Origin of the sequence: Kangiella sp. (genome assembly GCF_014762745.1) — a bacterium.
Lineage (GTDB): Bacteria > Pseudomonadota > Gammaproteobacteria > Enterobacterales > Kangiellaceae > Kangiella.
Window position 1 is genome coordinate 1 of sequence record NZ_JABURJ010000120.1, and the last position, 48,500, is coordinate 48,500.

The following is a 48,500-nucleotide window of genomic DNA, read 5'->3' on the forward strand; positions in this document are numbered from 1 at the left end:
GAAGCCCTGAATTATAGCGTCTATGGCTTAGATATCTAGGATTTGTTGAACTTTCCTGCCGCTTTTGTGCTAACAAATCCTAGGCATGAGAGGTTATTTTGCCGGTTTGGCGATATAGACGAATGAGGGCGGAATATTGAGTGCAGTCCATTTAGATTTGGTTTCGGGGAAATACTCTCTGATCAGCTTTCGATCCTTGGGCAGATACTGATATTGCACGAATAGGCCATTCGGTGACAGAACCTGATGGATCTGTTGTAAAAGGTCGCGCTTCATTTTTTCATCGAACAGAGCAATTGGCAGACAGGAAAGCACAAAATCGACACTGTCTGCGGCAAAATCATTAGTTAGCTCAAGCGCGGAATGATTGTTGATGCTAAAGCCAGGATGTTGAATCCCCTGCAGTAGAGGCAGTAGTTGGTCTGATAGCTCATAGGCTGTCAATTGAGCATCAGGAGCCATTGTTGCCAGCAAGTGGCGAGTAATCACGCCATCGCCAGCGCCCAATTCAATCAAGGTCTTGGCAGAAGGGGAGATGTTTTTAGCAATTTTCTTAGCCAGAAAGCGAGAGCTCGGAGCAATGCTTCCTGTACTTTTTAAATTTTTCAGGGCGTATCGGGTAAACCCATTCATACAATAGTTCTCGCCTAAGCTATTAAAATTATTATTAATTTTATTAAAAGATAAAAAATTAATGCTTTTTATGTTGCAATGGATAACCGTGTCCACGGTAAAACTTGTAGCGCTCTCGGGCACTTTCTTTGTGTTCTTCCTGATTAGGCACTATCTCATAGCACTTGAGAAAATAACTGAAAAAAGGTTGCACGTCACGCGAAAGATTGATCAGACAGTCGTGTTGTTCTTCAGGCGGCTGGTTAAAACCAATTTGCACGGGAGGGGCTTTTGCCGGCCCTTCGCCAACCAGATTGTGAGGTATAAATTCGTTTAAGTCTAAAGCCCATAGATACTCATCGACCGCATGGGCCTGTGCCTGATCGTGTGCGTGGATATAGACTTTGCGGCCTTGTTTGTAGAGGCTTTTAACACATTGACCAACCAGGCGAAGATAAGCCTCTTCGCCTGGTTGGCTTTCCAGAATATGGAACTCGACCTGCGTCATAGTTACTTGATTCGGTTAAGAACAATTTGTGATAGTAAAGGTACGGGTCGGCCGGTCGCGCCTTTTTTAGCGCCACTGTTCCAGGCTGTACCTGCGATATCAAGATGCGCCCAGCGATATTTCTTAGTAAATTTTGCCAGGAAACATGCCGCTGTAATTGAGCCCGCTGCGCGACCACCAAGGTTGGTAAAGTCTGCGACGTTGCTCTTGAGCTGCTGATGGTATTCTTCCCAGATTGGTAGGCGCCACACGCGGTCATTAGTAATTTCACTGGCTGACTCGATTTCATTAGCCAGACCATTGTGGTTGCTCATCATTCCGGAAGCTTCATGGCCCAATGCAATAATCACTGCACCCGTCAAGGTTGCGATATCAATGACGATGTCTGGATCGTAGCGCTCAATATAGGTCAGTGCATCACACAATACCAAGCGGCCTTCTGCATCAGTGTTTAAAATTTCGATTGTCTGGCCTGATAGAGATGTGACTACATCCCCTGGACGAGTTGCGCGCCCACTTGGCATGTTCTCAGCTGCTGCAACAACGCCTACCACATTGACCGGCAGGTTCATTTCCGCGATCGCCTGCATCACACCAAATACCGACGCTGCACCGCCCATATCAAACTTCATTTCATCCATGGATGCTGATGGCTTGATTGAAATGCCGCCGGTATCGAAAGTAATACCTTTACCAACAAATACCACTGGCTTTTCATCTTTGCCGCCAGCCATATACTCCATACAAATCAATTTACCAGGTTGGTCGGAACCCTGGGAAACTGAAACAAATGCACCAGCTCCCATGTCTGCCAGTTCAGACTCATCCAGAATGGTCGTCTTCATGGCATCGTAATGCTTGGCGAGCTCTTCGGCACGCTTAGCAAGATAGGTTGGGTTACAGATATTGCCAGGCAGGTTGGCCAGGTCTTTGGTTAATGACTGACCTTTGCTGATAGCCATGGCGTGTGAAATGGCTTTTTCACCTTCAGGCAGATCAGCGCGTGACTCGACGAATAATGTGATCTTGCGTAGCGGGCGTCGTGTTTCAGACTTTTTGCTTTTCAGCTCTTCAAACTGATAAAGACTATCGTTGGCAGCTTCAACCGCGAAGCGGACTTTCCAATATAAATCCTGACCTTTAACATTTAATAACGGTAGGCAACTGATAGCGTCAGTTGTCCCTGTTTCGTGAAGAAATTTGATGGTTTTGCTGGATAATTTTTTATATTGAGAGCCGTCAAACTCTCGCTCTTTACCACAGCCGACCAATAAAACGCGCTCACAACTGGTGTGCGGAACGTTATGCAATAAAAGTGTCTGGCCAAACTTGCCTTCCATGTCGCCGCGACGAACGATGGCGCTGATATAGCCATCGCTGATTTCGTCAATATGTTGCGCCTGAGCGGATAGTTTACGCGACTCAAATACGCCAACAATCAGACAGCCAGTTTTTTGTTTTTCGGGACTGCCACTTTTTACAAAGAGTTCCATAGATCACCTGCAAATCGTTGATTTTGGTTTATAATGCGCCATAGTTTAACCGATATGAGAATTAATACCAGCTTAGCGTTGTCTGCAAACTGGTATTAAAAAGCCAGTAAAACCAAGGATTTCCTTTGATTTTAAGTCGTTATCTAAATCGCGAAGTGTTAACCAGCACCACTGCTATTTTGGGTGTGCTGTTTGCCATTTTTATGAGCCAGCGCATCGTGAAATATCTGGCGCAGGCGGCAGCGGGTGATATTTCCGGTGCCATGGTCTGGCAGATGGTCGGTTTATATAGCCCCGTTCTGATTGGTTTCTTATTGCCTCTGGCTTTTTTCCTTGGTTGTTTACTGGCTTTCAGCCGTTTATATGTCGACAGTGAAATGGCCGTATTGCGCTCCGTCGGAGTTAGCGAGCAGTTCCTGATAAAAATGCTGATGCCTGCTGCATTGATTATTGCTGCAATTGGCGGAGCCGTAACCCTGTGGTTATCACCGCAGGCCAATGAGCTGACCTACCAAATACGTGATGAGCATGCCAGCAAGTTGGAACTTAGCATGTTGACGCCGGGTCACTTTCAGGTCTTTCAGGAGGGGCAGGGCGTGGTCTATGCCGATTCGTCAGAACGCCCCACTCAGTTGGGTAATTTCTTTCTGGCTGAAATGCCCACCGAAACCAATCCCAACACTCGAATCATTTCAGCACAAAGTGCCGAGCGTTTTTATGACGAGTCCATTGATAAGAATTTTTTGCAGCTTAATGATGGGCACGTTTATGAACTGGATGAAAACCAGCAAATCAGCAAAATAACGCGCTTTGAGAGCTATTTTGCTCGACTCGATGCTGAGCGTAGCATTGTCTCACGTCGCAAAATCAGCGCAACTGCCACATCTGAACTTTGGGATACCGCTGATGGTGCCAGTTGGGCTGAGCTTCATTGGCGACTGGCCGTTCCCATCTCAGTTCCACTATTTATGTTCCTCGCCATTCCGTTAAGTCGTGTGCGACCGCGCGAAGGAAAGTTTGCCAAGATGTTGCCGGCGCTAATGGTCTATATCGGTTATATCGTCTTGATTGTGGTTGTACGACGTGCGCTGGAAGATGAAAAGATTCCCGGTTGGCTGGGCTTTATCCCTATCTATCTGGTGATGTCATTATTGGCAGCGCGATTACTTTATCTGCACGGACGGGCCAATACGGTTAAAGCAAAGCAGCAAGCCGATAATGGGGGGGCCAGCTCGTGAATATATTGCGCTTCTATATTGGCAAAACGATTTTGGCGACATCGCTGATTACCTTATTGGCCCTGTCGGTCATTCGGGTTCTGTTTGCTCTGATTGACGAAAGTGGGGATTTTGGCAAGGGTAGCTATCAATTTGTTGATGGTCTGGCTTATTCATTATTGCTGGCACCGCAGTACATTTATGAATTTTTCCCGATGGCAATTCTGATCGGCTCAATTGCTGGACTGGGTTTGCTGGCTTCGCGCAGTGAGTTAACGGTTATGCGGGCTGCCGGCAAGACCACCATGCAGATTGTCGGTTCGGCACTCAGCTATGGTCTGATCCTGATCGCCTTTGCCATTTTTCTTGGTGAGTATGTATCACCGAAGACCACCCGTATGGCTGAAGATATTCGCAACCGTGCCATTCTCGGAGATCAGCTGGTTAAGGGGGAGCAGGGTGTCTGGGTTAAAGATGGCGGCAAGATGGTGCATGTGAAAGACGTGATTGGCAGTGACCGAATGGATGGTGTCTCGATTTATCAGTTCAATCAAAGCCAGACTTTGCAGTCGGTGATACATGCTTCAAGCGCTTTGTTGGATGATAATGTATGGCAGCTGAAAAATGGCTACAAAACTACTATCTTCGCCGATCATGTTGAGCGAGAGCGCTTTGATGCAATGGAGTGGCAAACCAATATTCAGATGGACAATTTAACGGTGCTCAGCGATGACCCTGAAACTCTGGATATTGTCAGCCTTTATAATTATCGGCAGTATCTAGCCAATAATGGGTTGGAAACTCAAACCTATGATCTGGCGTTCTGGCGCAAGCTTATTCAGCCAATCAGTACTGCCATCATGATTGTGTTGGCCGCTTCTTTTGTGTTCGGGCCAATGCGTAGCGTTTCCATGGGCGCCAGAGTTTTAGTGGGTGTTTTAACCGGCATGGCTTATTTCTTTGCTGTGAGAACCTTCGGCCCGGTCAGTCTGGTGTTCGGTATGCCAGCAATATTCGGAGCAATTTTACCGCCCGCCATTTTTGCCGCTGGTGCCTGGTATATGTTGCGACGGGCAGGTTGATGTGGCTTAAACCGAGCAGTTGCAGCTTCTTTTAATCGTCATCAGGCTAAGAATCGAGTAAAATACTCGCTTTGGCGCTGCCATATCAGGTTCGGTTGTATTGCACTTCAGACCCTATAACCGAGCTTATCATTATGCCTTCCTTACGTTTTCGCTACCAAACCATTGAGTTTGGTGATCGTGGTGAACTGGATATCCATCTGCGCACGCTGCGAGATAAACAACAATTTTCTGACCGCTATCAAGTCGCCGAAAAGCTCGGCATCAGTTCTGCCTCTTGGCCAATCTTTGGCGTGGTCTGGGACTCCAGTCGTGTATTAGCGGACCTCATGCATGACTTTGATATTCAGGGTAAGCGTATTCTAGAAGTGGGCTGCGGTATCGGGCTGGCTAGCCTGGTTCTCAATAAACGCCAGGCAGATATTACCGCCACCGACTATCACCCGGAAGTTGAAAATTTTCTGAATACCAATGCCTTATTAAACAACGATCAGGTTATCCCATTTGTTCGAACCGGCTGGGCTGATGACGACAGCGGAATAGGGCAGTTCGATCTGATAATCGGTAGTGATTTGTTGTATGAGGTGGAGCATGTTGAGCTTTTGTCAGACTTTATTGATCAACATGCCAAGCCGCAGTGTGAAGTCATCTTGATTGATCCGGGCCGCGGCCACCATGCGAAATTTAGTCGCAAAATGGTTGAGTTGGGCTATCAGCATACCCAGACCGCAGCCATTCCAAATGATGCAATGGCTAATAACTACAAAGGACAGGTGTTGCGTTACGAGCGTAGTTAGTCTTTTTGTTTGTCAGGAAGTGCGACAACGCGAGTGCCGCTGATTATGTCGTGCCAGCCCAGTTTTTTCGAGTTGAACAGGCTGAATAGCATGCCAATACCCAATACAGCGGTAATGTCTCGCAGCAAGGCCTGGCCAAAAGTGACTGGCTTGCCATCTTTTTGTACCAGCATCAATTTCCAGGAGCTCATGCCGACAGTCTGGCCGAAGCGGACGTGAGAGCCGACAAAGTAAAAGAGTATTAATAAAGCTGGAAGAACGGAGTAAATTTTGTAGAGGAGCGTGTCCTGCCCAGTATAGATATCATCAACGCCCAATAACCAGCGGATCAATGGAAAAGTGAAAAGCCCCCACAAAAACCAGATAGCGACACAGATCAAAGCATCATAAAGCCATGCTCCTAACTTTTTAGTTAATGGGGCGGGGGTGGTGACCAGTTGTTTAGAGGCAGTCTGTTCAGACATGGTTTTTCTGCGCAGCTTATAAAGTGGCGCTAGTTTAACAAAAGCCGCACTTCGACTCCATACGAAACATTCGGTAACAGCATCTGCTTTATCAAGCAGCTAAATCTTGCTATAAAAGGCTCACGAACATTTCTTTGGTGACAATAATGAAACTAGTCAAAGCGCTTTTTATTTCGAGCATAATTTCCAGCAGCCTGCTGGTTAGCAGCATCACTGCCAATGCAGGCGAAGATTATACCCAGTGGTTGCATGAATTTTTCGACAAGGTTGAAGAGTACAGTCTTAAGCAGAATCCTTTATGGGCTGCCAGTCGTGGCGATGAGTCGGCCAAAGGCAAACTGCGTGATGTCAGCCCCGAAGCTTATCAGGTACGCAAGCAGGAGTTGCAAGAGCTGCTGGATGAGTTGAGCAGTATTAAGCGGTCTGACCTTTCTGCCGAGGACCAAATCAGTTATGACATGATGAAGTCGCAGCTTGAACAACAGGTCGCGGAGATTGATTTTAAAACTTACCAGATGCCGCTTAATTCTGAGTGGGGCTTCCATGTGGAAGCAGCTGGTCTGGCGCAGCGAGTCAGTCTGCGAACCTATGAGGACTACGAAAACTACCTGGCTTTGTTGACGCAAATTCCTGGCTTCTTCCAGCAGAATATCAGTAACATGCAAGCAGGTCAGGCGCGAGGTTTTAGCGTACCGAAAGCTGTGCTGGAAGGTTATAGCGACGGCATCAAGGCCTACATTAAAGATAATGCCAGTGAAACTGCCTGGTTTGCTCCCTTCAATAATTTCCCGAAACACTTTACCGAAGAGCAGAAAAAAGAATTGGTGAAGCAGGCGACGACAGTAATCGGCCAGGTAGTGGTGCCAGAATATCAAAACTACCTGAAATTCTTTGAACAAGAATATTATCCAAATGCCAAGAAAACCATTGCCGCGTATGACTTTCCAGACGGCAAAGCTTACTACCAGAACCAGCTAAAGCTCTATACGACGCTTGATCTGACGCCAGATGAGATCCATCAAATTGGTTTGTCAGAGGTAAAGCGTATTCGTGCTGAAATGGAGCAGGTCATAAAAGACAGTGGTTTTGAAGGGACTTTTGCCGAGTTTCTAGACTTTTTGCGCACCGATCCGCAGTTCTACGCCAAAACCCCCGAAGAGCTGATTAAAGAAGCATCATATATTGCAAAGCGTATGGATCATAAGTTGCCGCAGTTCTTTGGTAAGTTGCCGCGCCAGCCTTATGGCGTTGTGCCTGTTCCAGAAGCTATTGCTCCGAAATACACAACCGGTCGCTACTCAGGAGCACCATTAGACAGCACCCGCGCAGGCGAATATTGGGTCAATACCTACGCCTTGGACAAGCGTCCTTTGTATAACCTTGAAGCGCTTACCTTGCACGAAGCCGTGCCTGGCCATCATCTTCAGACCGCTTTAGCCAAAGAATTGGAGCACTTGCCCAACTTCCGCCAGAACACCTATATTTCAGCCTTTGGCGAAGGCTGGGGCTTATACAGCGAAAAACTGGGCCTTGAAGCAGGTTTTTATCAAGACCCGTACAGTAACTTCGGACGCCTGACCTATGAAATGTGGCGTGCTATTCGCCTGGTTGTGGATACCGGCATGCATACCAAAGGCTGGACACGCGAACAGGCCATTAAAATGATGGAAGAAAATACCGCGCTCTCAACTCACAACGTACGTACCGAAATTGACCGCTATATCAGCTGGCCAGCGCAAGCCTTGTCTTATAAATTAGGCGAATTGAAAATCCTGGAGTTACGAGCCAAAGCAGAGAAAGAACTTGGCCCAGACTTTGATATCCGAAAATTCCACGATGCTGTGCTAGCAAATGGCTCAATTCCTCTAAGCGTACTCGAAACCCAAATCGAACAATTTATTGAGCAGGAAAAGCAACGACTGGCCGACAAAAGCCAGTCTTCATAAACCACTAAAAATGGCGCTGTAAGCTCTTGCAAAAGCAGGTTATTGGTTTATAATGCGCCTCACTTTTGAGGTCTTGTCTCAATAAAAAGTTTAAAGCCAGAGTGGTGAAATTGGTACGACGACCGATGGAGTCGGGAGTGCCCTCGGTGCACACGGGAGTAGCGCGAAGCGCTACAAAATGCTTTAGGTTAGCTCCTAAGCTACAATCAGGTTTAAAGCCAGAGTGGTGAAATTGGTATGACGACCGACGGAGTCGGGAGTGCCATCGGTGCACACGGGAGTAGCGCGAAGCGCTACAAAATGCTTTAGGTTAGCTCCTAAGCTACAATCAGGTTTAAAGCCAGAGTGGTGAAATTGGTAGACACACGGGATTCAAAATCCCGCGCCCTTAAAAGCGTGCCGGTTCGAGTCCGGCCTCTGGTACCACATCAAAGCCCTTGTTTTCGCAAGGGCTTTTTCTTTTCTGCAGCAATTTTCGCGCAAAATTCTCTAAAAGTAATACAACTGTATGCATTTGTATCCAATCTTCTGAGTTTGGTAAACCTGCTTGATGAATAAAGCTGGCTGGTTTTTAATAGATGGCTGTTTGTTTCGGTGGAATCCTAATGCGCTTATATCAATTGCTGGCTTGTGCTTTGTTGTCTATATCATTAGTTGGGTGTAAGGAACAATCCCAAGCAGAGAGTGACTCTGATTCACAATTTAATCCTCACAAAGGCCCTGTGCCGCCCATCTGTAGCGCACCGCCTCCTGTTAAAGATATCTGGGTACTTGAACCCATGCTTATTGAAAAGGGCTTGATCACCGAAGACATGGATAAAAAACAGCGAGAAGCTGTTATTAGAGAGTACATTAACAAGAAAAACTCAGTGTATGAGAACTGTTTAAAAGGAAAGTAATAATGAAACATACGACTATTTATAGTTTATTGGCTCTTGCGCTAACGACTCCTTTAGCCCAAGCAGCGGAGAAATCAATTACACCCAAAGACCCTGCTTTGGTTAATCAAGAAAGAATTTTGTACTGGCTTGAGAAGCGTGGCGAGATTAAGTCTGACTCCAGCGATATAGAAAAAGAACTAGCGGTTAAGCAGTATCTTGGTAACAGCTTGAATATACAGGCTAAAACACCAGCTTTGGTCTCTAGTAGCTTAAAGCAAAGACAGGCGTCCATACTCAAAGGGGTTGCCACTGAACAAAAAATTATTAACAACAAAACCGTTAAGGTGCTTGCTGTTCTAATTGATTTCCCAGATTTACCACATAATGACAATGGGTTGTCGTCAGGTGATACAGATATGTATTACAGTTCCTATCCAGCGTCGCATTATGATGGCTTAATGTTCTCGGAGACCGGTTTTACTGGTCCATCAGGCCAAACTCTTGAGTCTGGTTATAATTTTTACCAGGATGAGTCGGGCGGTACTTTCTTTTTTACCGGTAAATCTTATGGTTGGGTAACCGCTGATAATGATGCTGTTCATTATGGTGAAAATGACGTTGATACAGAAAATGATAAAAATGTTCCTGCATTAGTTAAAGAAGCAGTTACCAAAGCCGTTCAGGAATATGGCATCAATCTTGCCGAGTATGATGTAGAAGATCCTTATGACTTAGATAATGATGGGAATATTGAAGAAGCCGATGGGCTTATTGACCATGTCATGATTTATCACTCAAGCGTTGGTGAAGAAGCTGGTGGTGGTGTATTGGGTGATGATGCTATCTGGTCACATCGATTCTATGTAGATGGTCAGCAGGGTGGCTACACTATTCCTGGAACTAATAAAAAAGTATTTGGTTACACTATTCAACCAATTGATGCGGCGACAGGCGTTGTTGTCCATGAGTTTGGACATGATTTAGGTCTGCCAGACGAATATGATATTGAGGGGTCTGAGGTAGGCTCTCCAGTAGGTATCTGGTCGGTTATGGCCTCGGGAAGCTGGGTCGGCAGTCCAGCTGGTACAAAACCAACAGGATTTAGTCCTTACGCACGCTCCTTCCTGCAAAATACCTATGGTGGTGACTGGATCGACGAAACCGTGGTTGAGCTTTCTGATTTAGAGGATGCTTCACAAGACATAGCCTTGGTGGAAGCTTCTAATCACTCTGGTAACGCTAATCAAATTCGAGTAAATATTCCGGCACCACTGGAAGACTTTACTGCACCTTATACCGGTTCCTACCAGTATTATTCTGGTAAGGGAGATATGAAGTCCAATAGCATGAGTTTTGATGTTGAGCTACCTGCAACAGGTACGCTTGAGCTTAGCATGAAAGCCCACTGGGATATTGAGGTAGATTGGGACTACCTTGTGGTTAAAGCTAACGATACAGTGTTAGCGGGTAATCACACGAAAGCAACTAATTCTCAGCACCCAAGTGTGGCTAACTTTATTACCGGAAAATCCCTTGATATAACTGGTGCAGAAGGTTCCGAGGGCTGGGTTGACCTGACCTTTGATGTGACTTCCTTTGCAGGTCAGACTGTAACCTTCAGTTTCAATTATGAAACGGATCAAGCAGTTGGTGGTTATGGTTTTGTAGCTGATGATATCGTAGTCAAGCAATCTGGCACATCCGTTTATTTTGATGGGGCTGAGTCTGAAGGTACTGCTACTTTTGCTGGCTTCCACCGTGTAGCGAATCAGGCTCCAATGCTTCCACAGAATTATTGGATTCAACTGCGTAGTGCTAATGGGCGTGATGCAGGTTTGGCTAACACCTTTAATACCCCGGGTGTTCTAGTGTGGTTTGGTAATGAAAATTATAGTGATAACAAGGTTGGCGATACTGTAGAGGGGCATCCCGGCTATGGTTTTGTGGGTGTTGTTGATGCCGACCAAAATATTATTATGGATGGTTCAAGCATTGGTAGCACTTTGAGCCAGATTCGAGACGCGGCATTCGGACTATATAATCAAAAAAGCTCAAGTGGCGATACTAATTTAGCTCCAATTTCTGTGTTTGATGACTCCAATGACTATTCGTCACCTGAGCAACCAGCTTCGGGTCTTGTGCTACCTGAGCATGGTTTCAAAATGGAAGTGATTGAGCAGTCCACTAATTCAAGCACTGCAACTGTTAAGCTAAGTGCTGCACCTCTGGAGTTAACTGCGGGCTTTGATTTTCAGCGTAATTTCCGAGAAGTGACATTTTTTAATGACACTGCGGGTGGAACACCGGGTTATACCTACGAGTGGAACTTTGGTGACGGCTCGGAGGTATCTACAGAAGAATCGCCAGTGCATAGTTATGCAGCTAGCGGAAGTTATACGGTGACTCTAACGGTTACTGACCAAGATGGTACCGTAAGTGAGTTTCAACAGCAGGTAATCATTGGGGATGTATTGTCAGTTGATTTTAACTCATCAGTAAGTGGTTCATCTGTTGAGCTTAGTGCAGTCATTGACGGTGGTGTTGAGTCTTACAATGTAGAATGGGACTTTGGTGATGATAACCAGGATACTGGCACTAATGTTAGCCACTCATACGCTTTGACTGGTACTTACACTATTACTATGACTGTAACCAGTGGTGATAACCAGCAGGCTCAAGCAACAAGGGAAGTGAGCGTGGTTGCTCCATTGAATGTTAACTTTACATCTAGTCGCAATAATCTGACCGTTACATTCTCAAGTACTGCAACTGGTGGTGATGGAAGCTATACCTATAGTTGGGATTTTGGTGATGGCAATAGCAGTACAGCAAAGTCACCATCACACACTTACTCTACCGCTGGCTCTTATGACGTGACTTTCAAAGTGACCGATGGTTCAGGTGTTGAGCGTGAAATGACCCAGTCCGTTACTGTAAGCGAGCCTCCATCAAATGGTGGCAGCGGCGGTGGTAGCGCCAACTGGTTGTTGCTGATGTTATTGGGTTTAGTTCTAATTAGAAGACGTTAATCCAGTCAGCTAAAACCAAGATACAAAGCCCTTGTTTTCGCAAGGGCTTTTTTTTGCCCAAAATTTAGTGACGTTAATCACAAAATAATGAAATACCCAAGTCATTACTGACTTGCAACCAGCGTTTTCTCCTTCCCTATCTCTGCTAATGTGTTCCATAACGTGCGCTCTTGTTTGAATATTGCATTGTTTGTTTTAAAGGCGTGTTTGAAAGTGTTTTAAAAGTCATTTTTTTTCAAGTGTATATCATTCTATCAATGTCTAAATATAAGTGCTTATGCTCTGGCTCCCTGTTTAAAACTAGTGTTTTTTACAATTAGTAAAACTGATGATATAACCTTCCTTGCCTTATAAAAACTAATTAAAGGCAAAAGAGAGTAATGCTTGCAGTGGGTGATAGCAAAATAACAAGCTGCAAGTGAATTATCAGCTTAAAACCTAGGGGGTAGCATATGCTGAACAAATCTTTCCTGAACAAGTTGTTGTTGGGGGCTTCACTTATTGGTGGCTCTTTAATGGCAGCTTCCGCGAGTGCCAATGTGGGCGTTGCTTTTGTTCATGGCACCGGCCAGCAAAGTGATGCTTATAACGACTACTGGACAGGCTCCATGATCCAGTCGGTCATTCAAGGTCTTCCGAATTCGAGTAATTACACTGTTATCAACTGCGACTTTACTCAATATATGTGGGACAGCCGTGCTTCTGGTTGTCTGGCGGGGCAATTAACCAACTTTATCAACAATAAAGGCATCAGTCAGATGACTCTGATCACCCACTCAAACGGTGGTAATGTGGTGCGCTGGATCCTGTCAAATCCAACCTGGGACAGTCGTTTCCCAAATATCATCAATAAAACCAAAGAAGTGATTGCGTTGGCGCCTTCGAGCGGTGGTACGCCTTTAGCGGAAGCTGTTTTAAATGGTAATGTGTTTGAAACGTCATTAGGTTGGTTGCTGGGCTATCAAAATGATGCAGTGCGTCAGCAGCAGGAGTCCTGGATGGCTTATTACAATGCAGAGTGGCTATATGGCACAGCTGGTCGCCCTAGTCTTCCCAAGCCCTTCGTTAACGTAGTGGGAACGGATGTCGAGTCAGCAGTCTGGGATGGTGACAGCTATTGCGGTGGTTACTCGCAGAATGTCGGTCTTGAGTTCACGCAAAACTGGCTCGACAGCTGCTCAGATGGTTTCCTCAATTGCAGTTCGCAAAGTGCTGCCGGTTCGGTCTGGTTCTATGATAAATGGTACACCAAAGATGGTGAGCCGCTCAGTCACGCGCAAAGCCGTCGTAACTGTTTCTATCTAGACTCATACTTACGTAACCGAATTTAAGGAGCCAACCATGAAGAATATCGTATTAATTACTTCGACTACGCTGGCTCTTATCATGAGTTCAGCGGTTAACGCCAATACTAATCCCAGAAACAATGACACCACCAGCTTCAGTTTTGCTGTGGGTCAAGACAGTAAATTTGCCATCACCCAGAGCCAACATATCCCTGCGACACAAAGCCGTGAATATAGCCTGGACGTGAATGGTCAGTCATTGCAACGTGGTGTGTCATTGACCACCAGCGCACCTGGTGCTCTGGTTCGCATCTCTGCAGCAGATGGTCGCTCGGCAGTAGAGCCACAGATGATGAATATCAGCCAGAAGGGTGGAAAAAGTTTCGCCAAAGGCAGTGGCTTCGACATGCTGGTCGATAGCAACTCAATGCAGGCACAAGGTGTTGGTTTCCAGCGTGGAACCACTGGCTTTAAATTAGCTGATAATTTGGGCCAAGGTGAGTTTACCTTGCAAACCAATCAGAAGCTTAACCCTAACGGTAAGTACCGCATCAACGTCTTTGAGAAAAACAGCGATACTGCTTTATACCTTAAATCGCAGCGTGGCGGTTATTTCAAAGGTGATACCTTAAGTGTTGATGCCCACGTTTTTGACCAGGGGCAGGCGCAAACTATCCGCAACATCAAAGGACAGCTAGTCTCACCAACCGGGCAAAGTTACCCAGTGATTTTCAAAAAATCAGGCGACGGCTATCAGGTGAAAATGCCGATGAAAATGGCGGCCGATAATGTGCCCGGAGCTTTGTGGGAGCTACACACTGAAGTTAAAGCCCATGTCAATGGCAAGTTGGTTCAGCGTAATGGCCGTGTACCTTTCTCCTATGACGAAATGACTGCTTCAATGAGTAGTAATGTTCAAATCGTCGGTGGTGACAAAAACCTTAAAGCCATGGTTCCAGTAAGCGTCAAGCAGGACAGTCGCTTTGAAGTGCGCGGTGTTTTGTATGGCACAGACAATGCTGGCAACATGAAGCCAATCATGACCACTCACACCGCACAAGATCTTGGACGCGGCGCAGGTCAGATCATGATGGAGTTTGACGCTAAAATCTTGGCAAACAGTGGCCTTAGTGCGCCGTATGAGCTGAGAAATGTTGAGCTTCGTGATCAAAGCCAAATGGCCATTCTAAAATAATAACGTGTGTTTTGATTGATTCAGGCAGCTTAGGCTGCCTTTTTTATTTTTCTGTATGACAAAAATAAGGTAAAGTTATTCGCGTAGGTCGGATCAGCGAAGCGCCATCCGACACAATTTTCTGCATGTTTCGTTGTTGGATGGCACCACTAAGTGATTTATCCAACCTACGGTTACTAACACAAAGAACAGGGACAAGGACGTGAATTATCTAATCGGGGCTTTATTTGGAATTTTATTAGTATTGGTTGTACTTGGCGGTTTCACCTATCTGCATTATCTGGAAGTCGATTCAATCAAACAGGAAATAGAACATAACCGGCAAAAACAACAAGCAAAGCAAACAGAACCATCTGCTCAAAAAACTGCAAAGCCAGTTAGTCAAAATGCCGCTAACAACAAGCGACAAAACTCTTCTCCTCAGAATCAAAAGCCTGCTTCTCAACAAAAGCCAGTGATTTACACTTGGACGGATACTAGCGGCAACAAACGGTTCTCAGAAACACCACCATCATCAGGTAACTATCAAGTACAGGAATTATCTGGTGATGGATTCAGCGTGATACCAATGGAGCGCGTTAATCCTATTCAAAGAAGCACAACCACTGAGCGGCAAGCCAATAGTAATTATCAAAATCCAGCCATGATCAAACAACAGCTCTTATCGAAAAACCATACCCATTGCCGCTGGGTCGTTGGTCGTGCCTATGAAACCTACCTGAAAATACAACAGCACACAGGCCCGAATCGAAGTATTTACTGTGATGAATACAAAGAACGATTAATCGAAATGCGCAAATTAGCTAGAGAAGGGGAAGCCTGTTATTACCCTTATGGGTATACCTCAAAGTGTTAGATTCCAAGATTAATATAAGTAGAAAAAGGTGAATGGTAATGTCAGAAGCGATAACAAAAACAAATCTTATTATTGTACTAGTGTTATGTTTTTTAATCGGATACGGAATAAAAGAGGTGTTCTTCACAGCCGAAGTTGAAACAGAAGATTTTTCTTTTAGCTTCAAGTCTGAATATCTTGATGGACTAGAAAGTGATATCCGTATTGAATTTGTGATGGATGAAAATAGTAATGAGCTTGTGCAGTACGTTGAAATTTATGATGGAAAGCGCAAAGTGCTTGATTCAATTTCTCGGGAAGAGTTTGAAAAAGAAGTTGAGCCATATCGTGAGTCTTATGCAAAATTTAGAAAGGATTTGAACGAAGAAGAGTTAGATAAGTTTTTGGCTTTTGGACTCTTCGAAGAACGATATGAAGAAAGAAGGCTTCATGATAAGTAGTTAATCCCTATGGCAGGATTTGGTCGTGTTATATTTCTCAGCTAAATGTTAACCGCCCTTTCAAAAGCTTTATTAAAAATACTCTAGGATAATTAGTATAGATAGACTATAGGAACGATAATGTTAATTAAACGAAATGGTAAGTTTTTTTATAAGCTGTTTTTGCTGTGGCTTATGGTTTTACTTTTATTTGCTTTTATACAGGAAGAGACTGGTTTATTAAGTTTTTTTGATCTTAGTGCTTTTTGGCCTCAAGCAATGTACATAAAAAAATGTGGTGGACCATATCTTTTTTCAGGGTTTGTAACCATATTTTCAATACTGTTTTTTATGACTTGTTTATATTACACCTGTGTTAATGGCCTGGAAATAAATAAAAAGGCAAAACCATTTTATAGTGAGTTTAATCCAACTAAGTTTTCCTTAGTTATTGGTTCTTTAACTTTATTGATAACAATTTGCTATTTGTATACATTCCCAATAGTTATTACATGCAAAGAGGACTTACCCCCCTTAATGGCGCTTTTCTTTAGCTCAATTGTTAGCACAAATCTCGCAATGTCTATAGCTATTTTTCTATTCTATACCCTTATTGCCTTTGGATTTTCTATAACTATTTTATCGATTAAATTTAAATTGCTTTTGGAGGAAAGTTAATATTAAGTGTCCAGATAGCCCTAAAGAAATAAAAAGGCCATCAATGGATGCCCTTTAAATTATTAAGGTTAAGTATCGTAAGTCGTGATTGACGATCAGCAAGCTTTAACCCATCAAAACCTACTAGAAAGTCACTGGATCCCGCGGTCACAGCCGCGGGATGACAACGGTTAGGTTAAATCCCCCAGCGGGCTTTGGTGCCTCTTACGTCAACGTGTACGAATGGGCCGCGTACGGCGTTTGGTTTATAGACGCCAATGCCGCCGACAAGATCGTCACGATGATCGTGCACTTCCGGGTTATTGGCGAATTCATAAAGGCGTAGTGCATCTTTCTCGTTCACTTTGCCATCGCCATTGATGTCGTCCATGCGACCATTGGCTAGCGTATCAATAAAAATGTCTGATGCATCACCATAAACATGGCGGCTGTTGGCGACGTTTCCGATTGCGGCGTTATAGGCCGGTGTGCGGTAGCCACTCATGATGACAAAACTATCGGTACGAATGCCTCGGTTGTTCACATCGGTGAGCAAGTTTTCCAAGTTTTCCAGAAGGTTCTGTCTGAGCACCATGTACTTTGGAAAACCGCCGGGCTGTTTGCACAGGAATTGGCCTAAGGTGAAGTGTGGTGTGATTTTGGTATCCATGTTTTCTTTGGTCACTTCAATAAAACCTTTCGGCGCTGCGTAGGTAGGCAGGCCTTTCAATGGCTTGGGATAGTTGCCAATTTTGTAGCCATTAAGCACGCCATTTTTCATCTCTGTAGCAGGGCGCAACACAAACACGGATACACTAATCTGATGACCGGTTTCTACGTCAGTAGTTTCCAGTGTGTAAAGTCCTGGAGCTTTGGGAGCTTTCCACTTTAAATCACCTTTGTTCCAATTGAGTGTTTGCCACTGCTCATTAACCTGGACACGACTGGATAATTGTTCACGGCTCGACTTTAACTGTAATGATTGTTCCGGCATTACGGTATGGAAAAAGACTTCGTAGGGAATACTTCTTTTGTTAACACTTAGATCAAATTGGGCTTTACCGCTTTGATAGTCCTTAACCTGGGTAACTGCCTGGCTTAGATTAGGGGTTAAGATGATAAGGCTAGCGATTAGCAATAGTGTTAGCATCAATCGCCCTCTGTACAAGTCATTCAGTAAAATCTTTGGCACATAAACTCCTTCACTGGTTACAGTGAACTTAATATTTAAACAAAATTATGCCCTAGACCGTCCAGTTGGCCCTTAGATATGAGTCCTTTGAGGGTTAGCGCAAGAGGAAACTTGCCACTGGTTGTTGAAGTGCTTGATACAATTTTGTATCGCGTTGATAAATATCTGTTCTGAACTGAATCGTTTTGTTCAGCCCCTGATAAGCGGTTCTATATTCCAGTCTTATCGGCACAGACCTTGACAAATATACAGTATTTGTATGTTTTTTGTTCAATTGATTTTCTATATCGGTATCGCTCAATCCATTAGAACGCAGTATCCACCACAATAAATCCATCGGCTGCTGGATGCGAACACAACCGGAACTAAAAGCCCTTAAATCATTATTAAACAATGACTTAGAAGGCGTGTCGTGGAGATAAACTTCATAGTTATTAGGGAACATAAACTTAACCCGACCAAGTGCATTATCGCTCCCTGGAGCCTGCTCTAAACGGTAAGGAAAGTTGGATCTTGTGACCTGACTCCAGTCAATCAGAGTCGGATCCTGGACTTTCTGATCCTGCAAATAGACGCTAAATTGATTATCCAGCAGATATTGAGGGTTCTCCTGAATGAGTGGCAATTTATCTTTGGTAGCCAATTCCCAAGGTACTACCCAGGTAGGATTGAGCACAATATATTGGACGTTATCTTCGAAAACTGGGGTCTGACGATTGAGCTGACCGACAATTACCGGCATTCTCAGAGCTTCCTCACCATTTTCCTTGGCTACTAATTCGAAGCCAGCAATATTAACCGTGATCAGGCGATTGAAGTGCTTTTGCTGATGCCAGCGAATTCGCTCAAGGTTGACCGCCAGCTGCGCAATACGTTGTTGCGGAGTGATATTTAAGGCTGAGATGGTGTTTTTGCCTAACACCCCGTCGACCTTCAGCCCATGACGTGACTGAAAGCTTTCCACGGCATGTATCAGATCCCCTTCATAGACTAAATTCGTAGGTGCATGATGATCCCACTCTGCTGATAAGTCCCCCCAAAACACCAATCGTTCAGCAATTGAAGCTACACGTGGATCGGCCATATTGGGCTTAATCGAAGGTTTTACGTCCAATGTTGGCCAGGCAGGGGCTTCTTCACTGGTCAGTAAAACGAGGTACTCCTTAAGACTCTGGTAGCCATCAGACTGAGGTTCAATCGCCTTAAAGTATTCGGATAGTGATGACTGTGTTAGCGCTCGGGTTAATTGCTCAGAAACATCAACTGCCGGTTTAACAACTTGTGTGTCCTCAAAAATCAGATTGGGGTCGACTTTCCCAGACAGCAAGTGTTTAGACAGACTTAACACCGCATCAGTTTGCAGCAGATCGCACTCGGCCACTAATTCCTGAGTCAGAATCTGGCAACGTTCCATCAGTGTCTGGAAATGATAATCGCTGGCTAACAGACCTTGCCAATGAACCTGTTGTAAATAGGCCAATAGTTCCTGCAATGGATCCTGTCCGCGATATAAGGGATCCCAAAGGCGCGTAAAGCCCTGTAACTGGTAGAAATCGTAAAGCTCGGAAGTGTTTAGGAGTGAAACACCCAACAACGGCAGCTGGTGATTTTTAAGATGATAATCGAGGCTGACGCGAATTGCTGAGGTAGATTCTTGCAGGGTATTCGCTTGCATGGGATGGCTATTGGAGGAGTAAAGGGGCACAGGAGCCGTTTGCGCGGCTAGTTCGAGGCTAAATACGCTGAAGCCACCAAGAAGCGCAATCTTAGTGTATAAAAGACAGTTATCAATGCAATGTCTTAAGCCGCAACGCATAGTAAAACTCCAGTCAATAAATAGCTTCCTAGCTTATTTCAGTATAGACCTCTGCTGGGTGTTTTTCGAACAGTTGCGACCTAAGTTTTGTAAAGTTTAACATTGGGTCTGCTCGATACTCAGCATATTCAAGAGTAGCAAAGTGCAGAGTATTGGCTATTTGGCCTTTAATTACTCGTAGTTTGCCTAGGAAAGGGCTACACTGTGCGCCCAACGAATAAGCCCTCCCTTTATGACCTTTTCCCAACTTGATTTAATCCAGCCGTTACTAGAAGCCCTTCGCAAGAGTGGCTATGAAACACCTTCACCAATTCAGGCGAAAGTTATTCCTTTGATTTTAGAGGGACGGGATCTGATGGCGGCAGCGCAGACGGGAACGGGCAAAACTGCCGGTTTTTCACTGCCAATATTGCAACGCCTGTCAGAAGGTAAAAGAGCATCCGCCAATGCCGCCCGTTGTCTGATTTTGACACCAACGCGCGAGCTGGCAGAACAAGTTCACCAGAGTGTACAAAAATACGCGGCTAATCTGTCGCTAAATTCAGTGGTAGTTTATGGTGGCGTTAAAATTAATCCACAGATGCTCAAGCTGCGTCGCGGTACGGATGTGTTGGTAGCGACGCCCGGCAGGCTGCTGGATTTGATTGAAAAAAATGCCGTTGGTTTTAAAGACCTGGAGTTCCTGGTTCTGGATGAAGCCGATCGAATGTTGGACATGGGCTTTCTGCCAAGCATTAAGAGAATTATTGGCAAGCTGCCACAGAAGCGTCAAACCCTGCTGTTTTCTGCTACCTTCTCAGAATCCATAAAAGCCCTGAGCCAACAGTTTCTCTCTAACCCGACTTTAGTCGAAACGGGGCAGACCAATACCGCAGCAACAACGATTGAGCAGTGGATTCATCCAGTCGACAAGAAACAGAAGCCAGCCTTACTGAGCTATCTTATTGGCCATCATCAATGGCAACAGCTGTTAATCTTCGTAAGAACGCGCAGAGGCGCCAATAAACTCAGCACCGAGCTTGAAAAAAGAGGCATTAAGTCCACAGCCATTCATGGCGGCAAAAGCCAGGGCGCGCGCAACCGAGCACTCGCAGAATTTAAAGCAGGGCAGGTGACGACTCTGGTCGCGACCGACGTGGCAGCCCGTGGACTGGACATCGAACAGATGCCATTAGTCATCAACTATGATCTACCCGATGTCGCCGAAGATTACGTCCACCGCATCGGCCGTACTGGCCGTGCAGGAGAAAAAGGTACCGCAATATCGCTAGTCAGTGCTGATGAAGTCGATAACTTAAGCGCGATCCAGAACCTGATCCGCAAACAGCTGGAAAGAAAAGAGATAGAAGACTTCGAACCCCAACATGCGTTACCGCAAACCCCATTAAAGCCACTGGGCAAGAAAAAACCGCATAAAAAGAAACTCGCGAAAGCTCAACAGAAACAGGTCTCTAATAAAAACGGTCAGGCTAAAGGTAAGTCAGTAAAGAAAAAAACAGCCAGCAAGAATAGAAGCCGGAAGAGTTCTTGATTTAGTAGGTATTGCTGCTTGATATATTGGGCCGCATCTTAGAGGTTTAAGCTGGTGGGCGGCCGTGAAAATTAACATATAAGGTTTTCAATATATCAGGTAGCAACTGCCAGTAACTTTTTGCTTTTTCTGGTTTTACTTGCCAAAACAAGTTTTCTGTAAAAGAAGCATCTATACATTTCTTAACTTCATCATCACCTAATAGGTATTGCTTTCTAACGTATTCGAATAAACCTGCGTATCTCGAGGCAACTACTTCATTAGTCATTTCTTGATTGATAGCTTTAGCAAGACTTTCATACCATGAAAATGAATACTCAGGATCTAAACTACCCCAAGCCTGAATGTGGATATCGTCAGCAACCGTTGTTACTTCGGGAAACAGGGTTCTAAATTCATCGTACATTTCTAATACAGTCATGGGCTTATCTAACGCTTCTTCGTGGGCTTGCTGGTTAATTGTGTTAGTAATGTTTGAATATCCGCTTCTGAGGACACACCTTTTTCTACAGCCAAAAATGAAATCAATGTGATTGGTTGATTTTCTAATGCTGCCGCATAGGCTTTATGGTGTCCGTCAACAACATAATGGGCTAAACACCAGTGGCTAGTTATATCTATTTCATTCTCCCCATCAGCTGGCTCTTTAACGTCAAGTACAGATATTGCGACCATTGTTGGTTTACTTCCGTTCTTTATTGACTCTCTATAGCTAGAAACTCTACTTTTGTTTAACCAATTGTGTGGGAATGTTGGAATTAAGAATTCGAATAAGCCTTCACTATTATTTAATTTTGATGTGGTGAGCCGGAAATATTCTGTCATCGGAGAATGAGGCTTTCCTATGAAGCTATCAATTCCCCACAGGTCGACTTGCTCCTTAGAAAAATAGTCATCTTCATCGCTAGGTTCTATCAGTCTCGGGGTAACTTGAGAAAGGGTAACGATATATTTTCCATCAGGAATTATTCTTCCTAAGTCATCTAGAGAAAGTTCATCAAAGCCTTTAATTCCATCATTTAATGCGGCTATCATTACCTTTGGTTCGATCTTTTGATTGGCTCCTTCTAGGCGCTCAAAGAAAAAAGAGCAGGTACCGCATATATTTCCAATATGGAAAGCTTTATTGCCATCAATTGCTAAATACCGATCCCATACTTCCCACGATCCTCCTCCATCTGTTTCGAAGGATAGAATGCTATTCGAACCCGAAATTTGTAAATCAACTGTTTGTATTATCATACTTTTTGCTATCCAAACCCCAGCTCAGATATAACTACGGCTATTAGTATCACAACAAGCAATGCCATTGCATACATGGCAATGAATTGGAAGGCTATGGCGCTAATCCCAAGCGCTGCTGCGCCTGCTGCAACTCGATTAGGCTCTTTTTTAGCAAAGGCTAGAATTGCCAGAATAAATGCCAAGCCACCTAAGACAGCAGTAGAAACTTCGGTGATTTTGTCTGCATCCCAGTTGGATTGGTAAGTCTCCTGGTACTCTTCGCCTTTTATGGCCTTGAGCGTTGCATTTTTAATTGAAGCCGCTTTTTCAGCAATCGTAGTTTCTAAAGTTGGTTGCGGTGAGAATGGGCCAGCCCAGAAATGCACTAGAGCCAGTAATAAGGCAATACCGCCTAGTGTGATACCTATAAAACCGAATTTAGTTGATGCTTTAGACATTATTTTTATTCTCCTTTTAACAAAGTTTTGTTTAGTGAGTTCGCTTCAATAGTTATTTCAAATCCGAAGGCTTTTTGCTTTTATTAGAATCAGACACCTTTTTAAGCAAATCTTCAACCTGCTGCCTTGAACGACAAACATTCTCACAGGGTATACCATCTTTATCACCATCTCTTCTTCCAAAGTTACCACTAGGGTAATCGGCAATAACTTCAGCACATGAGCGATATTCTTTACAGGTTTTTGCAATGCTAACTTCAGGTAGGCATAGGACAAAAATCAGTAGTAGGATTAACTTATTTATTACCATTCATATTCCTATAAAGCCCACAACAGGGACTTGCGGCGGAGGCTGAAAGGGCTGTAGCAAACTGCTTACACTTGTTCCGTGTTTCCCACTTGTGCTTTCTGCTGTAATATTATTTGGTTTGGTGAAAAGGTACCTAGCCATTTATTGTTGCCGTCTGGCAGAACGCATTCTATTTCGTAGGCTACTGGAACAGCAGATTCAAAATATACCATTACTACAGCACCTTGATCACCTACCTCAGCATCTGGAACTGAAGGATTCGGTACTAATATTCTAACTATGTCGTATTTAGATATTTGTTGTGTCATCGGTTCAAGGTCGCGCAACAGTTGATTGTTAGGCTTTTACTCATATATGTTTAGAATTCCTAAAACAGCAGTAAACAAAACTCCTAGACCGAAAGCAATATAGTTTATATACATCCATGCTTGTAGCTTGAAGTCACGCTTAGACTCTTCCTTACTTCTAATATATGCCTCTATAGCCTTAGAGTTCGCAACGTAAATAAAGAGCGTGGAAATAACTGCAATTACAAAAGCTAGCATTGATAAGGAATAGAATATATTTGTATAGCAGGCACTTGAAGTTGGCTTTTCGTAAGCGGCTAATAGTAGACCGATTGCCGCCAAAGAAAATGTAAATATTGCTTTATTGGCGTCAACTCGTGTTGAAATATAAGACGACAGCATTACAGAGTAATGGGCAATATTTTTACCCTCTAACTCTTTCAGCTTACGGTCTCTTTTTTCTGAAGATGTTTCCGGTTCTGTCATAATAGATACTTAACGCCGCATTCAGCGGCTTGTCCGCTGCAATGCTTTGTTAGGCAAGATTGTTTCGCCCATGTAATTAACTGAGTGCCTATACTCCCTCTCTTTTGTGGAAACTAAGAGCGCATGGCAGTTACTGCAATAGTCATCGGGGAATTCTGCGGTGAACTCAAACATAACTCCCGCAAAAATCAAGTCCGAGTATTCGAACCCCTCAGACAGCAAAATGTCGCAGAAGCGAGATTTCAAGGCGTCGAGCGAGAGCCTAACAGGTTCGAAGCTCAAATATCTTTTAGGACAGGGTTCATCAGCAAGCAAGTTGACGAAAACCAAGGCTTCGTGAAGCTTACTTGCCGCCTGACTCAAATGAGGATGAACATACGACAAAGCGCTCACTGCGTGATGTGCAATGCTATGTGAGACGCTGCTTAATCGTTTGCTAGATGTCATTTCATATGCCTAACATTAGATTACCGGACATCGCCGATAACCTTTTGATTTCAAGTTGTTTATTTTTAATGTCCGTTTTTCCGGCTAATACCATAGAAAACCGGGCATCTCTGTTCTGGTATCTATTTCTCATATCAAGGAGTTTTGCCCTGAGGAGAATAAATAAGACCTTATAATAGTTAGGTTTTTGGGTATTGCAATGAGTTTGAGGGGTTTTGGTTGTCATGAGTGAAGATCAAGAGCAGATTCCCTAAAGGGATTCCCTGCGGTCGCCTGAATCCAGTTCAGGCAGGCAATTCTCGATGAATTGCTTGTGACTAAAAGGAATGCCCTTGGTACATTCCCCAAGGCTGACTGACAGGATGTCAGGAATGCAGGTTTTGCAGGAGCAAAAACCTGCCTGTGGGTCAGATGACAGCACTGAGGATTTCCGTTGGTGGCGGTTAGGGGATAAGCTTTGAAGGGAGCGGTAGGTTGGTGATGTACCCCTAGGGCAGGATCAACGGAGCGAATCCGAGCGGAGCCTGCCCTTTGGGTGCAACAATGGTGATACGATTGCGATACTTTGCTGGGATTCGCTTTGCTCATCGCCAGCCTACTAGTGACTATTAGGGCGGTGGGATAGGGTATAGGTCAATAATATATTAAATATTCCGTATAATTGACAATATACATTTAAAAGCGTATAAATTGCTTTATGAGTACTAATAATCATTCTACAGTCGCGGTGATTACCGGTGACATTATTAATTCCAGGGCCAGGAAGGACTTGAGGGATTGGCTTGAGCCTTTGAAAAAGGCGTTGGCGACGTTGGGTGAGTCTCCTCGTCAGTGGCAGGTTTACCGTGGTGACAGTTTTCAGCTTCGGTTGGATAAGCCTGAGTGTGCTTTGGATATTGCTGTCTGGTTGAAGGCGGTGGTGCGTTCGACCAAGGGGCTGGATGTGCGGATGGCGGTGGGGATCGGTGATATGACCCATAAGGCGGATTCGATTCTTGAGTCGAACGGTTCGGCGTTTGTCCATTCCGGGGATTTGTTTGATAACTTGAAGAAGCGGACGTTGGCGATTAAGACGCCTTGGGATGAGGTGGATGAGCTTTTGAATCTGAATCTGAAGCTGGCTTTGTTAACGATGGACGGCTGGTCTGCGTCGAGCGCTGAGGTGGTGCGTGCGAGTATGCAGATGCCGAACGCGACCCAGACTGAAATTGCTAAAATGTTAGGTATTACTCAAAGTCGCGTGAGTGAGCGACAGAATCGGTCGGGGTTCGATGCTATTATGGAGATGTTGGTTTACAGTCAGAAGCTGATTAAGCGGCATCTATAATTTCATCGTATTCTAAGGATTAGTGGGAAGCCTATGACATTACTCTTCTTAAAATTATTACTCGCGCATCTGGTCGCTGATTTTGTCATTCAACCGTTAAAGTGGATTAAGGATAAGGAACAAAAGGCTTTCGCTTCGGCTGGGCTGATTTTCCATGCGGGTGTTCATGCCATGCTTTATGCGATCGCTTTTTCCTTCAATCCTGAGTACTGGTTAGGCTTGGTTATTTTGGTGGTGACGCATTATCTGATTGATGGTTTTAAATGTATGGCAGGTCGCTATGCAGATAACTACAGTCGCCCCGAGTCATTAATCAATCGTCGTACTTTTTTTGTGATTGATCAGCTACTGCATCTGGCGGTGATTGCTTTCGTGGTTTCCCTGTATACGACTAGCATTAGCGAGTGGGTGATTCCGCAGGAAAAGATTCTGGCACTGTTGATTGCGGTGCTTCTTTTGACCCGTGTTTCATCGATTATTATCAAGGTTCTTATTTCCCGTTGGGCGCCGTTGAATGTGTACGATGGTGACCATTCGCTGGCTAATGCCGGTAGCTTTATCGGTATGCTGGAACGCCTGTTTATATTTGTGTTTATTCTTACTGATAATTGGCATGGTATCGGATTTCTGCTGGCGGCCAAATCTGTGTTCCGATTTGGTGACTTGAAGGAAGCGCATGACCGCAAGCTGACGGAGTATATTTTAATTGGTACTTTGATTAGCTTTGGCTTGGCGATTGCGGTTAGTTTGGGTTATATCTTTTGGATTCAGTGAGCTGGGCTAAACAGTTGTTCCGAATAACATCTCAGCCACGTTGTTTATAAAAACTTCTTAAAAAGATTGGGCGCACACACCGGTGCGCCCCTACCTATAAGTTTTTACAAAGTGGTAAATGGACTATTTAATCATCTCCCTAAAGGGATTCCCTTCGGTCACAGATTTTGATTGCTATATTTTGTAAGTGTCTTAGCTCAATATGAGGGGATTTATTGGTGCTCGCTTTAAGTTTCTCGTAATAGTTTATTGGGGTTAGTTGCAAACAATAAGTTAATCATCAATCAAATCTTGAAAATCTTCGCGGTAGTCTGCAATTTCTTCCAGCAAATGGCGTTTTTGTTTGGCGCTTAGTGTGCGGTAGATTTTGAGCTGGTATTCTTTGTAAATATTGCCGTTGTATTCGCGTATTTGATTCATTTCTTCGCCGCCGACCTGGTAGGGATCGGTTATGAGGCTTTTGATGGCTGCCTGGCCTGATTTGGTGGTTCTTTCTGCCAGTGCAGTTCGGAATGCGTCGCGCCATTTGGCTCGATATTGGTAGGTGGCTTCGCCGGAGGATTTAAGCAGGCTGGCCATTTCTTTAATCAGTTCTTCCTGTTTATCGTCAAGGCTTCCAATCCATTCACTAAAACTGTCTTCGAGGCGTTCAAGACGCTCATTCTGTCTATCTTCTTCTTTGGTTTCCTTGAATTCTTCGTATTGCTCCTTGGCTTCTTTATCAAGATTGTCCATCAGTTGCTTAACCTGTTGATCGGTCAGGCTGGCGGTCTGTGCCACGAGGTCATCGCTCATTTCATCAAGCAGGGTGTTATAAAAGCCACGCATGTCGCGACGGTAGCGTTCATAGGTTTGTGTGATGGCGCCAGATTTAATATCGGCTTCCATGCGGTTGAGCATGGACACATATTTCGGCAGTTCATTGGAGCGATGCCATTCGGTTTTAATGGCCAGCAACTTTTCTAGTGTATCTTCCTGTTCGCTGGTTAACTCAACATAGTCATCCAAATACCAGGGCACGATCCAGTCCAGGCGGTTGTACCAGAACTTAATACCACAGGCCTGTAAAAAGAATATGCCTAGCAGCATGATTAGGAGTCGGTAACTTTTGTTGGAGTTGGTCATGCTTGTCCTTGAATGGATATTGTTGTGTTGAGTGTTAAGTGTCGAGCGTGACAGTCACTTTACTATAAGCAGTTCGAGTGAAGAATCTGTCAATTAGTTCCATGTTTCCGACTTTGGAGCTATCGGGTAGAATGGGCGAGATTTTTATAACAGTCCAGTTACCATAACAAAAGAGGGAACAGAATGAAGCGTTTTATTGGGGTCATTTTCATGGCAGGCCTGGTACTTTTTGTGGCGGCTTGCTCAGACGATAAAAAAGAGACGATTAAACCAGCCGACAAGCCATTAGTTCAAGAAGCCTGGTTGCAGGCGTCACTTCCGGACAGCACCGTTGCTTATACGCGTGTGCCAACTGCCTGGTTCCTGTTCACAGGGCAGGACAATGGTTTCAAATTAGCGCAAAACAACCAGGCGCATAATCAGCAGGTTAAAGCGATTCAAACTGCGCTTAATCAAAACATCCTGAGCCACCTCGAAGCGCCTATGGACGCTGCGGCAAAGCTGTTCGTTGAGCACATGACCTCACCGCTTGAAATAGCCTTTATCCAAGAATCCGCGGGAAAGCCAATGCCGATTATGGTCTATGCGACGCGCTTTAACTTTGCTGACAACAAGGCATTTAACGATACGCTAGTGGCGCTTAGCGCAGACTTAAAAGTTCAAGGAATTAACCATACCGCCAATGATGATGGCACTGGCTCTTTCTCGATGCCGGGCGCTATGGCGCGTTATCAGTATGATGCGAACACTCAGCAGTTTGTTATGGCAACGGGTTTTGCGACCTCATTTACGGTGTTGAGTAACGTTATGGAGTCGTTGAAAGACAACCCACAACATGCCATGCAGTATATTCAAAGTCAGATCGATAGTAGCGGCAAAGGTTTGTTTGCGTGGGTTAATACCAAACAGGTGATGCCTATGTTGACCATGAGTCTGCCGCCTCAGCAATTAGAAGATCTCAAGGCTTATGGTCTCGACCAGATGAACGCCATCGGTTTTGGTTACGGCGTCAGCAACGGCAAAACACGTTTGACCATGCTGGTTGATATGCCAAAGGTGGGGATTCGCGATTTCATTCCTGCGGTTAATAATGATTTCGATATCAAAGCAGTGGGCACGCCGCGTACCATGGCGATGTTGTCGATTCCGACCTATGAAGAGCAGGTGCGTTTATTTGACAGCATCAATAAAGCTCAGGGTGGCAGTGAAGATAGCCTTGAAGAGCTTAACCAGTTGGTTATGGAAAAAATCGGCTTTAGTGTTGAGCAGTTGGCCAGCGTGTTTGGCCCCGAGTTGATTTACTTCCGTGATGACGTTGGTGGTTTTACGGCGACTAAGGTTAATGACCCTGAATTGATGCAACAGATGATTGATAGCCTGGTCAAAAATGCGCAAGGCAACTATCGGGTAACTAAGCATCAAGGCAAAGAAATTCATGCATTAACCTTTAAGGCGATGGCACAGGAAGATTATGCAGACCTGTCTTCGGCAACGCCGCTAAGCTTTGAGAAAACCTTTTCCAAGCTTAATTCGCGTCTCTACTGGACTATCGAAAATGGCTATCTGATTTACTCATCGGTACCGCAGCCATTGATGGAACGCGCCAAACGTAAGCCCAATGTTTCTTTAGCCAAATGGGTTAAAGATACACAAGGTCAGGATGTTAGCCATTCACTTTTTTCGGCAACCACTTCGGTGCGTGATTTGTCGCGTAATTCTTACCATTATTATTTAGAAGCCTTGCTGATGGTGGCGGATCTTACAGAAGCAGAGATCGATATTATGGCTCTGCCAACCGCTGACCAAATGGATTTTGCTGAATATGGCGCTATCGGCTTTAAGCTGGATTCCAGCGATAAGTATCTGGGCGTAGAGTTTACTTTTGAGCAAAGTGCCAGCGATATTTTATTTGCCGGTGGTGGTATGCAATCTGTAGCGGTGGTTGGAGTGTTAGCAGCGGTAGCGATTCCTGCGTATCAGGACTACACCAAGCGCGCCAAACTGGCTCAGGCTATAGTAACTGCCAACAGTTTAAAAAGTCAGGTTGCATATGCGCAGGCAATGGGTGAAGCATTTGAAGAACTGGATTTAGGCAAGCACGGCATTGGCGCTGATTTGTCGTCTGCGGAAGCAGTGGAGTATGTTGACGTGGAAGATGGCGTGGTCACTATTTATCTTAATCCGGTGACCTTTGGTAATGGATACAGTGATGTTTATGCGAAGTTTGAGCCTATTGTTGAGAAGGATATTATTGTCGGCTGGAATTGTGACTCTAATGTAGATTTCAAATTCCGCGAAAAACTTTGCGGGTTTTGATGAACAATGACGATCTAAATTGTAACTGTAGGGACAACTCATGAGTACCCAGTGGGGCAGACCCTTGTCCGTACGAGCGAAAACGCAAAACCTGAACCTATTACACCTGTCATTGCGAGGAGCTGGGGCGGATAACCCGCCCCAGCGACGCGGCAATCTCATGATGTTTATACTTTGCTGACCGAGATTGCCACGAGTTCTGCGAACTCTCGCAATGACGATCAAAATAGTGTGTGTAGGGACAATTCATGAGTACCCAGTGGGGCAGACCCTTGTCCGTACGAGAGTATTCCACTAGCTCAGCTCTTTGTCTCTAGAAATAAAAAAGCCCGCAAAACCTGATGGACTTGCGGGCTTTCTGCTTTCTTACTAATCAAGAAAAGCAGAGAGTACTTACCGCTGTTTACGAAACGATATCAAGTAGCTCGATGTCGAAAATCAATGTCTGGTATGGGCCAATCGCACCGCCAGCACCTTGTTCGCCATAAGCCAACTGATAGGGGATATACAATTTCCACTTAGAACCCACAGGCATCATTTGTAGTGCTTCGGTCCAGCCTTTAATCACGCCGCCCACTGGGAATTCAGCCGGTTCACCACGTTTGTATGAGCTGTCAAACTCCTGACCATTAACCAAAGTACCTGCGTAATGAGTACGGACCATTGAGTCAGCAGTTGGCTTTTCGCCAGAACCTTCGGTGATAACTTCGTACTGCAAACCGCTTTCAAGTACAGTCACTTCATCGCGCTTGGCGTTTTCTGCTAAGAAGGCTTCACCTTCTGCAGCGTATTTTTTAGCCATTTCAGCCTGCTCAGCCTGTAGACGTTCTTGCATTTCAACGAATGCAGCATTGATGTCGTCCGCAGGAATTTGCGGGTTTTGACCAGCGAAAGCATCTTGAATACCGGCAACAACCGCGTCGATTGAAATACCTTCAAAAGCACCTTTAACTTGCTGACCCATTTGTAGACCAATACCGTATGAGGCTTTGGCTTCGGTAGACGTGAAGTCTGGAGTGGACATAATAATTAATTTCCTAAATGATGAATCAATTAGCTATGTGGGGATGGATTGCTGAAATTAAAGGCTTTTTCGGCAATTCCTTGATATGAGTTGCCCTAATCAACAATTTGCAGCCTGCCAGCTATGGCGGACAGGGGCGAATTTCGCCATAATACGCCCCCTAATTCTTGCGCAAATGTAGTCCTCATGTGGTTTCGTAATTGTCATATTTATCACCTCACAACACCGTTTCAACGCTCACCCGAAGAGCTGGCGGAGCTTCTTGAAAATCAACGATTTAGTTCTGTTGGCAGGCAGGATACTGAGACTTTAGGCTGGATTTCCCCATTAAATCGTCAGTTTGAACATCTGGTGCATGCAGCTAATGGCTGTATTTTGCTGTGTATGCGTAAAGAGCAGAAGGTGATTCCAGCCAGTATGGTCAAAGAAACGCTGGAAGAGCGTGTGGCGACCATTGAAGCTGAAGAGGGACGTAAGGTGTTTGGCAAGGAAAAGTCTGCGCTGAAAGACGATATTCTGAGTTTGTTAAAGCCGAAAGCCTTGAGCAAGTCGAGCCATACCTATGGTTATATTGATCCGCGCAATAACCTGTTGGTGATTAACGCCGGCAGTAATGCGGTTGCGGACAGCTTTATCGAGTTATTGATTGATAGCCTCGGCACGCTTGGCGCCGTTCGATTGATGGGCGAAGAAAGTCCATCAGCGATTATGAACCGTTGGTTGAAAGAAGGCTTACCGCATGGCTGGACCTTAACCGGCCAGTATGAATTTAAAGACCCGCAGAATGATCGCGTAGCTAAATTTAAAGACAGCGAAGAATCGAATCCCTTGATTGATGATTTGCTGGAAGATGGATATTGGGTCGAAAAGCTTGGTATTCGCTATAAAGATCAATTTAATGCAGTGATTCAGTCTGATATGCTGGTAAAAAGCATCAAGTTCGACGATGAATTGCTTAAAGAAAATGAAGAGATAGACGATATCGAACCCTATGCCCGACTGGATGCTGACCTGGTGTTGATGACTCAGACTTTTGCGGAATTTATTGCAGAACTGAAAACCGAATTTAAAGTGATTACCGAGAAGGAATAAATTGTGGTTGAACACGATAAAACCTTAACGACCGAACAGAAGGCGCTGGCGGTCAATCTGAATCCTACTCAGTACGGAACCATTGTTGAAATTGGCGCGGGTCAAGAAGTCGCCCGTCAGTTTTTCTCAGCGGGTGCTGCCGCCGGAACCATTGCGAAAACCATGTCGGCTTACGATATGCAGGTGAGCGATGATATTTATGGTAAAGCTGGGCGCTATGTTAGCCGCGAGCGCGTTGAGCAGATGCTGGTTCATGAATATGATCTTTTGCATTCGCGACTGGATGAAGTGCGTTCTGAGGATACCCAGTATTTCAGTTATGCAGCGACAGTTACAGCTCGCAGCTATACCCAGAAGAATGAATGTCATGGTTGGATTGGTATTCGCATGCAGTTGGAGCCGAAAGCTCCGCCGAGTGAAATCGTCATGCACGTTCGAATGTTGGATGAAACCAATAAAGAGCAATCAGAAGCACTGGGTATTTTCGGTGTTAACGTGGTTTACGGTGCCTTTCACTACCATAAAGACCCCAAGATTTTTATCGAATCCTTACTCGATAATCTGGTCAATGACTTTGGCCAAAAACGTATCGAAGTAGATCTGATTCATTTTGCTGGCCACACCTTTGAAAAAGTCGAAAACCGTCTGATGAATTTACATCTGGTTCGTTCCTGGTGCTGCCGTGCAGTGATGTTCGATGCGAAAGGCAGTTCAGAAGTACCTGGCAGTATGTTGCGTAAAAAAGACGTGCTGGTGATTCGTGGTTCTTTCAAGCCACCAACTAAGGTTCATGTCGATATGACCGAAGCTGCCATGAAGCAGTTTTTGGAAGAAGAGGGTGTGCAGCGCGATAAGGTCTTTACCGTCGCAGAAATCACCATGGCGGAGCTTGCTAATGACGCGGAAACTGACGATGCCAGCTTTTTGGCGCGTGTCGACCTGCTCAACAAGCTTGGTTACAACGTACTGATTTCCGATTACCTGCGATTCTTCCGCTTACGTTCCTGGATGCGTCGCTACACTCAGAATCGGATTGGTATCGTGCTCAGCATTCTCGATTTTGATCAATTATTTAATGAGTCTTATTACGATGGCCTCGAGGGTGGCATTTTAGAAGCGATGGGTAAACTATTTTCAGGCAACACTAATGTTTATGTGTACCCAACACGTGTTGGTGAAAAGCTGGTTACGCTTGATAATGTCGAAGTGGCGGAGAACACCAAATATTTATTAAAGCACTTGATTGGAAACAAGCACCTGGTTGCCACCAAAACCTGGAACGACGAAAATTTACATATCTCCGCTCGCAACATCGCTAAAGAAATACCACTCGGCCAAGGCGACTGGGAAAAACAGCTGCCCGACGCCATACGCGATGAAATTAAGGCCCGATGTATGTTCGGGTACTGTGAGCTGCCGGAAGAGTAAAGTGTGTGGGCTTATGAAAATTGTTGAAGTCAGGCTTAAGCCTGAAGGGAAGAGCAGATCCTGAATCCAGTTCAGGATGAACTGTGCTTTATGTCAACCCATACATAGCTCAGAGTCAAAGCTTCTCTGTGATTTTGCTACCGCAAAAGCTTGGCGCAATAATTTACTGGCAACTGCCACACAGACCAGTTTTCCAGGTTTACCATTGACTAACAATCGCTCTGATAACTGCCGGCAACCTGGATTTGTTTTGGAGGCGGTCCAACTGCATAGGTACAACAGTTTTCGTAATACATTGGTTCCTGATTTCACGATAGCTCTGGAGCCTGCAATACTGGTTCCAGAGCTATGCGCTCTGGAAGCCAACCCCACATAGGCTATCAACTGCTTAACGGTATCAAACCGCCTGAAGCCGTCAGTGAGTATAATTAAATGACACGCTGTTTTAGGCCCTATCCCGGGGATCGACAACAACCTCTGGTACAACTCACCTTCCCATTTTTGAACACTCTGCTGAAGCTCCTGTTCACAGGCTTTAATCTGTTGCTTACAAAGTTTTAACTGTTCGCCTATCAAGCCGACAACGCTCTCTGAGCAGTAAACGCTGTGGTTCATGGCTTCAAGTTGATTCGTGAGTCGTGTGTACGTTGTCATCAGCTCTTGCCGCCAGTGCTCTAACTGCTTGAGTTTCGCTATCTCGGGGGACGTTGGTCGCCACACTTTCGGCGCTTCCGACATGCCGTATTCTGCAATCAGCTTCGCATCCGCCTTATCGGTTTTAGCTCGCCTTAGTTTCATCTCACCATAGCGCTTTATCGACAGTGGATTAACAACACTTAAGCGACACTGCTGCTCATGCAGAAAATAAGACAGCCGCTGATGATAGGTTCCTGTGGCTTCCATCACCCAATGGGAACCATCCGGGGCTGCTGACAATGCTTGTTTGAAACCTTTTAGGGAATTAGCGTAACGATGATGGTGCCAGCGACCTTCAAAAAACCAGGCACAGTCTATCGTTAACTTAGAGACATCCACACCAATATACGTCATGACAAAAATCCTCAAGCTATGCTATCTTTTGAACATGGCAACTTTGTCGACACTCCGCTATCCTGAATACGGGCTCTAAGCCCCATGAACTGTTCGAGGTTGACAAAGCGAGAGAGGGGCTCATCATCCTGAGCGGTCTTTTAGACTAATGACAATCTTGAGCTTTTTCCTCTCTCTGCCATCCATTCATTCTCCTTCCGAATAGACAGCTTTTAAAGCATAGGATGACAGGCCGGTGGTGGAATTGTTTATCAGAGAGTGGATAGCAAGTCGGTTAATATAGGGCGAGTCTATATTTGTGGCATGGTAGTATTTTGTTCTTTTCTTTGGTCCGCAGGAAACTGAAGCTCACTCGATTATAGCTATACAGCACCAGCCCCAAGATCATGTCATCCTGAACTGGATTCAGGATCTGCTCTTCTTGCTCTAACAATCCATTGCAATCTTTAAAGGGCTAGCTTATGGTTTCCTTCAAACGAGATTATTGTTCTATTGGTTAAAGGGATCTTTATCTATGTCTAATAAAAAAGTATCCGGTGGAGTGGTTCATAAGCTCCCTAAGGATTTGTTGAGCACTTTAGTGAATGATCTAGAGGCCCTCGAGTATTGGGAAGATATCACCGAGCTGGCTCGTAATGAATGGATCTGTTGGGTTGAAGATGCCAAGAAAGCTGAAACTCGCCAGCGTAGAATCGAGCGCGTTGCCAATGATCTTAAAAATGGCAAGCGAAGACCCTGCTGCTGGCCGGGATGCTCACATCGGAAAAAGATGGGTAAGGCATAGGGTTGTTAATAAATTTAGACCATCAGTTATTCCATAACAGGTGTTACTGGTGATTGAGTATTAACTAAATCAATGAGAGTTATGTAGGATGTATTATCTTGAGTGGAACGAGAATAGTATAAAGGGTCTTGATGGATATGATGGTTGTGTAGTTCTATTTACAGAAGTGTCTGAGACTGGTGTTGTACAAAAGGAACTTGGCTTCGATGGTCAGGGTAATGAATGTTACCGCTTCCCCTCTAAAACTAACAAGCGTGGAATATTCGATAATCAGTTTGTTGATGTAACTCAATTGCAGTCTGACCTTTCTAAAGAACTTTTTGTTGAGATGTGGGGTAAAGCAAGTTTATAAATGAGCAAAACAAGATGAACACTATCTGCCCCTGCCGCATTAAAGAAAACACTAACCTTTTGGCTTACAGTGATTGCTGTGAGCCTTTTCATTTGGGTAATACATTACCTGAAACTCCTGAGCAATTAATGCGCTCTCGATTCACTGCTTATTTTCTGGGGCTGGGGCAGTATATTTTCGATACTCATCAAGCAGATTATCGTGGTAATGCTTCGGTTGAGGATTTTGAGCAAAGTGCCAGATCAACTCACTGGTGTGGTCTTGAGGTGGTTCAGGCGGAGCAGGATGGTGATTCTGGTGTGGTGGAGTTTAAGGCCTATTTTCTGGATAAGGATAAGTTGCACTGCTTGCATGAGGCTTCTAACTTTGTTCGTAAGAATGGTCAGTGGTTGTACACCGATGGTGAGTTCAAGCCGAAACAGGTACTCAAGGTATCCAGGAATGAGCCTTGCCCATGCGGTAGCAGAAAGAAAGCAAAAAAATGTTGTTTGGCCAACTAAACCTTTTGCCTATCAGCGGCATCTAATTAAAGGTTACTGTTATAACAAAACAATAAGTTAGGAGAAGGGATGATTGAAGTTCGGGGTATTTCTAAGCGCTATGGCGACTTACAGGCCGTAGATAATCTTTCGATTACCATTGAGAAGGGCCACATTTTTGGTTTGTTAGGGCCTAATGGGGCTGGTAAAAGCACTACTATTTCGATGATGTGTGGCTTGATCAGTCCTGATCAGGGCGCTGTTCAACTCAATGGCGAACAACCTACCGCTAAAGCGACTAAACACAAAATTGGTCTTATTCCGCAGTCGATTGCTCTGTATGAAGAGCTGACGGCATTGGATAATTTGAGTTTCTTTGCTGATTTGTATGGTTTGCCTTCGAATCTTAAAGCCGAGCGTATGGAGTGGTCGCTAAAGTTTGTTGGCTTGCAGGACCGCGCTAGAGATACGGTCAGCGAGTATTCTGGCGGCATGAAACGTCGTCTGAATTTAGCCGCTTCTTTATTGCATGATCCTGAATTTATTTTTATGGATGAACCCACCGCTGGGGTTGACCCTCAATCTCGCAACAAATTGTTTGAAAGCGTCTTTGAATTAAAAGATTTAGGCAAAACCATTATTTACACCACTCACTACATGGAAGAAGCCGAAAAGCTTTGTGACCGGGTTGGTGTGGTTGATAAGGGGCAACTGCTGGCCCTGGGAACCGTTGATGAACTGATTGATCAGCATGGTGGGCACTCAAGTGTTCATATTCGTTCAGAAGCGGGTGAGGAAAGCTTTATGACGGCCAATCCAGTCAATGATTTGATGGCGCGTTTAAAAGACCTGACTACCGTTGAAAATTTAAGTTTACAACGCCCTAATCTGGAAACTGTGTTCCTGAACCTGACTGGCAAGCAATTGAGGGATTAATGATGAAAGCTGTTATCGCGCTAATGAAAAAAGATTTAAAACTGTTGTTTAAAGATAAAATGGCAGTCTTTTTTACCTTTGTCTTTCCTTTGCTGTTTGCCTTTTTCTTTGGCTCAATTTTTTCAAGCAGCGGTGGTGCAAAAGGGTTGAAAATTGCTGTGACTGATTTGGATCAGACCGAAAAGTCACAAGCTTTTGTACAACAGCTCAACGAAGCCAGCGAGTTTCGTGTGACTGAAACCGATGAAGCCAATGCTAAGGAGCTGGTTAGAACCGGCAAGCAGGTAGCCTTTATCATTTTACCAGAAGGATTCGGTGAGAATTACGGTGGCATTTTTAGTGGGCAACCTCCTGAAATATTAGTGGGTATCGATCCTGCTCGCAAAGCTGAAGCAGGATACCTTGAAGGTTCCTTAATGAAGCTGGGTATCAAGCGCTTCGAGTTAGCTTTTTCTGATGCCAATGAGATGATCAAACAGCTGGATTTTTCGATTGAGGATATCCAGCAAAGTGGTGATATGCCTGCTGAGTGGAAATCATTGTTGAGTGATTATCTACCCAAGTTTAAAGAACTAACCGAGCAGGAACTTGCTAAGCAACCTGATGGTGCTGGTTCGACAGGGTTAAACTTTGGTGCGGATGGTGACAACCCGATGATGCCCTTGAAGATAACCAAGGAAGAAGTATCGGTGCAGCAATCGGGCCCACGAAATTCGTTTTCAATTACCATTCCGCAGGGTGTGATCTGGGCGATTATGGGCTGTGTGATTGGTTTTGCCATTAGCCTGGTACGGGAAAAAACATTGGGCACACTTGATCGTCTGGCCATCGCTCCAATTAGCCGCACGCAGATTCTTGCTGGTAAAGCCCTGGGATGCTTTGCTGCTCAGGCAATGGTAGTAACCATGCTATTCACCATTGCCTATTTCATACTGGATGTCCGGTTCGACTTTATTAAGTTGTTATTGGCGGTTATAGCTGCAGGGATCTGTTTTGTGGGTGTCATGATGTTTTTTGCATCAATTACCAAAACGGAACAATCAGTAGCAGGAATGACCAATGCCTTCCTGATTCTGATGGGTATGATTGGTGGAGCCATGATCCCGCTATTCGCGATGCCTGGCTGGATGCAATCGATCAGTCATATTAGCCCGGTGAAGTGGGCCATTCTGGCACTTGAAGGTGCAATCTGGCGCGACTTTAGTTACATCGAAATGATGACACCATTGGCTATTTTGACAGCGATTGGCGTTGTTACCTTCTTTATTGGAACTCGTATGCTAAAATTGAAGCAGTCCTAATACTAATAGCATCATGGTGGGCCAAGGCCCACCCTGCATCAATCCTGACAGGTGTATTATGAGTTCCATTGAAGAATTACAAGAACAAATCCATGAGCTGCAAACTAAGTTGGCTTTTCAGGAAGATACCATTGAGCATTTAAATAGAATGGTGACCAAGCAGGATGACATTATCCGCGCTTTGGAGCGTCGCTTCATGAGCCTGGGCGAGAAGATTGATGATATTCGTTCACAACTACCGGATAAGCCTTTTAATCCAGCTGATGAAATCCCTCCACACTACTAGTCTTTGAAACCTCTAACATAATTTGAGTTGAATACTTTGGTCGTTGCCTGTTACCTTGTAGTTATTATTGGATAGCAGCAGTGAGGCAGTCATGGGTTTTCGTATTGAAAAAGACAGCATGGGTGAAGTTAAGGTTGCGGAGGATGCCCTATATGCGGCACAAACTCAGCGCGCGTTAGATAACTTTAACATCAGCGACCTTAAAATGCCGTTAGCATTTATCGACAGTATTTTAGATATCAAGCTGATCGCAGCAGAAACTAATCATGAGCTAGGGCTTCTCCCCAAAAATAAATTCCAGGCGATTACCAAAGCGATCAAAAAAATCCGTAAAGATAATTTAGTCAATCATCAGAATTTTCCACTCGATGTTTTCCAGACAGGCTCCGGTACCAGCACCAACATGAATGTGAATGAAGTGGTCGCGCATTTAGCATCAAACTCCCGCGTAACAGTTCATCCAAATGATGACGTTAATATGGGGCAGAGCAGTAATGATGTGATTCCTACTGCTATATCTGTTTCTGCAACACGTGCTCTCATACATGATCTTACTCCGGCACTATTGACGTTAAAATCAACTATCGAGAATAAAGGAAAGTTACACAAGAAAGTGATTAAAACTGGGCGCACTCATTTAATGGATGCCATGCCACTCAGTCTGCAGCAGGAACTTTCGGGCTGGGCGCATCAGATTCAAATCAGTATTGATGCATGCCAAAAGATCGTGCCTACTATCGCGCAACTGGCTCAAGGCGGTACAGCAATTGGTACTGGCATTAACAGCTCAGAAAAATTCCGCAGTCTTTTTGCGCGAAAACTAAAAACTCACACTGGATTGCCATTCAGTAAAAGTAAAAACACCTTTGCCAGTATTGCAGGTCAGGATGCCAGTGTGGCCTTATCGGGCGTGCTCAATACGCTGGCAACTGCGCTAATGAAAATCAGCAATGATCTGCGCTGGATGAATAGTGGGCCAGTCAGTGGTTTAGGCGAAATACAGCTCAAAGCCATTCAGCCGGGTAGCAGCATTATGCCGGGTAAGGTTAATCCGGTGATTCCTGAAGCAGTGGCCATGGCTGCTGCGCAAATCATGGGCAATAACACGACAATTACCATCGGTGCTCAGTCCGGTAATTTTCAGCTTAATGTGATGTTGCCAGTAATTGCCTATAATCTCTTGCAGTCATTGCATCTGGCAACCACTTCGGCAGAGCATCTGTCAGAGACTATTGCTCACTTTGAAGTCAATGAAAAAGCATTGACCGATAAGCTCGATCAGAATGCTATTCTGGTGACTTCGTTAGCGCCTGAGATCGGCTATGAGAATGCTTCAAAAATTGTTTATAAAGCAAGAAAAGAAGAGCGAACCATTTTGGATGTGGCGAAAGAGATGACGGACTTACCGGAAGCTCAATTGAAGAAGCTGTTATCGCCGAAGAATTTAATTTAAGGGAGAAGTTTTTATTATTTTGGGCGAACGCAGCTCGCTCTTAGGTCTGTATATGAAATAAGAATAGATAGGGACAAGTCATGACTTGTCCGTACAAACGTTTTAACTAACTTTGCATACCAGTTTCGAACGAATTTTTAGTTCACCCATCAGAGTTCTATGAACTGGACACTTGTTGGCAATTTCAAGCATGCGTTCTTGCTGTTCACGATCTAAATCACCGGTTACTTTTATTTGACGCTCTAGTATATCGACAAAACCTTTTTCCGTTTCACAGTCCTCGCAGTCTTCGGCTTTTATCTTCTTGTGAATCACATCGACTATGATTTGTTCAACCGGCCACTCTTTACGGCTGGCGTACATATTAAGAGTCATGGCGGTGCAGGTGCCTAAAGCGGTGGCCAGATAATGGTAAGGAGCAGGGCCTTTGTTGTGCCCGCCGAGGTCTTCAGGCTCATCGCCAACCAATTGATGACCATCTGCGTTAATGGTACAGAATAGTCCATCTTCAAAATTATTTGTGATGGTCGCTTTATGTACGCTGTCTTGAAGCATGATGATTCCTTATTTTTTCTTGATGTCCTGTCGGTTTATCACAAAGACATTACCGAGTCCAATCAGCACAATGCCGGTTGCGATAATCCAGGTCCAGACAAAGTCTTCAAAGAAGGTTGAAATAATTAATGCTACGGCAGGGAATAAAACCACCGCGTAAGTCGCTTTATGGATGCCGATGCGTCTAAGCAGGGTCAGGTAGGCACCAAATGCCAGTACTGAACCAAATACCGACAGGTAGATTAAACTAAGGGAGTATCCCAGCGCCATGTCGTAGATCAAAGCTTTGCCTTGCGCCAGCCCAACGATCAGTGTGAACAGGGCGCCATAGCCCATGGCGTAGGCGTTCATCTGAATGACCGGCATATCATATTTCTGGGTTTGTACGGAAACCATGTTACCGATGGAGGCGCAGAGAACGCCAAGCAGTGCAATGACCAGGCCATACAGTTTGGCATTTTCCAGCGTGAAGTCAGTCAGTTCGTTCCAGAAAATCATCACCATACCGATCAAACCAAGCGCAGAGCCTATGATGACGCGGGCGGTGATTTTGGTTTTGAAGAATAACCACGAATTGAAGATATTGACGATTAAGACTGCTGAGAATATGACTGAAGCCATAGCAGAGGTCAGATATTCCTGAGCTTCATAGACCAGAAGATAATTCAGACCGAAAAAGGTGATGCCCATCAGGGCAAGCCAGGCATGTTGCAGCAAGCCATAGCGCATGGGAAGTTTCTTGAACCAACAGAAGGCGAATAGTAATAAGGACGCCAGCCCAAAGCGATAGAAAGATGAATATTCGTGAGGTACAACGCCGAGCTGAAACTCGATTGCAAACCAGGTGCTTCCCCAGATCAGAACGCACAGTGCGTAAAGTACGGGGGTGCTCATAATAAAAGCCATAACGAGCGGATACTTATAGGATGAAGAATAATGTCGGATGATGCCACAAATGCTAGAATTGTGCCGCATGATTTTTTCTATGGGCTGATTAGGCTCGATTATTTAAGGCTGGGGAATGCAAAAGAAAGACGTGGTAATCATCGGCGCAGGCGCTGCGGGCTTGATGTGTGGCATAACGGCGGGCCAGCGCGGCCGTTCGGTGGCGATCCTTGATCACGCGAATAAGGTCGGCAAGAAAATCCTGATGTCCGGTGGTGGTCGTTGTAACTTCACCAACTACTACACCGAGCCTACGAACTACTTGTCTCATAACCTCCATTTCTGCAAATCAGCACTGAGCCGCTATACGCAGTGGGATTTTATTGCGCTGGTCGAGAAACATGGTATTCCTTATCACGAGAAAAAACTGGGCCAGTTGTTTTGTGATAACAAAGCCAAAGATATTGTGAATATGTTGCTGGACGAGTGTGCGCAGGCTGGTGTTGAGGTCAGAACTGAGTGCTCCATTTCACAGGTGGATAAAGTGGATGATGGCTTTATCATTCAGAGCAGTCATGGCAAGTGGCATTGTCAGTCATTAGTGATTGCCACCGGTGGCCTTTCAATTCCAACCATGGGCGCGACCGGTTTTGGTTATGATATTGCCAAGCAATTTGGTCTAAAACTTTTCCCAACTTACGCTGCACTGGTGCCCTTTACTCTGACCCCAAAACTGTTGGAGCAGTTTGAAGGCTTATCGGGTACATCAGCGGATGCGCTTGTCAGCTGCAATGATCAATCTTTCCGTGAAAACATTCTGTTCACCCACCGCGGCTTAAGTGGCCCGTCCATTTTGCAAATCTCGTCTTATTGGCAGCCGGGCGATGCGATTTCAATCAATTTATTTCCTGATATGGATTTGTATGACCATTTAAAACAGGTTCAACAGGAAAGACCCAAAGCTCATATCAATACGATATTAGCTGAGCAATTAACTAAGAAGCTAGCTGATAGGTTATGCGAAATTTGGTTTGCTGATTATGGGCAAAAGCCATTGGCAGAACTGTCTAATGAGGCTTTGCATACGATTGCCGAACAATTACAGAACTGGCAGCTCAAACCCACTGGCACCGAAGGTTATCGCACAGCAGAGGTAACCATGGGTGGCGTTGATACCGATGAAGTGTCGTCGAAAACCTTTGAAGCAAAGAAAGTACAGGGACTTTATTTTATTGGCGAAGTGCTGGACGTAACCGGCCACTTAGGCGGCTTTAACTTTCAATGGGCCTGGGCCAGCGGCTATGCAGCTGGACAATATGTCTAAAAAAAATAGTCCACATCAATAACTCTATTCATGTGGACTATTTTTATCGTGCTTATTTACTGGCTTTAAGATCTTCTACCGGAACCATGATGTGCGCATAAGGGGTATCGGCCCACATTACATAAGGGCCACCTTGCGATGGGTCGTCTGTAATTCCTGCCAGCATTTCTTTCGGCACAATGATCATGAGATGCGGCCCAGTTTCCACATAGTCTTCCGCATTTTTATGATCGTGATGATGAGGGTTGGAGTTGCTGACGCCTGCACCTTCATCGCCCTGTAGCATGTAAGAGATGCCAATTGCATCAGCTGTGAAATCTTCTTTCTTGCCCATTGCCTGCATCATTTCCATCCACACAGCATCAACGCAGATTGGGGCATTATCGCCGGGGAAAGTGTCGGGCATACAGGTCCAGCCATTGTTGCCTTCCACCAGCACTTTATCACCATCAACAATGGTTGCATCGGCACTGACCGAGGGCGGTGCCGCTGAACGCGCCTGTTTAATACGTTTCTGCTCACTTGCCGATGCGGCATGTGTTACCAGCAAAAGTGAGGATAAACAAGTTAGAGTTAAAGCTTGGTACATTCGAGATCGGGTTTTCATAGCATATCTCCCTGATATAAAAAGAAAGTTGAACCGATCTGGCAAGGAGGTGGTTTGAAAAATAGGAATGTTGCAGGCAGTAAAAGAGAATGAAGATTGCTGCCTGTTCTGTCGCGGATTTGGGGCACCGCTGGCAGGACCAGAACCTTGTCAGTCCAGCGGATCATTATAGCAATAATGTACTATCAGGCTGGGTAAAAATTTACCAATGTGACGACTGGTTACCATTCCGCTGGATCGAGGCAATAATACTGCTGAAACTGCTGATAAAGCCCCGAATGGAGGTTTTTTAGCTCCTGTGGCTTTTCAAAAAAGATTTCGGTCGCTACTGCGAAAAATTCCGCTGGATTGGTGGCTCCGTATTTATCCAGCAAGGTGTCTTCATCAATGGATGCCTTTCGCCTCAACTCCTGAAATTCATGCGACATGATTTTTGACCACTCATCATAGTTTTGCTGGCTGGAAAGTGGTGGCGCCCCATTAGTCACGCCTGATTCGCCGTCCAGCTGATGTGCGAACTCATGAATCACCAGATTATGGCCGTCTTCAAAGTCTGCGCCACCATTAGCAGAGTCGCTCCACGACAGTACCACCTGGCCACGGTTCCATGATTCCCCCAATAATACTCTGGGCTCGTTACTTTGGATGCCTGATGCATCATATTGATTGTGGCGAGTAATAAAGGCGGCCGGGTAAACAACAATCGTTTTCAGGAAAGGATAGAAGTCGGTGGCACGGTTGAGCAGTAACATGCATGCCTGAGCGGCGATAGTGACTTTAACTTCATCGGTAATATCCTGGCCTTTACGACCGACAAAGTCTTTTTCAGCAAGAAAAATCTGCATCTTGTTTTTGAGCTGTAACTGCAGGTCAGCGGGCATCTTATAAAAGAAAGGTAGGTTGTTGCGTAGGATCTGTCGCCACTCTTTTGGGAATGGTTGGCTGGCAACCTGTTGTCTCTTACGTTTTTTACGGTAATTGGAACTGAGAATCCAGATAATGGCAAAAGCAGAAATGGTAAGGACAATATAGAGTGCGGTCATAGGTCGTTATTATGGATTGTGTCTAATCAAGATTGGGGTGGTTGTTTGATTTTCAAGCATACGCAGACTTTTCAAGCATATAGAGGGCTCTAAATGGCTGATAAGACCTGAGTTTGCTTGAATATGGCTTGCTAGATAAGGTATAACTTTGCACTTGGCTTAATTTGAGGAAATGAGATGGATAATAACAATGGGGTTGCGTCGACTGGGGCTATTGCTCGTTTTTTGAATGGGATCGAGCGAGTCGGTAATAAACTGCCCGATCCGGCAATGATCTTCTTATCAGCGATGCTGATTATCTGGGTGCTTTCATGGCTGCTTTCTGGGATCAGTTTTGATGCGATTGACCCACGCACTGGCGAAACCATTATCGTCAACAATCTTTTAACGGGTGATTCGTTAGCCAGTTTCCTGTCTAACATGGTGGTGACCTTCACCAGCTTTGCGCCACTTGGGGTTGTATTGGTGGCAATGTTGGGTGTTGGAGTCGCTGAGCATTCTGGCTATATCAATACGGGTATTAAATTAATGCTCAAAAGAACACCACAGTTCTTATTGACGCCGACCATCATTTTAATTGCTATTGTCAGTCACACGGCAACCGATGCAGGGTATGTACTGGTTATTCCATTGGCCGGTGTGATTTATTATGCGATGGGACGTCATCCATTGGCTGGCATAGCGGCTGCATTTGCCGGCGTCAGCGGTGGTTTCAGTGCTAACTTTATTCCATCAGGTATTGACCCTTTACTGCAAAGCTTTACCCAATCTGCGGCTCATATTATTGAGCCAGGCATGTCAGTTAACCCTTTGAATAACTGGTTCTTTACCGGTATTTCGAGTCTATTTATTATACTTCTGGGTTGGTTTATTACCGCCCGTATCGTTGAGCCACGTTTGCAAAAGACGCCGGTTGATGGTGATACGGATGATTTGCCAGAGTTCCATGAAATTACGGGCAAAGAGAAAAAGGCATTTGTGATTTCTACTTTGGTAATGCTGGTTGGTATTGGCGTACTTATTTATGCATCTTTAGGCACTGACTCTTCACTGCGTCACGATGGCTCATTGACTTCCTTCCAGGCTCCGTTGATGAAGTCCATCGTCCCTTTGATCTTCTTATTATTCTGGGTTCCGGGTGCAGTTTACGGTTTCACAGCAGGCACCTTTAAAACCACTAAAGACATGATTGATGCCATGAGTAAAGCAATGCACGGCATGGCTTACTACATCGTAATGGCTTTCTTCTGTGCCCTGTTCATTGCAGCATTCTCACAATCAAACCTTGGCGCATTACTGGCTATCGAAGGTGCGCAGGTACTGAAAGCTATGGCTCTGCCAAGTGCGATCACTATCGTCGGTATTATTTTCTTAACCGCCTTCGTGAATTTGTTTGTTGGTTCTGCTTCCGCAAAATGGGCATTATTAGCACCAATTTTTGTACCAATGTTGATGCAACTAGGGATCTCTCCTGACTTAACCCAGGCAGCCTATCGTGTCGGTGACTCAAGCTCGAATATCATCACACCATTAATGCCGTACTTCCCACTGGTTGTGGTTTACTGTCAGAAATACGTTAAAGGGACAGGTATTGGTACATTAGTTGCCATGATGCTTCCTTTCTCGGTAGCCTTCCTGATTGGCTGGAGCTTATTTCTGTTAGCTTACTGGTGGATTGGTATTCCGCTAGGGTTGCAGGCCAGTTATATTTATCCGGCTGGATAGTTGCTAGTAAGTTGATAAAAATATTAGAGTCCAGTTGATGTTCTTTACTAAAGAAAATCCTTGGAGGAAAAGTTCTGCCTTAGGTAGATCCATAGAAGTCGATAAATGCAGACTTGTAGCTCTTGGGAGGGTAACTCATAAGCTCATTGAGAGAGTAAGCCTTTTGAGCATGTTGGTTAGACATCACACAACTATAGTTTTGCTTGCCTTTTTATTACCTAAAGAAAAAGATGCCGCCCATCGGGCGGCATCTTTATTAGCTCATTAAAATGAGTTGTTTTTATTGCCAATCAACCTGTAAGGTTACACCTGAGTAAGCATCGTAAGCATATAGGCTGATGTACCAGCGATCTTCGCCCGGGTTAGAGAAAGAGCAGCTCTCGTTGTTACCAGTCTTATATGGACGGCAATCATAGGTTGAAGATGTTGGTTGCGCACCTTTACGAACATACAAGTCTGCATCACCTGTACCACCACTGATTTGAACATCCAGGCTGCTCATGCCGGCAGGAATATCAATGTAGTAATGTTTCCATGTGCCGGTTGAGGCTGATATATCAGTTACGGTTGCACTGCCGCCTGCCGGTGGTGGATTGGTGCCACCGCCATCATGTGTTGCCACAAGGTTTACATTTGAGTAGCTAGTGTAACCACGAACCATTACATAGTAAGTACCAGTTTGTGCTGTGAAGTTACAAGACTCGGTGTTACCATTTTTGTATGGACGACAGTCATAGCTAGAAGTAGTTGGTGCGCTACCGAACTTGACGTATAAGTCAGCATCACCCGAACCACCAGACATATCGAAACTGACGCTTGTAGCATCAGAAGGAACTTCGAAAGTGAAGTCTGTTTCTGAACCAGAAGCACCTGAGAAAGTTACTGAAACACCGTTCTCAAGAGTATTACTTGGTGGAGGTGTCGAGCTATCAAACAAGCTGTACAACAACAAGTTAGGCGAACCAGTTTTAGCGTCAGTTACTTTACCTGTGGTTGCAGCGCCTTCGATAGCTGAATCAACCTGACTTGGGGTCGCGGAAGGATTGTCAGCTAAGTATAGAGCAGCAACACCGGCTACGTGTGGAGAAGCCATTGAGGTACCGCTGATGGTGTTAGTACCGCCATCATGCCACGCTGAAGTGATGCTAGAACCTGGGGCATAGATATCCAAACATGAGCCGTAGTTTGAGAAGCTTGAGCGAGAATCGTTTGAAGCCGTAGAACCTACAGTGATTGCGCTTGGCTCACGAGCTGGTGAGTAGTTACAAGCATCGCTGTTATCGTTACCCGCAGCAACGACAACCGTTACACCTGAAGCAACAAGGTTTGCAACAGCATTATCTGTAGCAGAAGAAGCGCCACCGCCTAAACTCATGTTAGCAACAGCTGGTTTAACGTGGTTGTTAGCAACCCAGTCGATCCCAGCAACAACGCCAGAGTTTGTGCCGCTACCTTGACAGTTCAATACGCGAACACCAATTAAGTTAACGCTTTTGGCAACACCGTAAGTAGAACCACCTACCGTACCGGCAACGTGCGTACCGTGACCATTACAGTCGGTAGCGTCGCTGTCATTATCTACCGTATCAATACCGCTGACTGAACGACCACCAAACTCACTGTGCGAATTCAGGATGCCGGTATCAATGATGTATGCGTTTACGTTACTGGCAGTGGTGTTGTAAGTGTAGGAGCCGCTTAGCGGCAAGTCACGTTGGTCAACTCGGTCAATACCCCATGTGGCATTGTTTTGAGTAGCATTGATGCTAACGATCTGGTCTTCTTCAACTAGAAGCACGTTAGGGTCTTGAGCAAGCTTTTGTGCAGCTTTCTCAGACATGTTGAATACACCGCCTTTTACGGCTTTAGTAAAGGTACGCTGAACTTGAGCTTGATATTTACGGCTCAGGTTGTCGCTTACCATAGCAATGGCTTGTTGATTAGCATTGCTTGAGAATAATCCCATGTTAGCAGCCACTGCATCGTCCTTGAGAACAACAATGTATTGTCCTTTGATGGCTTTTTCAGGTTGAGCTGCTGCTTTGAACTCACCAGCATATGCGCCGGTTACGCCCGTAGCTAGCAGGACACCTGCGACTACTTGGTTTAATTTCATGTTACAATACCCCTTAGTGTTATTTATTAGTTATCCATATAAATACTGGACAACTAGACTTTATCTGATTGAGCTGTTCGCAACAATAAAACTAATGGTGAAATGTATCCATCACTCAAAAAATGAGACATTTGTCACATTTGTACAATTTGATACAATACACTGATCACAGATGTATATTTGAATAATACAAGAAAGGCTTTGTTCAATTGTTGAGCAAAGTCCATTATGTGTACCTAACTTTACTCTTTCATTGATAAGAAAAATTTAGGGGCTGATCCAGATAACTAGCCCATTTCGTCTTTAACCCATTGTTTTAATTGAT

46 protein-coding genes and 1 tRNA gene are annotated in these 48,500 nt (G+C 44.8%); 27 read left to right on the forward strand and 20 right to left on the reverse strand.

Annotation, left to right across the window (positions count from 1 at the left end; all coding sequences use genetic code 11):
• Window positions 1-93: 93 nt before the first annotated feature.
• Genes HUJ19_RS10410 through HUJ19_RS10420 form a run of 3 tightly spaced genes read right to left on the reverse strand, consistent with a single transcriptional unit; the run spans window position 94 to window position 2,613 of the window.
• On the reverse strand, window positions 94-633 hold the full coding sequence (locus HUJ19_RS10410; RefSeq protein WP_290624136.1) for a methyltransferase domain-containing protein: 540 nt from the start codon (window positions 631-633) through the stop codon (window positions 94-96).
• A gap of 58 nt (window positions 634-691) precedes the next feature.
• The gene (locus HUJ19_RS10415) at window positions 692-1,120 is read right to left on the reverse strand and encodes a DNA polymerase III subunit chi (protein WP_290624137.1); all 429 of its coding nucleotides are present in this window, start codon (window positions 1,118-1,120) and stop codon (window positions 692-694) included.
• A 2-nt stretch (window positions 1,121-1,122) separates the two neighbouring features.
• Window positions 1,123-2,613 carry a leucyl aminopeptidase gene (locus tag HUJ19_RS10420; protein WP_290624138.1) on the reverse strand — a complete coding sequence of 497 codons (1,491 nt, stop codon included), beginning with the start codon at window positions 2,611-2,613 and terminating at the stop codon, window positions 1,123-1,125.
• Between the two features lie 125 nt (window positions 2,614-2,738).
• Between HUJ19_RS10420 and lptF the strand changes: the two genes are divergently transcribed.
• The 3 genes from lptF to HUJ19_RS10435 all read left to right on the forward strand — a co-directional run bounded on the left by lptF (window position 2,739) and on the right by HUJ19_RS10435 (window position 5,709).
• A complete protein-coding gene (gene lptF, locus HUJ19_RS10425; protein WP_290624139.1) occupies window positions 2,739-3,851 on the forward strand; it encodes an LPS export ABC transporter permease LptF in 1,113 nt (370 codons plus the stop codon).
• Window positions 3,848-4,912 carry an LPS export ABC transporter permease LptG gene (gene lptG / locus HUJ19_RS10430; protein WP_290624140.1) on the forward strand — a complete coding sequence of 355 codons (1,065 nt, stop codon included), beginning with the start codon at window positions 3,848-3,850 and terminating at the stop codon, window positions 4,910-4,912. The genes lptF and lptG overlap by 4 nt, the downstream gene beginning before the upstream one ends.
• A gap of 134 nt (window positions 4,913-5,046) precedes the next feature.
• On the forward strand, window positions 5,047-5,709 hold the full coding sequence (locus HUJ19_RS10435) for a methyltransferase domain-containing protein (RefSeq protein ID WP_290624141.1): 663 nt from the start codon (window positions 5,047-5,049) through the stop codon (window positions 5,707-5,709).
• On the opposite strand, the gene HUJ19_RS10440 is transcribed toward HUJ19_RS10435, so the two are convergent.
• On the reverse strand, window positions 5,706-6,173 hold the full coding sequence (locus HUJ19_RS10440; protein ID WP_290624142.1) for an RDD family protein: 468 nt from the start codon (window positions 6,171-6,173) through the stop codon (window positions 5,706-5,708). The genes HUJ19_RS10435 and HUJ19_RS10440 overlap by 4 nt on opposite strands.
• A 146-nt stretch (window positions 6,174-6,319) precedes the next feature.
• On the opposite strand from HUJ19_RS10440, the gene HUJ19_RS10445 reads away from it, so the two are divergent.
• The 9 genes from HUJ19_RS10445 (at window position 6,320) to HUJ19_RS10485 (ending at window position 16,463) form a co-directional block, all read left to right on the forward strand.
• Window positions 6,320-8,119 carry a DUF885 domain-containing protein gene (locus HUJ19_RS10445; RefSeq protein WP_290624143.1) on the forward strand — a complete coding sequence of 600 codons (1,800 nt, stop codon included), beginning with the start codon at window positions 6,320-6,322 and terminating at the stop codon, window positions 8,117-8,119.
• 339 nt (window positions 8,120-8,458) lie between these two features.
• Window positions 8,459-8,545 (forward strand) — tRNA-Leu (locus HUJ19_RS10450).
• Between the two features lie 179 nt (window positions 8,546-8,724).
• Entirely contained in the window at window positions 8,725-9,018 is a 294-nt protein-coding gene (locus tag HUJ19_RS10455; protein ID WP_290624144.1) for a hypothetical protein, read from the forward strand.
• A 2-nt stretch (window positions 9,019-9,020) separates the two neighbouring features.
• On the forward strand, window positions 9,021-12,029 hold the full coding sequence (locus HUJ19_RS10460) for an immune inhibitor A domain-containing protein (RefSeq protein ID WP_290624145.1): 3,009 nt from the start codon (window positions 9,021-9,023) through the stop codon (window positions 12,027-12,029).
• Window positions 12,030-12,481: 452 nt separating this feature from the next.
• Window positions 12,482-13,360: a hypothetical protein gene (locus HUJ19_RS10465; protein WP_290624146.1), complete on the forward strand. Its 879-nt coding sequence runs from the start codon at window positions 12,482-12,484 to the stop codon at window positions 13,358-13,360.
• Window positions 13,361-13,370: 10 nt separating this feature from the next.
• Window positions 13,371-14,510, forward strand: coding sequence for a DUF4785 domain-containing protein (locus HUJ19_RS10470; RefSeq protein ID WP_290624147.1), 1,140 nt, complete (start codon window positions 13,371-13,373; stop codon window positions 14,508-14,510).
• 202 nt (window positions 14,511-14,712) lie between these two features.
• Entirely contained in the window at window positions 14,713-15,366 is a 654-nt protein-coding gene (locus HUJ19_RS10475; protein WP_290624148.1) for a hypothetical protein, read from the forward strand.
• A 38-nt stretch (window positions 15,367-15,404) separates the two neighbouring features.
• On the forward strand, window positions 15,405-15,806 hold the full coding sequence (locus HUJ19_RS10480) for a hypothetical protein (RefSeq protein WP_290624149.1): 402 nt from the start codon (window positions 15,405-15,407) through the stop codon (window positions 15,804-15,806).
• 120 nt (window positions 15,807-15,926) lie between these two features.
• Complete coding sequence (locus HUJ19_RS10485; RefSeq protein ID WP_290624150.1) at window positions 15,927-16,463, forward strand: hypothetical protein; 537 nt, start codon at window positions 15,927-15,929, stop codon at window positions 16,461-16,463.
• A 175-nt stretch (window positions 16,464-16,638) separates the two neighbouring features.
• Here HUJ19_RS10485 and HUJ19_RS10490 read toward each other — a convergent pair whose 3' ends face one another.
• Together HUJ19_RS10490 and HUJ19_RS10495 are read right to left on the reverse strand one after the other, a co-directional pair.
• Window positions 16,639-17,634, reverse strand: a complete 996-nt coding sequence (locus tag HUJ19_RS10490) for a D-Ala-D-Ala carboxypeptidase family metallohydrolase (protein WP_290624151.1) — start codon at window positions 17,632-17,634, stop codon at window positions 16,639-16,641.
• Window positions 17,635-17,728: 94 nt separating this feature from the next.
• Entirely contained in the window at window positions 17,729-19,309 is a 1,581-nt protein-coding gene (locus tag HUJ19_RS10495) for a L,D-transpeptidase family protein (protein WP_290624152.1), read from the reverse strand.
• Window positions 19,310-19,682: 373 nt separating this feature from the next.
• On the opposite strand from HUJ19_RS10495, the gene HUJ19_RS10500 reads away from it, so the two are divergent.
• Window positions 19,683-20,981, forward strand: a complete 1,299-nt coding sequence (locus HUJ19_RS10500) for a DEAD/DEAH box helicase (RefSeq protein ID WP_290624153.1) — start codon at window positions 19,683-19,685, stop codon at window positions 20,979-20,981.
• Window positions 20,982-21,027: 46 nt separating this feature from the next.
• On the opposite strand, the gene HUJ19_RS10505 is transcribed toward HUJ19_RS10500, so the two are convergent.
• The 6 genes from HUJ19_RS10505 to HUJ19_RS10530 form a co-directional block, all read right to left on the reverse strand.
• Window positions 21,028-21,402: a hypothetical protein gene (locus HUJ19_RS10505; RefSeq protein ID WP_290624154.1), complete on the reverse strand. Its 375-nt coding sequence runs from the start codon at window positions 21,400-21,402 to the stop codon at window positions 21,028-21,030.
• An 8-nt stretch (window positions 21,403-21,410) separates the two neighbouring features.
• Window positions 21,411-22,223 carry a hypothetical protein gene (locus HUJ19_RS10510; RefSeq protein ID WP_290624155.1) on the reverse strand — a complete coding sequence of 271 codons (813 nt, stop codon included), beginning with the start codon at window positions 22,221-22,223 and terminating at the stop codon, window positions 21,411-21,413.
• Between the two features lie 8 nt (window positions 22,224-22,231).
• Entirely contained in the window at window positions 22,232-22,663 is a 432-nt protein-coding gene (locus HUJ19_RS10515) for a hypothetical protein (protein ID WP_290624156.1), read from the reverse strand.
• Window positions 22,664-22,715: 52 nt separating this feature from the next.
• Window positions 22,716-22,973 (reverse strand): excalibur calcium-binding domain-containing protein, encoded by a 258-nt coding sequence (locus HUJ19_RS10520; RefSeq protein ID WP_290624157.1) that lies wholly within the window; start codon window positions 22,971-22,973, stop codon window positions 22,716-22,718.
• A 65-nt stretch (window positions 22,974-23,038) separates the two neighbouring features.
• Window positions 23,039-23,281, reverse strand: a complete 243-nt coding sequence (locus HUJ19_RS10525; protein WP_290624158.1) for a hypothetical protein — start codon at window positions 23,279-23,281, stop codon at window positions 23,039-23,041.
• Between the two features lie 36 nt (window positions 23,282-23,317).
• Entirely contained in the window at window positions 23,318-23,746 is a 429-nt protein-coding gene (locus HUJ19_RS10530; protein ID WP_290624159.1) for a hypothetical protein, read from the reverse strand.
• Between the two features lie 1,216 nt (window positions 23,747-24,962).
• Between HUJ19_RS10530 and HUJ19_RS10535 the strand changes: the two genes are divergently transcribed.
• Together HUJ19_RS10535 and HUJ19_RS10540 are read left to right on the forward strand one after the other, a co-directional pair.
• Window positions 24,963-25,520, forward strand: a complete 558-nt coding sequence (locus HUJ19_RS10535) for a transcriptional regulator (protein ID WP_290624160.1) — start codon at window positions 24,963-24,965, stop codon at window positions 25,518-25,520.
• A 33-nt stretch (window positions 25,521-25,553) separates the two neighbouring features.
• Complete coding sequence (locus HUJ19_RS10540; protein WP_290624161.1) at window positions 25,554-26,294, forward strand: DUF3307 domain-containing protein; 741 nt, start codon at window positions 25,554-25,556, stop codon at window positions 26,292-26,294.
• A 273-nt stretch (window positions 26,295-26,567) separates the two neighbouring features.
• Here HUJ19_RS10540 and HUJ19_RS10545 read toward each other — a convergent pair whose 3' ends face one another.
• Entirely contained in the window at window positions 26,568-27,419 is an 852-nt protein-coding gene (locus HUJ19_RS10545; RefSeq protein WP_290624162.1) for a DUF6279 family lipoprotein, read from the reverse strand.
• A gap of 183 nt (window positions 27,420-27,602) precedes the next feature.
• On the opposite strand from HUJ19_RS10545, the gene HUJ19_RS10550 reads away from it, so the two are divergent.
• A complete protein-coding gene (locus HUJ19_RS10550) occupies window positions 27,603-29,735 on the forward strand; it encodes a pilin (protein ID WP_290624163.1) in 2,133 nt (710 codons plus the stop codon).
• A gap of 403 nt (window positions 29,736-30,138) precedes the next feature.
• On the opposite strand, the gene HUJ19_RS10555 is transcribed toward HUJ19_RS10550, so the two are convergent.
• Window positions 30,139-30,759 carry an FKBP-type peptidyl-prolyl cis-trans isomerase gene (locus tag HUJ19_RS10555; protein WP_290624164.1) on the reverse strand — a complete coding sequence of 207 codons (621 nt, stop codon included), beginning with the start codon at window positions 30,757-30,759 and terminating at the stop codon, window positions 30,139-30,141.
• A 186-nt stretch (window positions 30,760-30,945) separates the two neighbouring features.
• Here HUJ19_RS10555 and HUJ19_RS10560 point away from each other — a divergent pair, with 186 nt between their 5' ends.
• Both HUJ19_RS10560 and HUJ19_RS10565 read left to right on the forward strand, forming a co-directional pair.
• Window positions 30,946-31,851, forward strand: a complete 906-nt coding sequence (locus tag HUJ19_RS10560) for a recombination-associated protein RdgC (RefSeq protein ID WP_290624165.1) — start codon at window positions 30,946-30,948, stop codon at window positions 31,849-31,851.
• 3 nt (window positions 31,852-31,854) lie between these two features.
• On the forward strand, window positions 31,855-33,279 hold the full coding sequence (locus HUJ19_RS10565) for a TonB-dependent receptor (RefSeq protein WP_290624166.1): 1,425 nt from the start codon (window positions 31,855-31,857) through the stop codon (window positions 33,277-33,279).
• Window positions 33,280-33,372: 93 nt separating this feature from the next.
• Here the strand turns inward: HUJ19_RS10565 and HUJ19_RS10570 are convergent, their stop codons facing one another.
• On the reverse strand, window positions 33,373-34,329 hold the full coding sequence (locus HUJ19_RS10570; protein WP_290624167.1) for a transposase: 957 nt from the start codon (window positions 34,327-34,329) through the stop codon (window positions 33,373-33,375).
• A 514-nt stretch (window positions 34,330-34,843) separates the two neighbouring features.
• Between HUJ19_RS10570 and HUJ19_RS10575 the strand changes: the two genes are divergently transcribed.
• From HUJ19_RS10575 to HUJ19_RS10605, 7 genes are all read left to right on the forward strand, one after another.
• The gene (locus tag HUJ19_RS10575; protein WP_290624168.1) at window positions 34,844-35,113 is read left to right on the forward strand and encodes a YdeI/OmpD-associated family protein; all 270 of its coding nucleotides are present in this window, start codon (window positions 34,844-34,846) and stop codon (window positions 35,111-35,113) included.
• Window positions 35,114-35,201: 88 nt separating this feature from the next.
• Window positions 35,202-35,465: a hypothetical protein gene (locus HUJ19_RS10580; protein WP_290624169.1), complete on the forward strand. Its 264-nt coding sequence runs from the start codon at window positions 35,202-35,204 to the stop codon at window positions 35,463-35,465.
• A 14-nt stretch (window positions 35,466-35,479) separates the two neighbouring features.
• Window positions 35,480-35,965 carry a YchJ family protein gene (locus HUJ19_RS10585; RefSeq protein WP_290624170.1) on the forward strand — a complete coding sequence of 162 codons (486 nt, stop codon included), beginning with the start codon at window positions 35,480-35,482 and terminating at the stop codon, window positions 35,963-35,965.
• A gap of 69 nt (window positions 35,966-36,034) precedes the next feature.
• Window positions 36,035-36,880 (forward strand): ABC transporter ATP-binding protein, encoded by an 846-nt coding sequence (locus tag HUJ19_RS10590; RefSeq protein WP_290624171.1) that lies wholly within the window; start codon window positions 36,035-36,037, stop codon window positions 36,878-36,880.
• A complete protein-coding gene (locus tag HUJ19_RS10595) occupies window positions 36,880-38,181 on the forward strand; it encodes an ABC transporter permease (protein ID WP_290624172.1) in 1,302 nt (433 codons plus the stop codon). Before HUJ19_RS10590 ends, HUJ19_RS10595 begins: the two co-directional genes overlap by 1 nt.
• A 58-nt stretch (window positions 38,182-38,239) precedes the next feature.
• Window positions 38,240-38,467: a SlyX family protein gene (locus HUJ19_RS10600; protein ID WP_290624173.1), complete on the forward strand. Its 228-nt coding sequence runs from the start codon at window positions 38,240-38,242 to the stop codon at window positions 38,465-38,467.
• Between the two features lie 91 nt (window positions 38,468-38,558).
• A complete protein-coding gene (locus tag HUJ19_RS10605) occupies window positions 38,559-39,920 on the forward strand; it encodes a class II fumarate hydratase (protein ID WP_290624174.1) in 1,362 nt (453 codons plus the stop codon).
• Window positions 39,921-40,022: 102 nt separating this feature from the next.
• Here HUJ19_RS10605 and HUJ19_RS10610 read toward each other — a convergent pair whose 3' ends face one another.
• Window positions 40,023-40,475 carry an OsmC family protein gene (locus HUJ19_RS10610; protein WP_290624175.1) on the reverse strand — a complete coding sequence of 151 codons (453 nt, stop codon included), beginning with the start codon at window positions 40,473-40,475 and terminating at the stop codon, window positions 40,023-40,025.
• A gap of 9 nt (window positions 40,476-40,484) precedes the next feature.
• Window positions 40,485-41,369: an EamA family transporter gene (locus HUJ19_RS10615; RefSeq protein ID WP_290624176.1), complete on the reverse strand. Its 885-nt coding sequence runs from the start codon at window positions 41,367-41,369 to the stop codon at window positions 40,485-40,487.
• Between the two features lie 127 nt (window positions 41,370-41,496).
• On the opposite strand from HUJ19_RS10615, the gene HUJ19_RS10620 reads away from it, so the two are divergent.
• On the forward strand, window positions 41,497-42,684 hold the full coding sequence (locus HUJ19_RS10620) for an NAD(P)/FAD-dependent oxidoreductase (protein ID WP_290624177.1): 1,188 nt from the start codon (window positions 41,497-41,499) through the stop codon (window positions 42,682-42,684).
• A 52-nt stretch (window positions 42,685-42,736) separates the two neighbouring features.
• On the opposite strand, the gene HUJ19_RS10625 is transcribed toward HUJ19_RS10620, so the two are convergent.
• Both HUJ19_RS10625 and HUJ19_RS10630 read right to left on the reverse strand, forming a co-directional pair.
• Window positions 42,737-43,291: a hypothetical protein gene (locus HUJ19_RS10625; RefSeq protein WP_290624178.1), complete on the reverse strand. Its 555-nt coding sequence runs from the start codon at window positions 43,289-43,291 to the stop codon at window positions 42,737-42,739.
• A 221-nt stretch (window positions 43,292-43,512) separates the two neighbouring features.
• On the reverse strand, window positions 43,513-44,334 hold the full coding sequence (locus HUJ19_RS10630) for a zinc-dependent peptidase (protein WP_290624179.1): 822 nt from the start codon (window positions 44,332-44,334) through the stop codon (window positions 43,513-43,515).
• 177 nt (window positions 44,335-44,511) lie between these two features.
• Between HUJ19_RS10630 and HUJ19_RS10635 the strand changes: the two genes are divergently transcribed.
• Complete coding sequence (locus tag HUJ19_RS10635; RefSeq protein ID WP_290624180.1) at window positions 44,512-46,059, forward strand: AbgT family transporter; 1,548 nt, start codon at window positions 44,512-44,514, stop codon at window positions 46,057-46,059.
• Between the two features lie 280 nt (window positions 46,060-46,339).
• On the opposite strand, the gene HUJ19_RS10640 is transcribed toward HUJ19_RS10635, so the two are convergent.
• Entirely contained in the window at window positions 46,340-48,175 is a 1,836-nt protein-coding gene (locus HUJ19_RS10640) for a S8 family serine peptidase (RefSeq protein ID WP_290624181.1), read from the reverse strand.
• Window positions 48,176-48,500: the final 325 nt, after the last annotated feature.

Coding starts and splice junctions, on each gene's coding strand:
- HUJ19_RS10410 (WP_290624136.1), bottom strand. CDS start 633: ATGAATGGGTTTACCCGATACGCCCTGAAAAATTTAAAAAGTACAGGA.
- HUJ19_RS10415 (WP_290624137.1), bottom strand. CDS start 1,120: ATGACGCAGGTCGAGTTCCATATTCTGGAAAGCCAACCAGGCGAAGAG.
- HUJ19_RS10420 (WP_290624138.1), bottom strand. CDS start 2,613: ATGGAACTCTTTGTAAAAAGTGGCAGTCCCGAAAAACAAAAAACTGGC.
- HUJ19_RS10435 (WP_290624141.1), top strand. CDS start 5,047: ATGCCTTCCTTACGTTTTCGCTACCAAACCATTGAGTTTGGTGATCGT.
- HUJ19_RS10440 (WP_290624142.1), bottom strand. CDS start 6,173: ATGTCTGAACAGACTGCCTCTAAACAACTGGTCACCACCCCCGCCCCA.
- HUJ19_RS10445 (WP_290624143.1), top strand. CDS start 6,320: ATGAAACTAGTCAAAGCGCTTTTTATTTCGAGCATAATTTCCAGCAGC.
- HUJ19_RS10455 (WP_290624144.1), top strand. CDS start 8,725: ATGCGCTTATATCAATTGCTGGCTTGTGCTTTGTTGTCTATATCATTA.
- HUJ19_RS10460 (WP_290624145.1), top strand. CDS start 9,021: ATGAAACATACGACTATTTATAGTTTATTGGCTCTTGCGCTAACGACT.
- HUJ19_RS10465 (WP_290624146.1), top strand. CDS start 12,482: ATGCTGAACAAATCTTTCCTGAACAAGTTGTTGTTGGGGGCTTCACTT.
- HUJ19_RS10470 (WP_290624147.1), top strand. CDS start 13,371: ATGAAGAATATCGTATTAATTACTTCGACTACGCTGGCTCTTATCATG.
- HUJ19_RS10480 (WP_290624149.1), top strand. CDS start 15,405: ATGTCAGAAGCGATAACAAAAACAAATCTTATTATTGTACTAGTGTTA.
- HUJ19_RS10485 (WP_290624150.1), top strand. CDS start 15,927: ATGTTAATTAAACGAAATGGTAAGTTTTTTTATAAGCTGTTTTTGCTG.
- HUJ19_RS10495 (WP_290624152.1), bottom strand. CDS start 19,309: ATGCAAGCGAATACCCTGCAAGAATCTACCTCAGCAATTCGCGTCAGC.
- HUJ19_RS10500 (WP_290624153.1), top strand. CDS start 19,683: ATGACCTTTTCCCAACTTGATTTAATCCAGCCGTTACTAGAAGCCCTT.
- HUJ19_RS10505 (WP_290624154.1), bottom strand. CDS start 21,402: ATGACTGTATTAGAAATGTACGATGAATTTAGAACCCTGTTTCCCGAA.
- HUJ19_RS10510 (WP_290624155.1), bottom strand. CDS start 22,223: ATGATAATACAAACAGTTGATTTACAAATTTCGGGTTCGAATAGCATT.
- HUJ19_RS10515 (WP_290624156.1), bottom strand. CDS start 22,663: ATGTCTAAAGCATCAACTAAATTCGGTTTTATAGGTATCACACTAGGC.
- HUJ19_RS10520 (WP_290624157.1), bottom strand. CDS start 22,973: ATGGTAATAAATAAGTTAATCCTACTACTGATTTTTGTCCTATGCCTA.
- HUJ19_RS10525 (WP_290624158.1), bottom strand. CDS start 23,281: ATGACACAACAAATATCTAAATACGACATAGTTAGAATATTAGTACCG.
- HUJ19_RS10530 (WP_290624159.1), bottom strand. CDS start 23,746: ATGACAGAACCGGAAACATCTTCAGAAAAAAGAGACCGTAAGCTGAAA.
- HUJ19_RS10540 (WP_290624161.1), top strand. CDS start 25,554: ATGACATTACTCTTCTTAAAATTATTACTCGCGCATCTGGTCGCTGAT.
- HUJ19_RS10545 (WP_290624162.1), bottom strand. CDS start 27,419: ATGACCAACTCCAACAAAAGTTACCGACTCCTAATCATGCTGCTAGGC.
- HUJ19_RS10550 (WP_290624163.1), top strand. CDS start 27,603: ATGAAGCGTTTTATTGGGGTCATTTTCATGGCAGGCCTGGTACTTTTT.
- HUJ19_RS10555 (WP_290624164.1), bottom strand. CDS start 30,759: ATGTCCACTCCAGACTTCACGTCTACCGAAGCCAAAGCCTCATACGGT.
- HUJ19_RS10560 (WP_290624165.1), top strand. CDS start 30,946: ATGTGGTTTCGTAATTGTCATATTTATCACCTCACAACACCGTTTCAA.
- HUJ19_RS10570 (WP_290624167.1), bottom strand. CDS start 34,329: ATGACGTATATTGGTGTGGATGTCTCTAAGTTAACGATAGACTGTGCC.
- HUJ19_RS10575 (WP_290624168.1), top strand. CDS start 34,844: ATGTCTAATAAAAAAGTATCCGGTGGAGTGGTTCATAAGCTCCCTAAG.
- HUJ19_RS10580 (WP_290624169.1), top strand. CDS start 35,202: ATGTATTATCTTGAGTGGAACGAGAATAGTATAAAGGGTCTTGATGGA.
- HUJ19_RS10585 (WP_290624170.1), top strand. CDS start 35,480: ATGAACACTATCTGCCCCTGCCGCATTAAAGAAAACACTAACCTTTTG.
- HUJ19_RS10590 (WP_290624171.1), top strand. CDS start 36,035: ATGATTGAAGTTCGGGGTATTTCTAAGCGCTATGGCGACTTACAGGCC.
- HUJ19_RS10595 (WP_290624172.1), top strand. CDS start 36,880: ATGATGAAAGCTGTTATCGCGCTAATGAAAAAAGATTTAAAACTGTTG.
- HUJ19_RS10600 (WP_290624173.1), top strand. CDS start 38,240: ATGAGTTCCATTGAAGAATTACAAGAACAAATCCATGAGCTGCAAACT.
- HUJ19_RS10605 (WP_290624174.1), top strand. CDS start 38,559: ATGGGTTTTCGTATTGAAAAAGACAGCATGGGTGAAGTTAAGGTTGCG.
- HUJ19_RS10610 (WP_290624175.1), bottom strand. CDS start 40,475: ATGCTTCAAGACAGCGTACATAAAGCGACCATCACAAATAATTTTGAA.
- HUJ19_RS10615 (WP_290624176.1), bottom strand. CDS start 41,369: ATGAGCACCCCCGTACTTTACGCACTGTGCGTTCTGATCTGGGGAAGC.
- HUJ19_RS10620 (WP_290624177.1), top strand. CDS start 41,497: ATGCAAAAGAAAGACGTGGTAATCATCGGCGCAGGCGCTGCGGGCTTG.
- HUJ19_RS10625 (WP_290624178.1), bottom strand. CDS start 43,291: ATGAAAACCCGATCTCGAATGTACCAAGCTTTAACTCTAACTTGTTTA.
- HUJ19_RS10630 (WP_290624179.1), bottom strand. CDS start 44,334: ATGACCGCACTCTATATTGTCCTTACCATTTCTGCTTTTGCCATTATC.
- HUJ19_RS10635 (WP_290624180.1), top strand. CDS start 44,512: ATGGATAATAACAATGGGGTTGCGTCGACTGGGGCTATTGCTCGTTTT.
- HUJ19_RS10640 (WP_290624181.1), bottom strand. CDS start 48,175: ATGAAATTAAACCAAGTAGTCGCAGGTGTCCTGCTAGCTACGGGCGTA.